Source organism: Streptomyces sp. NPDC057702, from assembly GCF_042799315.1.
Classification (GTDB): Bacteria; Actinomycetota; Actinomycetes; order Streptomycetales; family Streptomycetaceae; genus Streptomyces.
In genome coordinates, this window is sequence record NZ_JBHVJC010000035.1 from 45,900 (window position 1) to 89,066 (window position 43,167).

The window sequence follows — 43,167 nt, forward strand, 5'->3', positions numbered from 1 at the left end:
TGTTGGGTGTGGTCCGTCGGGCGCTAGGGCCTGCGCCCCGCCCCAACCCCCCCCCGCCCCCCTCGCGCACGCGGGGACGGCCCGGCCGCCGCGCGGTCGACGGCTTTCAGCTCCCGGCCCCCGAGCCGCTCCCCGTGCGCCCCCTGGGGCGGCCCCGCGTCTCGTAGGCCGGACCGCCTCACGTCGGGTGAGGCGCCGGGTGGGGGTTGGACCTCCACGTTGGGTGAGGGTTGGGTTCCCACGTCGGGTGGGGGTTGGACCTCCACGTTGGGTGGGGGTTCGGCCCTCACGCCGGGTGTGGGTTGGACCTCCACGTTGGGGGGCCCTCGCGTTGGGTGTGGGTTGGGCCTGGGCCCCTACGTCGGGTGAGGGTTGGGCCCCTTCGCGCTGGGTGAGGGTTGGACCCTCTCACGCCGGGTGAGGGTTGGACTTCCACGTTGGGGGGCCCTCGCGTCGGGTGAGGGTTGGACGCCCTCACGTCGGGTGAGGGTTGGGCCTCCACGTTGGGGGCCCTCGCGTTGGGGGAGGGGCCTCGTGGTGGGTGGGGTGGGCGGAGGCTGCTCGGGGTCTGGGCCGTGCTTTGGGGGGATTGACCGGTTCCGGCCCGGTCTGCGGGAACCGGCGTGGGGGCGTTGGGCGGAAGGGAGACGCTGGGACCCGGCATAAGACGGCCACGGGGCGCATTGCACCATGGAGGGTGCACAGCGCGGCGAGACGGAATGTGGGAGTAGGCGACAGTGGTGGACGTCCAGGGCACGGTGGCGCCCGGTTTCGAGCCGGTCCGGGACGCGTTCGCGGCCAACTTCGCGCAGCGCGGCGAGCGGGGGGCCGCGGTGACCGTCTACCGGGACGGCGCCAAGGTCGTCGACCTGTGGGGTGGGGCCCGCGACGCGGACGCCGTCGGACCGCACGCCGCCACCGGACCGGATGCCGCTGGATCGGAGGCCACCAAACCGACCGTCACCCCCGAGCGGGACGCCGCCCCCGGGCAGACCGGCCCGGCCGGCGAGGTCGCCCCCGCGCCGTGGGAGGCGGACACCGCGCAGGTGGTGCGCTCGGTGACCAAGGGCGTGGCCGCCACCGTGCCGCTGCTGCTGCACCAGCGCGGGCTGGTGGACCTGGACGCCCCGGTCGGCACGTACTGGCCGGAGTTCAAGGCGAGCGGCAAGGAGCGCGTCCTCGTACGCCAACTCCTCTCGCACCGCGCCGGGCTGCCCGTGCTCGACGTGCCGCTCAGCCCGGCCGAGGCCCTCGACGGGGTCAGCGGGCCCCGAGCGCTGGCCGCGCAGGCGCCGCAGTGGGCACCGGGCACGGCGCACGGGTACCACGCCCACACCTACGGTTGGCTGGTCGGCGAACTGGTCCGGCGGGTCACCGGGCGGACCCTGGGGTCCTGGGTGGCCGAGGAGGTCGCCGGGCCGTTGGGGCTCGACCTGTGGGTCGGGCTGCCGGAGGCCGAGCGCCACCGGGTGGGCCGGATCGCCGCGATCGAGGCGCCCGCGCCGCCGGCCTCGCGGGGCCTGCGGGTGCGGGCGAAGCAGACCGTCGCCGACGCCTACCGCGACCCCGCGTCGCTGACCCGGCGCGCCTTCGGCGTCATCGACCCGCTGCCCGACGAGAACGACCCGGCCTACCGCGCCGCCGAACTCCCCGCCTCGGGCGCCGTCGCCACGGCCCGCTCCCTGGCCCGCCTCTACGCCGCGCTCATCGGCGACGTGGCACCGGAGGCCGGACACGGTGTGGTCGCTGGTGTGGCAGGTGGTGCCAGTGAGGTCGCGGGAGGTGCGGTGCGGGGGGCGTTGCCCGGTGCGCGGCGCCTGTTCGCGCCGGCGACGCTGACCCTGGCGCGTACGGAGGAGTCGGCGGGCCCGGACCAGGTGCTGGTGGTGCACACGCGTTTCGGGCTCGGGTACATGCTGCACGGTTCGGCGGCGCCGCTGCTCGGGCCGGGCGCGTTCGGCCACCCCGGGCGCGGCGGTTCGCTGGCCTTCGCCGACCCGGAGGCGGGCATCGGTTTCGGGTACGTCACCAACGGCATGCAGAAGAACGTGACCGCCGACCCGCGCGCGCAGGCGCTGACCCGCGCGCTCCAACGCAGCCTGGCCTGAACGTTCCGCTCGCCGCGAGCTGGCCCGAGACGACCGCACGTCGCGCGCTGACGGGAAGTGGCCGCTTGTCGCGTACTGACCCCAAGCGGCCCCTCGTCGTGTGCCGACCGGAAGCGGCTGCTCGCCCCTCGCGGCCCGATGCGGCCCCGCCCCTCCTCGCGTCCTGGCTTCGCCGGGGCCCCGTACGTCGCCGGGCGTCGGCCTGCCGGGTGCCCGGCCCGGTGTGGCCACCGGGCTTCTCCCGACCCTGGGTGGCCTCCGTCTGTCGCGCCCGGCTCACCGCGTCCCGAGCCGGAAAGCCCCCCGCCCGTCGCGTCCGGCTCCCGTCGGGGCCTGCGCCTGTCTACGGGGGTGGGCGTGGACGGCGGGGCGACGTCGGTCCGTCGCGCCGCTCTCTTACGCCGGGCGCACCCGCCGCCTACGCTGCCGGGACCAGGATGATCAACGGCGGAAGGGGCGGCACCCGATGCGACGGTTCGAGGGGTACGGCGTACTGATCACCGGCGCGGGACGGGGCATCGGCGCGGCCACCGCCCGCAGGTTCGCCGACGAGGGCGCGGGCGTGCTCGTCACCGACCTCGACGGCGCGCGCGCCGAGGAGACCGCCGAGGCGATCCGGGCGGCCGGCGGCCTGGCGCACGGGCTCGCGTGCGACGTGGGGGACCGGACCGCTGTACGGGCCGCCGTGGACCACGCCGTCGAACGGTTCGGCTCGCTCGACGTCCTGGTCAACAACGCGTTCTCCTGCCTTCCCGACGCCCCGCTCTTCGAGGACCAGAGCGACGAGGACTGGGAGCGCGACCTGGACGTGACGCTGACCGGCGCGTTCCGCTGCGCGCGGGCGGCGCTGCCGGAGCTGGCCAAGGCGGGTGGGCGCGGCGCGATCGTCAGCGTCGGCTCGGTCAACGGCGAACAGGACTTCGGCAACCACGCCTACAGCGCGGCCAAGGCGGGCCTGACCAGCCTCACCCGCACGCTGGCCGGCCACGCGGCGCCGCGCGGCGTACGCGTCAACCTCGTCGCCCCCGGCACGGTGCGTACGCCGGTGTGGGCGGGGCGCGAGGACGCGCTCGCTCAGGCGAGCGCGTCGTATCCGCTGGGTCGGGTGGGCGAACCGGGGGACGTCGCGGCGGCGATCGCGTTTCTCGCTTCGCGCGACGCGGCGTGGATCACGGGGGTGACGTTGCCGGTGGACGGTGGCCTGCTGATCAGCAATGTCGCCTTGCGGCGGGCTTTGGCGGACGAGGGGTAGCCGCCTCCTCGCGGCGGGGGCGCCTCCTCGCGGCGGGGGCGCCTCTTCGCGGCGGGCGGACGGCTGTACGCCGCGAAGAGGCGCCCTGGTGTCGTGCCCGGGCTCAGCCCCGGAACTCGCCTGCCTTGACGCTGGTGATGAACGCGTTCCAGGCTGCGGGTTCGAAGGTGAGGGCGGGTCCGCTCGGGTCCTTGCTGTCGCGGACGGGGACGGTGCCATGGTCGCGTGCGTAGGTGGGCACCCACGCGACGCAGCCGTTATCGGACCCCCCGCTGAATGACGACTTGACCCAACCAATCAGGGTTGATGCGTCGCGGATGCTACTCACGTGTACTCCCTCACGTAGTGGTGGATCAGCTCTAGCGAGTCTGCTGGCGTCAGCGCCTGCGCCCGTGCCACGTCAAATCGCTGTACGAGATCAACGACTTGTCGTGGCACGTCGACCACATCACCAGAACCGTAGCTTTCCACCAGGGCCGTTGTCGTTCCATTCTCCATGGTCAGCAGGGTGAGGCTGCCGCCCATCAGCGGGTGGAATGGCTCGGTGAATGGCAGGACTTGAATGTTGATGTGAGGCTGCTCCGCAGCCTGGAGCACGTGGCATAGCTGCTCAGTCATGATGTGGCGATCGGCGACCAGACGCCTCAACGCTGATTCATCCATGATCGCCCAGTACTGTGGCGGGTTAGTACCTTCAAGTAGCTTTTGTCTGCGCAGGCGCAATGCCACGTGCTCCTCTAGGGCCGGCAATTCGCTTCTCCGCAGTCCGAATGAGAATAGCGCTCTGGCATAGTCCCTGGTCTGTAGCAGCCCTGGCACCAGACTGCTAGTGAAGACTTGGAGTCGAATGCACTTGGCCTCATGAGAGAGATAGTCGTGGCTGTACTCCATAACCAACGAGTCCTGGGCGATGGCTAGCGCATCGACGAACAGTTCGCCTGTCCCGAAATGGTCGTCCAGCGCATTTGCCAGTGCTTCGGATGGCAGTTGCTCATGTCGTTCGACGCGGCTGATGTATGAGTGCGGGTAGTGCAGCTTTTCCGCCAGCCCGCGCAGGGAGAGACCTGCCTGTTCGCGGAGGCGTCTGAGCTGTCGCCCCGGGAAGGTGCGCGCCGTAGCCCTGCCGCCCAGTTCTTTCGTCTCGTGGAGCTCCATCCCACACGCCTCTCTTGTGTGCGGTGTGACCTGCGCCCCGTAGGTTCCGGGTCGCTGGTTGTGAGCGTAGTCCTCGTGGAGCAACCCTGTAGGGAGTTGGTCACAATCTGTGACCGCATCCCGCGTTTGTGGCGCCGCGCGTGTACTCACGCCAGCTCCTTTGCGCCACGACGACGTTGTCAGCTGTCGTTAGGAACGAGCACCGTTCATGAACCGCGAGCACACGATGACCCTGAAGGTCTACCGCCTACGTGCCGGCGAGCAGCCGGTTCCGATTGCTCCGATCGCCACCGTTCAGATCGACCCAACCAGCCTGAGTCGGAGCGAACTTGAGGCGCGGCACCTCTCCACCGCCTGGGGCCCCTGCCGGTGCCCCCTGCATCGCGCGGGGTGGTCCGGTGAGTGACGCGCGGGGGGCGCGCGTCGGCGGCGTATCGGCGGGCGTGGACGGTGAGTCCGGATTTCGGCCGGGGTACGCGCGTGCGCTGCGGTACGTGCTGACCGGTGAGCACGAGATCCACACCGTCGCCGGGGTCGTACTGCGGTTCTTCCTCGCCGACCCCGTGCGGGTCGCTGCGGACGGCGGGTGGCGGCCCGTGTCGGACCGGGAGTTCCAACTCGCTTACGAGAACTCGCTGTTCGACATGGACGCGGCGCGGCGGAACGAGATCCGGCCCAACGCGCGGCACGTGCAACTCACCTTGGACGCCGTCGCCGGGCCCGGCGGCTACTTCTGGTCGGACGGACAGGCGGAAGCGGGCGTCATGACGGCGAACGGGAAGACGCCCGCGGAGTGCGGGTTCCGGATGCCGGAGGCGTGGGGGCGGACGAGTGGCGGGGGTGGGACGTGAGCGCGGCGCGACGGTTACGTGTGGTGCTGGTGGTGTGGAAGCCGCGTAACGCCGGTGATCCGGGCGACGTGACCACGGCCGGTTGGCCGCACGTACTGCAGGTGCAACTGGCCCGCGACGCCGACGTGTGGGAGCCGCCCAGCGCTGTCGTACGGCCCGGCGAGGGCGTGGAGGTGGCCGCCGCCCGGGTCGCGGGCGCGCTGGGGATCGGCCTGCCGACCATGCGGCGGGTGTTGGCGGTGGACGAACGGCCGGCGGCCGGGGGCGGGCCCGCCGAACTGGTGCTGCTGGTCGACGGGGGGTGGGTGACGGACGCGGACGTGGCGGAGGCGGCGGACTGCCTGTGCGCGCACGAGCGCGACTGTCGGCACCGGCGACGTTGGGCCACGGCGGAGTTGGCGTGCGCGGAGGACGCCGCGCTCGCGGTCGGGCTGGGGGCGGCGGTGGGCCTGGCCCCGGCGTTCGTCGTCGCGCGGGAGGACTGAACGGGCTCCACCCGCCGTAGCGGGGGCGCCTCGGGTGGTCGACCGACGCGCCCCACCGGGGCCCACCACGCGTGCGGCCCGCCCCCACGCGGGCCCACCACGTACGCGGGCGCCCGCGCGCGCCGGCTCAGCCCGCGTGCAGCATCAGGCCGATGCCCGCGACCATCAGGCCGGCCGCCGCGATCCGGGCCGTACCGAACCGCTCCTTGAGGAAGAGCGCGCCGATCGCGGCGCCCACCAGGATGCTGGACTCGCGCAGCGCCGCGATCGGCGCGAGCGGCGCGCGGGTCTGCGCCCACAACACCAGCCCGTACGCGAACACCGACAGTACCCCGCCGCACAACCCGCGCACCGCCAGCGGCCGAAGCTGGCGGCCGAGCGCACGCCGGCGGGTGGCCAGCGCGTACGCCGGGATCGCCAGGCCCTCCAGGATCATCAGCCAGCCGATGTACCCGAGCGAGGTGCCGGAGGCGCGTACGCCCATGCCGTCCACCACGGTGTACGCGGCGATCGACAGGCCCGTGGCCACGGCGGCGACCAGCGCGGCCCAGTGCGGTCGGGAGCCGGAACCGCGGATGCCCCACAGGGCGAGGCCGACCAGCCCGGTCGAGGCGACGACGACGCCCGCCGTCTGCCAGCCGTCCGGTCGCTCGTGGACGAACACGGCGGCCAACACGGTCACCACCAGCGGCGCCGTGCCCCGGGCGATCGGGTACATCTGCCCGAAGTCGCCCAGCCGGAACGAGCGCATCAGCAGCATCTGGTAGACGACGTGCAGCGCGGCGGAGGCGACGAGGTACGGCCAGGCGCCGGCGGCCGGCACCGGCGCCCACGCGATCAGGCCCAGCCCGCAGAGCAAGCCGCCGCCGGAAACCAGCGTGAAGGCCAGGAGCTGGTCCTTGATGCCGTGCGCGATCGCGTTCCAACTCGCGTGCGTGACGGCCGCGATCAGCACCGCCGCCGCGACCAGCGGGGTCACGCGAGCACCCGGCGCGCGCTCACGATCGGCCCGGGGCCGGGGGCACAGGGGGGAGCGTCCATGGCCGCCACCGTAACTCAAGTTGTATAGCCAACACGATGAGCTGCGTCACGGGAGTGGGTACGGAGAGCGGCCTCCGGGGCGGACCCCGGGGCTGGGGGCCTGGGGAGTGGGGGCCTGGGGAGTGGGGGTGGTGGCGCCGGCGCGGGTTCCGTGCGCGTGGTGTGGTGGGCTGCGCGCCGGGCGGGGCGCGCGGGGGGCGCTTCCCTGGCCGGGGGCGTACGGCACTCTCTGGTCGAGCGTGGCCCGGGCGGTGGGCTTCGCCGGTTCGGTGACGTGGGTGGGGGAGGTCGGCGACGTGGGGGAGGTCGCTGTCATGAGGGGGTGGCGTCACGGAGAGGGGCGGTGACATGGAGGAAGTCGGTGTCACGGCGGGGGTTGGCGGTCTCGCCCGACATGGCGAAGGGGGCCTGTGCGCTGCGCGGGGGAGCGTTCTCCTCGGTGCCGGGTCTCGGCTCCGGCTGCCGGCGCGGACCAGGTGCGTGATCTTGAGGGCGCGAGCGCCGCATGGCAGGCTCGTGTCGCATGATCGATGACATCGCGAAGGACACCCTGCGCAACAGACTGCGGCGGGACCGCGAGGCGCTGCTCTGGAAACTCGACGGCCTGTCCGAGTACGACGCCCGCCGGCCCCTGACAGCGACCGGGACCAACCTCCTCGGCCTGGTCAAACACGTCGCCAACGTCGAGGCCAGGTACTTCGGCGAGGTCTTCGACCGCCCTTCGCCGGAAGGGCTGCCCCGGTGGCAGGACCACGCTAACAGCAGTGACCTGTGGGCGACCGAGGACGAGACCCGCGACCAGATCACCGAGTTCTACCGGCGCACGTGGGAACACTCGGACGCGACGCTCCACGCGCTTCCCCTCGACGCCTCCGGCTACGTGCCGTGGTGGCCGGAGCCCTATCCCAACACGAACCTGTTCGCCGTCACCGTCCACGTCCTCGGCGAGACCATCCGGCATACCGGACACGCCGACATCCTGCGTGAGGGCCTCGACGGCCGGACCGGAGTACGTGCCGAATACGCGACGGAGATCGACGAGGAAGCCCGCGCGGCCTACCGCGCGAAGATCGAGCAGGCCGCCAGGACTGCCACGTCCGGCGGGGCCTAGCCGGGCGTATCGGGCGGCCACCCTTGCTGGCGCGCGCCCGCGCACGCGGGGCGCGCCGCGGCCATCCGACCAGCCCGCGCGGTTCGCTGCCCGTGCGTCGCGCGACGGAGCGGGTCGCGCGCACAGAAGACCCCGGGTGACCGGCGCAGGTGCTGGCGCGGGCCGCTGTCGCTGAAGACGCCCGCCGCCGGTGGCGCGGGCCGCCGCCTACCTCCTGGCCACCGGCATCGACCGTACCGCGTACCGCTGGCCGACCGCGCCCGCACCCTGGCCGGCGCCGACCCCGACGGCCTACCTCCACCCTGTGGCCGCCACCTGGTCCCCGTCCATCGACCGAGCCGAGAGGCCCGCGCCCTGCCGGACTGGCACGCTCCCTCGCCGAAACCTCGGGGAGGCCGGCCAGGCCCAGACCGCCCGCGCCCACGTCCACCACCCGACCACCACCACAAGCCGCTACCTCGCCGCCATCACTCGGCGCGGTAGTGGGCGGCGGTGCCCGTGGTGTGCGGGGCGAGTTCGGGGCGTAGAACCAGGTCCTCGTCGTAGTCGCCGCCGTTCTGCTGACGGAAGGGGAGTGGTCTGGTGTGGGGGAGGTCGTCCAGGCGCTGGCGCAGGGCGCCGGCGTGGACGGCGTACGCGGCGTCGTCCACGCGGTCGGCTCCGTGGACGAGCAGCGGGGGCAGGACCTCGATACCCGCGTACCACAACGTGCCGTGCTGGAGGGGGAAGAGCAGGTCGTTGAGCTCGCCGTTGATGCCGCGCGGGCCCAGGCTCGACTCCCGGGCGCCGGCGGTGACGAGGACCATCGCGCGCTTGCCGGCGAGCGCCCCCTCGCCGTAGCGCACCTGTCGCCCCTGGGCGTCGCGGACGCCGAAGGCGAAGCCGGCGACGAAGACACGGTCGAACCAGCCCTTGAGGATGGCCGGCATCCCGTACCACCACAACGGGAACTGCACGACGAGCGTGTCCGCCCAGGACAACTTGTCGTGTTCGGCGCGGATGTCAGGAGACAACGCGCCCCGTTCGAAGGCCCGTTGGGCCGCGTCGCCGACCAGCAGCCGCTCGCCGTCGGGGTGGGAGAAGTCACCGGCCCTGACGACCGGGTCGAACGTCATCGCGTACAGGTCGCTGGTACGCACCTCGTGCCCCTGGTCCAGGAGGTGTTGGACACCGTCGCGGTGCAGGGAGCCGTTCAGGGAGCGGGATTCGGGGTGAGCGGTGAGCCACAGGGCTTTCACGGGGTGTTCCCTCCAGGCAGATCCATGATCGTGCGCGCCTACCCGGCCCACCCCGGGGCAACCTGTGTGGACGGGGTGGCTTGTGTGAGTGGAGTGGCTTGTGTGAGTGGGGTGGCTTGTGTGGGTGGGGTTGCTGTGTTGCTGGGGTGGCTTGTGTGGGTGGGGTTGCCCGCGTTGCTGGGGTGGCTTGTGTGGGTGAGGCTGCCTGCGTCGCTGGGGTGGCTTGTGCGGGCGGGGCTGCCTGCGTCGCTGGGGCGGTTTGCGCGTTGTGGGGGTGAGTTGCGTGGGTCGGGGAGGCTCGGCGTTGCGGGGGTGGCTTGTGCCTTGCGGGGGTGGGTTGCGTTGTTGAGGTGGCCTGCGCCGCTGGAGTGGCTGGCGGCGCGGGGGAATCTGCGGTGCTGGGGTGACCTGGGCTGCGAGGGCGGCCTGCGCTGCTGGAGTGGCTGGCGTTGCTCGGGTAGTTCGCGTTGCTGGGGCGACTCGCGCTGCCGGGGCCGCCTCGTGTGTGGTGGGGGCCAGTCCCTGCCGCGCCGTGGCGCCTGGTCTCCGCAAGCGGGTCGGCTGGGGCTGGCGGAATGTGTGGGGTCGCGGTGCGACCTACCCGGCCTTCACGACCTCGCCCGTCGGCAACGGGCGGGCGGCGTGCTTGTCGTGCTCGTCGTACCCGTCGAGATGACCGAAGCGGCGGGTGGCGGCCTTGGTGGGTGACGTCTTGGCGCCGGCCCCGCGCAGAGGGTCGACCGGGCGGCGCGGGGCGAGTTGGTGGCAGGGACAGGGTGTGATCAGGGACAGGTGTGATGAAAACGCGGTAGCGGTAGCGGTCGTACTCCTCCGCCGCCTCGTCGCGTTCGTCCCCAGGCGACGGGGGCGCGGGCCGCGGGGCCGAGCAACCGCCGCGGTCGACGATCAGCGCGGCACGCCGCTTGCGGAGCCCGGTGGACAACCGCGGCCCGTCTGACCGACTTCCCGGCCGGGAGGCCCAGCCGCAAAGCCGTACGGCAGCCCGGCGCCAGGCACGTGCGCCAGCGTCCGGTGGCCGCCGCGACCACGGGCTCAGCGAGGTCGGGGTGAGGTGGCCCACCGCGCGGCTAGGCTGTGCAGCCTGGCCGACGGGAGGGCGCTGTGGGTGATATGTGCGGCTTGGTCGATAGGTCGCGATCCGAAGAAGTTGCAGAAAACCGGGGTGTCGCCCGGTAAACCCGCAGGTCAATTACTGCTCCCCGCGCACGCGGGGATGGACCCTCGTCGGGGCTGTCGGCCACCATCGTCAACCCCTGCCCCCCGCGCACGCGGGGATGGACCCGTCTCCATCCGCGCGCGGACGCGGGCCAGCTCCTGCTCCCCGCGCACGCGGGGATGGACCCGCCTGATGCCTCGCCGGGTATGCGTGGAGTGCCTGCTCCCCGCGCACGCGGGGATGGACCCGGGGCCCCGGACTTCAACGCCTCAGTCAGGGCCTGCTCCCCGCGCACGCGGGGATGGACCCTCCCGCGCGGGGGGTTTCGTCACCAGCCGCTCCTGCTCCCCGCGCACGCGGGGATGGACCCGGCACCACCTTCGCTGCGCTCCGCGAGACCTTCTGCTCCCCGCGCACGCGGGGATGGACCCGACCTCAAAAAGCCGAAGCACCCGGTGCCGGTCTGCTCCCCGCGCACGCGGGGATGGACCGGTGCTCTTCTACCTGTTCGTCCTCGGTCTCGCCTGCTCCCCGCGCACGCGGGGATGGACCCCACCCAGCAACGACCGGTCGCCGCCTCTCGACCTGCTCCCCGCGCACGCGGGGATGGACCCCGCACCCGCCAGGGCGGGGACGGCAGCAGCAACTGCTCCCCGCGCACGCGGGGATGGACCCCGGACGGCGTACCGGATGCGACAGTCCGACGACTGCTCCCCGCGCACGCGGGGATGGACCCGGCCCCTACCCCTGACGAAATGGCGCGCCGCGCTGCTCCCCGCGCACGCGGGGATGGACCGGAGGACCGATGGCGACACGAGTGGCGATCGGCCTGCTCCCCGCGCACGCGGGGATGGACCCGAGTTCGCCGATCTGTCGCGGGAGTGGTGGGACTGCTCCCCGCGCACGCGGGGATGGACCCCGAGAGATCGGGTTCTTATGGTTACTGAGAGTCTGCTCCCCGCGCACGCGGGGATGGACCTCAGCCGGCCCTGACCGATAGTCAGCACTGCGCCTGCTCCCCGCGCACGCGGGGATGGACCCGCGCCGCAACCGTGTCTCGCGGGTCATCATCCCTGCTCCCCGCGCATGCGGGGATGGACCCGGACCGCCGTGCGATCCGCGGGTGCCGGGCGGCTGCTCCCCGCGCATGCGGGGATGGACCCGGCGCCTGGGGTCAAGCGCCGGGACCTGCGCCCTACTCCCCGCGCACGCGGGGATGGACCCCGCGACGTCGTGCGCGTCGAAATCGAACTCGGCTGCTCCCCGCGTACGCGGGGATGGGCTGCCTGGTTTCGCCGGATGGGGTCGTTGGCCTGCTGGCGGCAGAGCGCTGGTGATGGGCGAGGTGGGGCTGCGTGCCGACCCACCCATCACCGCGCCAGCCCGGAGCCGCTGGACGCCTGTGATCTGCTTCCCGACGTCGCGACCGCGAGGCCCATCGCTAGGCGCGAAGCCGTGTGCCAGCCCAGCGGTGGGCACATGCGCGGACAGGGCGCCAGCGTCTGGTGGCTGATGCGACCACGGGCTCAGTGAGGTCGGGGCGAGGAGACTCAGCGCGCGGCTAGGCTGTGCAGCCTGGCTGGCGGGAGGGCGCTGTGGGTGATATGTGCGGCTTGGTCGATAGGTCGCGATCCGAAGAAGTTGCAGAAAACCGGGGTGTCGCCCGGTAAACCCGCAGGTCAATTACTCTGCTCCCCGCGCACGCGGGGATGGACCCCGGGCCTGGCTCAGGCGCCGGTGCAGCCACCACTGCTCCCCGCGCACGCGGGGATGGACCCTGCGCGAGCGGGACGTCGCGAAGCACCGGGCGACTGCTCCCCGCGCACGCGGGGATGGACCCTTCGTGGCCACGATGGGGCCCTGGGATGGTGTCTGCTCCCCGCGCACGCGGGGATGGACCCAAGCTCGAAGGCGGCACCCGGTGCCGCATGAGCTGCTCCCCGCGCACGCGGGGATGGACCGCCCAGCCAGGGGCAGCCGGACCTGATCTGGGACTGCTCCCCGCGCACGCGGGGATGGACCCCGAGATCCTCTCGCGCCGCGATGTGATCGTCTCTGCTCCCCGCGCACGCGGGGATGGACCCACACCCGCAGCAGCCACCAGCATCAGCACGCCCTGCTCCCCGCGCACGCGGGGATGGACCCTGGGGCTGGACTTTAAGTAGACGACGAGTAAACTGCTCCCCGCGCACGCGGGGATGGACCCGGCTTGCCCGCCTCGGCCTGGGCGATGGTGCGCTGCTCCCCGCGCACGCGGGGATGGACCCTGCCGAATCGACGCCGGCGAGTCGAAGAACGGCTGCCCCCGCGCACGCGGGGATGGGCCGTGGCTGGCCATCGGCGCCGGCGCCAGCATCTTCTACTCCCCGCCCACGCGGGAACGGGCTCCGGCGAGTTGGCCGGGGCGGACCGGGGCGCCTGGGTCGGCCGGGTGGAGAAGCGATGGCTGTGGCGGGTGGGCCGCGCTGGGCTGCGCGCTCGGCTAACGCGTACGGCCAGGGCATGCGGGGCGCCCGAGGCAGGGTGCGGTCGGGCGAGATGGCGGCGGGCTGCGGCCGGCGGGTTGGGCAGGGCGACGCGGGTGGCGGGCGAACCGGATGACGTCAGCGTGTGGGGTGTGGCGGACGCGGACGCGGACGTGTGGGTGGGTGTGAGGGTGCGGCCCTCCCCACGACGGGTGGGCCGGGCGCGTGTGGGGACCGGACGGGTCGGCAGAATGGGCCGGTTGGTGTCCGGGGCAGCGGTCAGGCCGTGGCCGGCGGGTCGGCCCCCTCGGACGGGGCGGGTGATGCCGACGGGCCGGAAACGCCAGGTGAGACCGGCAGACCAGACACGCCAGATGGTGCCGACGGGCCGGACCCGCCAGGTGAGGCCGGCAGGCCGGACACGCCGGGTGGGCCCGGGACGTGGAACGGCGGGGTGCTCACACCGGTGACGCGGTAGCGGTTCCACGGGTCCGGTTCGGAGAGTTCGCCGCTCGCCTCGCCCTGCGGGGTGCGGATGCGGGCGGCGGCGCGCCGGCCGCCGAGGAGGCCCGCCAGTTCCGGGGCGCCGACGACCCGGCCGTACCAGTGGTAGCGCCCGTCAACGGGCTGGAACGTGCCGCGCAACCACACCTCGACGGTCCGTTCCCGCCCCTCGACCTCCAACACTGCGGGCCCGCGATAGCCCGGCTCGGGGTCGATGTCCGCGTCGAAGCCGGTGGCGATGCCGGTGTCAGTGGCGCCGCCGGAGTCGGAGTCGGAGTGGAAGCCGGAGTCGGAGTCAGGGTCGCGGCCGGGGCCGGGGCCAGAGTCAGGGTTGGGGTCAGGGCTGGGCCCGATGGCGTGGTGGGGGTCGTGCGGGGCCGGGGCGCCGGCCGAACTGGGTTGGGCGGCGGCCTCGGAGGCGCCGGCGGTCGCGTCGGCCGGCCGCTGAGGCGGGGGAGGGGGTGACATGACACGGCTCCTCTGGGCGGTTCCACGGCGTCATGGGAGAGGCGGGGCGCGCGGGAGCCCGCCGGGCAACGTCCCTTAAGGGACGCCACGTTGGCCCGGTCGTCGGGCCCCGACTCTTGACTCTCGCGGTACGGGATTCCATGCTCCTGAGAGTGGCTGTTACCTCTGGTAACACCTTAGTTCGTGAAGGAGTGGAACGCCATGGCCCGTTCGCTGCCCGACACGAAGGTGGGCGACAGGGAGAGGACCGCCGCCCGCCTGCTCGCCTCGTCGGCGAAGAAGTTCTACGACCCGGAAGTGGACGTCGACTGGGACGCTCCGCTGGTCGACGGCGGGCACTATCTGCCGCCGCACCGCGTCTCCCTCTACGGCACCCCGCTGTGGGACCGCCTCACCGAGGAACAGCGGCTCGAACTCGGCAAACACGAGGCGGCCACCATCGTCAGCGTCGGCCTCTGGTTCGAACTCCTGCTGATGAAGATGCTGGTCAAGGCCGCGTACGACGGTGACGCGCGGACGCGGCACATCCAGTACGCGCTGACCGAAGTTGCCGACGAGTGTCGACATGTGACCATGTTCGCCCGGCTGGTGGAGCGTATCGACTGCCCGGCGTACGGGCCGCCGCGCTATCTGCACCAGATCGCCAAGATCCTTCCGGCCGTCGCGTACGGGCCGGCCATGTACGGCTCCATTCTGGTCGCCGAGGAGATCACCGACCGACTCCAGCGCGAGATGACCGGCGACGACTCGATCCAGCCACTCATGCGAATGGTGAACCGCATCCACATCATGGAAGAGGCGCGGCACGTCACCTTCGCGCGCGAGGAAGTCATCCGAGGCATGGCCGGCCTGGGCCGCGCCGAACTCCGCTACCAGCGGATGCTCATCGCCCTCGTCTCGTACTGCATCTGCCGCAGCCTGATACATCCCCGGGCGTACGCCGCCGTCGGCCTCCACCCCAGGGAGGCATGGCAGACCGCCCACGCGAGCCCGCACTACCGCGCGTCCATGCGCTACCTCGGCGAACGCATCGTGCCCTTCCTGGACGACGCGGGCCTGATCGGCGCCCCTGGCACGCGCCTCTGGCGCGCCTCCCATCTGATCGCCTGACCGGCTGAGAAGTGCGACGCCGGCCGGCGCGGCGAGGTCGTGGTGGTGAGGTCGGAGTGGCGCCCGGGCCGGCGGCCAGCCCGAAGGCGGTGGAGTGCTCGGGAGTCGGGTGGTCAGGCGGCGGGCGGCCGGCGGCTGCCCGGGGCCACGCGCGGACGATGCGGGCCCCACGCGCGGCCGACGCGCGATCAGCGCTCCGTGAACAGCTCCGCCACGTGCTCCGCGAGCTGCGCGATCCGCTCCCGGTCCGGCCCACCGCGCGCCACGGTGAACCCGTGCCGACGGCCCCAGAACGCCGCCTGCACCGCCTGGAGTTGAGCCCACCGCCGTACCCGTACGCGATCCAGTCCGGCCGCCTCGGCGAAGACCTCCACCGCGCGGCGCAACCCGCCGTCCAGGTCGCCGGACGCGAGCAACGGCAGCGCGCGCGAGGTGAGCAGCGCCCCCGCGTCGTACGCCGGATCGCCGACGTACCCCTTCGGGTCGATGGCCAACCAGGGCTCACGGTCCGCGCGCAGCACGTTCCGGGCGTGAAGATCGCCGTGTACGAGGGTCTCCGGCTGACGTCGCCCCAACTCCTGTACGGTCGCCAGCGCCGCGTCCACCACCCGGCGCGGCATCCCGTGCGGCAGCTCCCGCGTGTCCGTGCGCAGCCGTGTCTCCCACTCGTCGGCCCGGTCGTGCAGTCGTGGCAGGTCGGGCGGTGCGGGAACGGCCAACCGGTGGCTGAGCCGGCCCGCGACCCGGGCCACCTCGTCGCCGTCGGCGACCTCCGCGAGTGTGTTCGCCTGGGCCCGCTCCAGCATCATCGCGAAGTGCTCGTCGGCGCGCTCGTACAACAGGACCGCCCCCCGCCCGCCCCACGTCGCGAACGCGTCCGGCTCGTGCACGTTGCCCGGGTGCGGGAACGACACCTTCAGAACAGCCGACTCGCCATCCCTTCGACGCACCGGCACCACGATCCCCACCGCCCCGTGGGTGACACGCCCGTCCGGTACGCACCTCCAGTGTTCTACCAACTCATCGACAAGTGAGGGGAGTTGGCGAATCCATTCCGCTCCGGGCTCGCCCTCACGCTCGATGGTGGACTGCTGGAACTCCTCCGGTACCACGATCATTCGGGCACAGTACGCGGCGCACCGCCACCACCGCCGAGTGCCCCCCACCCCTGCCACGACCACCCGACCGCCGTTCGGCGCCCCCCCCGCGAACCAACCCGGCGATCCCGTCGCCGCGCCACGCCGGGACGAGGCATGCGGCCCGCCCCCGTCGCCCGAAATGGAGCCGCGCCCGGACCTTTGCCCGCCTACGCTCCTCCCGGTGACGACACCACCCACGAACTCCGCCAACCACGCCGCCATCCAGCAGTGGAACACCTTCCCCCGCGCCGTCATGGAAGCGATGGACCCCGACGGCGACTTCGCCAAACGCCACCTGATCAACCCCGCGCTGCTGCGCATGCTCGGCGAACTGGACGGCCAACGCGTACTGGACGCGGGCTGCGGACAGGGCTACTTCAGTCGCATGCTCGCCGCCCGAGGCGCTCGCGTCACCGCCGTCGAACCCACCGACGCCCTCCTGGGCTATGCCCGCGAGCGGGAGGCGGCCCACCCGCGCGGCATCCGCTACGTACAGGGCGACCTCAGTCAACCGCCTGACCTGGGCGAACCCTTCGACGCGGTGGTGTGCAGCATGGTGCTGGGCGCCATACCGGACTGGAAGCCGGCCCTACGCTCCTGTGTACGCGCCCTGCGGCCGGGCGGGCTGCTCGTCCTCGCCCTCAACCACCCGGCGTTCGAGCAACTGCTCGCGACCTGGCGCGCCCACGACGCCTACCGCACACGGCGCTATCTGGCGGAGTACGAGATCCCCCAGACCCACGCCACCGACTACCACCGCCCCCTCTCTGCCTACCTCAACGAACTCGCCGACCAGGGCTGCCGACTCCGCGAACTCGCCGAACCAGCACTCGATCCCGCCATCGCCCGGGAGGCCGCGCCGACCACCCCCGGTATCGAGAGCTACGTCCACCTGCCCAACTTCGCGATCATCGCCGCCGAACGCACCCCACACCACCTCGCCCACACGCCCCACCCTCAACCCTGAGCCCCCAACCCTGAGCCCCCAACCCTGAGTGCCCAGTCCTGGCCTCCGGCCACCCACTCCCCGTCACCACAGCCCCCGTGGGGCCGCTCCCGCCGGCTCGGCCAGCGGGAACGGGTCCGCCGAGGCCGCCGCGTCAGGCGGGGTCCTCGGCGGCCCTCAACCCTTCCCGCCCTCTCTCCGCGCGGCGGCCAACCCTTCCCGTGCTACCGCGCGGCGGCGAACCCCTCTCAGCCCGCCCGCAGCAGGGACGCGACGATCGGGCCCGCCGTCTCGCCGCCGTGACCACCCTGCTGGACGACCGCCGCAGCGGCCAGGTCGCCCCGGTACGCCGTGAACCAGCCGTTGGGCTTCTTCTGTCCGTCCACCTCCGCCGAACCCGTCTTCGCCCCGACGTCCCCGGTCAGGCCCGACATCGCCTGGGCGCCCGTCCCCGCCGTCGCCGTCAGCTTCATCAGCGACTTGAGCTGCTTGACCGTGTCCGGCTTCATCGCGCGCGGAGCCTTGGCCAGGGTGCGGCCGTCCAGGCTCGGGGCTACCAGGTACGGCTGGCGGAACGTGCCCGTGCTCGCTGTCGCCGACACCGAGGCCATGGTCAACGGGTTCATGCGCACCCCGCCCTGACCGATCAGCGACGCCGCCTTGCTCGCGTCCTGCTGGACGGGGACCGCGCCGTCGAAGGTCGGCACGCCCGTCTGCCAGTTGAGCCCGATCCCGAACACGTCCCGCGCCTCCTGCGTCAGCGCGTCGTCCGACAGCTCGGACGCCTGAGTGATGAAGGCCGTGTTGCACGAACGGGCGAAGCTCTGGTCGAAGGTGCCGCCCTTGATCTCGAACTTGTCGAGGTTCTGGAACTTCCAGCCCCCGTACGACGCGAACTTCGGGCACGGATGCTGCTTCCCCGTCCCCGCCAACCCCTTGTCGAGCAGCAGCGCCGACGAGACGACCTTCATCGTGGACCCCGGCGCGAGGGAACCCTGGAGGGCGGTGTTGAAGCCCTCGGCCGGAGAGTTGGCGAGTGCCAGTACCTCACCCGTACTCGGCTTGATCACCACGGCCGACGACTTCGGCCGCGTCGCCACCTGCTGCTCGGCGACCCGCTGCAACCCGGCGTCCAACGTGGTCCGCAGCGTGCCCGGCGATCCCTTGGACAGCACCTTCAACGTCTCGTCCGGCGTCTTGCCCGCGCGATCGACGTACAGCTCCACCCCCGCCGTGCCGCCCGCCTTGGCCCCGTACTTCTCCCGCAGCCCCGACAGCACCACCTTGAGCGTGGGGTGCTCGGCGGGCACCAACTCCTTGCCGTTGCGGTCCACCGCCTTGATCGGCGGCTTCTGCGCCGGCCCGGTGCGCACCGTGTCCCCGGTCCGCAGCTTCGGGAAGACCACCGAGGGCTTCCAGTCCACGAGCGCCCGCCCCGTCCCGGCGTCGCGCACGACGGTCAGCGCGGAGTCGTACGTCCAGGTCGCCCGGTGCTCCTCGTGTGCGACCTGGGCCGTGACGTGGAACGGGGTCTTGGCTCCGGTCGGCGTGCCCGGCGTCAACGTGACCTTGTTGACGCGCGCCAGCTTGCGATAGCCCTCCAGCGCGCCACGGGCGGCTTTCTCGTCGCTGGTGAGCGTGGCCGCCTCGGTCGCGTCTCCCCGACCCCAGGCGGCGAGGAAGTCCCCGGTCGTCCGCCGTACCTCGGCCTCGCTCGGCGGACCGGTCTTCACCGGCGCCTTCTTGCTCGTCGTGTCACCGGTCTTCGCGCTGGTGACCGTCTCGTCGCCAGCGGAGTCGTCCTTGTCCGAGGTCAGGCTGTACGCGCCGTACCCAGCCGCGCCGACCATCGCAGCGAATACCCCACCGATGACGGCGGTCTTCGCACCCTTGCGCATTCGAGAACCCCCACAGTTCCTCAGCCCCCTCATCAGGTGCTGAAAGGGGCGGCGCGGGGCACTCTACCGGCACTCTTCGTGAGCCTCCGCCCGCCCTCCGTTGCCTCGCGACGCTGCGGCCTGCGAGAACCGACGCTCCGTCAGGACCAGCCGCCCCCGCCGTCCCGCCCCCGGAGCTTCACCGAGAGCCGCTCAGTCCACCAGGACGCCGCCCGCGAACTCGATGGCTTCCAGCGTGTCCGGGTCGAGCCCACACCGGCGGGAGAAGCGGGCCCCCGCCAGGTCCGGGTTGAGCGTGGTGCGGCTGAGTATCTCCCCGGTACGCAGGGAGTGTGTCGAGATCTCGCCGGAGGGTGAGGCGATGACCAACGCCTGCTCGTCGTGCGTGGCGCGCATGGCCGTTATGCCGCACGGATGGCTGGAGTGCCAGAGCTGCCGCCATTCACCCGGCCCCGTGCTCCAGGCCGTCACCCGCCGCTCGTAGGCCACCGCGACCACGGACGCGTCCGCGGTGAAGGTGAGGTGCGTCACGCTGTCCGTGTCGGGAAAGGCCGTCGCCGTAGCGGAGCGCGGGTAGACCAGGCAGCGCCCCCTGCCGTCGGGCAGGTACAGGTCCAGGTCATCAGCCAGGATTCTCGGCCCCCGCAGGGGAGTGGGTCGGCGGTTTCGACTCCGTCGGGCCGAGCCGACCGGCAGTCGCGCGATCGGCTGCCACTCCCGGTCGCCCGCCGCGTAGCGCAGGATGCGGGTCTGCGTCTCGTCGATCAGCCAGCAGAAGACGGCCTGGCCGTCCGTGAAGTAGGCGCCCTCGACGTTCGACGTGGTGGCCTTCGGGGCGACGTCCAGGTCCGCGCCCGAACTCCGGTCGATCAGGCGCCATTCGCCGTGCTGGGTGTCGGTGTACCGGACGGCCAGCAGCGCCGGCGTGTCGTCCCAGGAGATCTCGCCGAGCACGTAGTCGTCCACGGACAACACCACCTCGTGAGTGCGCTGCGCGATCAGATGGGAGGAGTTCATCAGGCAGTAGCCCCACGACTTCTCCCCCCACGCGAAGAGGGAGACCCCAGCCCACCACGGGGTGGGGCTCGTACCCACGGGATAGCTGCTCGGGACGGTGGAGACATCACCCGTCGGCCAGTGCAGGACGGTGTAGCGGTTGGCACCCGAGGTGTACGCCAGGGCGCTCAGGGCTCCCGACGGGTGCGCGATGAGGGAGAGCGGGCTCTGGCTGCTGCGCAGCAGGTCGTGGGAGGCGAACAGGGCGCCGGTGAAATCCGCCCCACGCTTGTCCGCCATGGCCAGAGCGGCTCCGACCAGCGTCGCGCCACGCAGGTTGGCGCCGGCCAGGGACATGGCGCTGTCGGCCGAGCGGTACGTGAATCCGGTGAGGTCGGTCCTCTCCAGCGAGGCGCCGGCCAGCGTGCCGCCCGCGCTGCCCAGGAGGTTCGCGCAGCTTCCACCGAAGGACTGGAGGCCCACCGCTCCGGCCGTGGCGCGGATGTGGTCGAGCAGCCGCTCCTCGAAGCCCGACATGTCGCGCATCATGGCCCGCAGAAAGTCGTACACGACCGAGTTGTACTCCGCCGAGCCGAAGTTCTCCGCGAGTCGTTCCAACGGCTCGGCCGTGAAGGCGGCCAGCGCGGGCAGCGTCCCGTCCTCGCCACGCGCCGCGAAGTACTCCGACCACGTGTAGTCCGCGCCCCCCTCCTGCTCCGCGCCCGGGATCAGGTCGAGGAAGTCACCTGCCAGCAGGCCGAGTTCGGCGGCGAACTTGAAGGCCGTCAGGAACTCGAGGAGGGACTTGTGCGAGGGGCCGTAGTCACCCTCCCGGTTACGCACCAGCATGCCCTGGTTGCGCATGTCCTGCTCCCAGTAGTCCAGGTCCTTGGCCTGGGCCACCACCGGACCGAAGCACGCGCGCAGCTTGTCGGGGAAGTCGCGGAAGTTCAGGGTGAGCTTGTTGGTCCGCAACATCTCCCAGGCCACCTCGCACAGGAAGAACAGCTTGTCCGCACGGGAGGTGAAGGTGCGCTCGGCGAGCACGTCACGGTCCATCTTGTGCTTGATCGCATAGAGGTAGATGCGGGCCAGGTCGATGGTCGCGCCCCGCTCGATCTCCGGAAGGGCGTCCATGACCAGGTCCGACATCACCGGGCGGCGCATGAGGTCGCGCACCTCGTCGTGCCCCATGACGACCTCGACCTTGTCCTGCGGCATCAGGTGCGACAGCATCAGCCGGATCTGGTCGTCGTCGAACGGGACGAGCTCCACGATCTCGAACGTCGGCCCGTCGCTCGGGGCGCCGGTGGCGGCGGCCGAGACGCGGGCGCCGAACAGATCGCGGGCCTGCTTGGCCTCGGGGAAATGCTCCGTACGGCTACTGAGCAGCACCTTGGCGCCCGGCTCGACCGCCTTCGCCAGCTCCCAGAAGTTGGCGACCATCGTGTTGCGGTCGATGCGCGAGGCCATCTCGTCGAAGCCGTCGAAGATCAACAGGAGTCGGCCCATGCGGTTGAGGACGTTGAAGACCTCGTAGTAGCGCAGCCCGAAGTCGTGCTTGTGCAGGAAGAACTCGGACAGCAGCGCCGAGACCGAGGTCTGCTTGGCGTAGTCGCGCAGCGGGATGACCAGAGGGACGCGCGGGCGGGGCACCCCCCGGCGCTTGGCGTCCCGCCAGCCCTGCGCCATCTCCCAGGCCAGGTGCAGGGTGAACCACGACTTGCCCATGCCGAACTCGCCGAGCAGCGACAGGTGCTTCTTGGCCGGGTCACCCAGCCAGCTCTCCACGTAGTCGTCGAGCCCGCCCTCGCGCCAGCCGTACACGCTGGTGTCCAACGGCTGCTCGGTACGCGGGTCGATCTCCTCCTTGCGGCAGGACAACGGCACGTACCGGCGGTCGATGCCCCGCCGACGGACCTCCTCCTCAAGCCAGGCGATATACGGCTCGAAGTCCACCTCCTGCTCGACCAGTTCGTCGAACGAGTAGCAGGAGAGGTGCTCGCTGGCCTCGTCCCTCCGGCGGGCCGCCTCGCTGACACGCAGCCTGGCCACGCCCCAACCCTCCCTGGCGGCGGCGTCGGTCACCAGACCCTCCAGCGTGGCCAGGTGGTGCGGGCCCAACTCGCCCTCCACGCACAGGACCACCGCGCGCAGGGACCGGCCTCGCAGCCCCAGCGGCACGTCCACCAGCATGGCCACACCCGCGTCCGGCACCTCCCAGGTGCGGTGCACCGTGTACTGCACCGCGTCGAACCACTCGCGGACGTCGGCGCGCAGCCGCTCGGCCGGCGTGGCCTCCGCCCGACCCGGCTCCACTGCCTGTCGGTGCGCCTCCTCGTCGTCGCGGGTCCGCAACACCTGGTCGAGCATGGCCCGCACGCCGTCCAGCTTGGTCTCCACCCGGGTCTCCACGGCCGCCCTGCTGCGGCTGACCAGGCCCTGGAAGGTCTCGACGAACGGCCCGACCTCGGCGTCGAAGGTCACACCGGGCGGACACAGCGCCTCGGTGGCCGCCCGCAACCCGCCCCAGTCGTCGTCCGTGAACGACCGCTCGAACGCCTCCCGCACCTCCTGCTCCCGAAAGAAGCGCAACACCGGCTCGGGCCGTCCGTAGCACCGCTCCACCAGCGCGTACGCGTACAAGCTGTCGAAGTCCCGGGGCGGCTGCTTCGGGTCCAGACGCAGCTTCTTGAGCGTGGAGACCACGGCCGTGCGCCGCATCGCGGCACTCTTCACCGGATCGGCCACGGCCTTGCCCAGGATGCCCAACGCCGAAGCGATGATCTCGATGGCCATGACGACAGCGCCCCAATCCCCCGTTGACGTCGGGAACTTGGCACTGACATTACCCGCGCAGCCCGAACCGCGACGCGCCCTGTGGATAACTCCGTGGGAGGGGCCGAACGGGCTGGTCGGCAGGGGTGGGAGGCGCGGGAGGCGGGGGCGCGGTGGGGCGATGTGCGGGCATGGTTGCGCGGCCGAGCACCGGGTGCTTCAGGGGCTCAGCCTGCGGCGCGCTGTGTCAGGTGACCTTGACGAACTCGTCCGTGTTGCCCACGCGATGGACCAGGCCCACGCCGTGCTCCGCCAGGAGTTCGATTAGGTCCTCGGCGGGGAGCTGGGGCAGGAGAACCACCAGGGCAGGCGGCACCTCTGGCGCATTGCTGGCGCGGACGTAGCGTCCGTAGTCCAGAAGTTGTCCCAGCGCCATGCGCACGGCTTCTCGCGTGCTGTTGCCCTTGGCCTCGTACAACACGTGCTGGGTGGCGTCGTACAGGTCGGTGAGGAGGGTGGAGGACATCCCCTTGGGGCGTATTTGGAAGCGGCCGACTACATGGCCTTGCGCGGTGAGGTGGGCCTCGAAGGCATCGCTGAGCTCTGCTTCGCGGCGGCGGGCGGTCGTGGCCGCGATGGCGGCTCGCTGGCCCAACTGCTTGGCGTGCTGCTCGGACTTGACCAGCGTGCTCGTGGTGACGTCGGCGGGGACCAGTTCTGCTTCGAGCTCTGATGCTGTTGGGATCTGGTCGTGAGCCACCTGCTCGAAGTCTCCGATCGGACGGAGCCGGAAGACGATGGCTTTCCGGGGTGCGCCGCTCTCGCCCGGAGTCTGTCGCGTCACATAGGGCGTGGTGGCATCGAGCTCGAACGCGCCGACGTAGCGGTGCCGCTTGGTCTTGCTGCCGGACACCGTGCCTACCGCGACGAACAGGTGCAGCGTGCGCCCCTTGTCCACGTGGCCGAGGATGGCGGAGTTGCCCTTGCCGTACTGGCCGCCGAAGACCTGCTCGCCGCCGCCCGCGCCGGTGTACTCGAAGACGGGGCCAAGTTCGTCCTCTTCCTGCAACCAGCCGTCGTAGTAGCCGTGCTTGGCCCCAGCCTCGGCGTCCGAGAACAGCAGCACATTAGCCTTGACGTCGGAGGGCACGATGCCGCCGTACAGGCTGCCGCCCAGCACCGGTTGGATCTCTTCGCGAGTGTGGATATCACCCGGCTTGATGGGGAGCGCATCGATGGCCATGGACGGACGGTAACCCATGCCTCTGACAGCCACGGCGGGCAGCGTGCTGGACTCGCCCGCCCGCCCCGGCGCGCACTGCCAGCACTCACCTTCGCCGCGGAAACCCACCTCGCCTGGCAGGCCGCACAGCGTCCCGAGGGCCCGGCAAAGCCTCCGCCTAGATCCAGGTGTCCAGCCACATCCGGTTTCGCCAGGCGTCCAGGGGGATGGCCTGGCCAGTGTAGATCGGGAAGAAGTAGATGAAGTTCCACACGATCAGCAGGACCAGGGCGCCGGCCGAGACGGCGCCGATGACGCGGCGGCGTTCGGTGGCCTGGCGGGGGCCGACGATGGCGCCGAGCATCATGGCGACCGCCAGGCACAGGAACGGTACGAAGACCACGGCGTAGAAGGAGAAGATCGTGCGGTCCTGGTAGGCGAACCACGGCAGCAGGCCGGCCGCCGTGCCGCACAGGATGGCGCCGGCGCGCCAGTCGCGGCGCAGGGCCCAGCGGTAGAGGAGGTAGAGGAGGGCGAAGCAGGCCGCCCACCACAGCAGGGGGGTGCCGAGGGCGAGGACCTCGCGGGCGCACTTCTCGGTGGTGTCGGAGGGGCAGCCGTCGTGGCCGGGCTTGGGTGACTCGTAGAAGTAGGAGACCGGGCGCGACTGGACCAGCCAGCTCCACGGGTTGGACTGATAGGTGTGGGGCGAGTCGAGGCCGACGTGGAAGTCGTAGACCTCCTTCTCGTAGTGCCACAGGCTGCGCAGCGGGTTGAGCAGCCAGGAGAAGGGGCCGTCCGCCGAGTAGCCGCCGTCGGTCTCGGCCCAGTGCCGGAAGTAGCCGCTGTGCCGCCAGCCGAGTTCCTCGCTGTGGGTGCCGCTGGCGGCGAACCAGCCAGTCCACGAGGCGACGTAGGTGGCGATCGCGACCGGCACCGTGGACAGGAACGCCCAGGGCACGTCGCGGCGCAGGGCCGTGCGGTAGGGGTGCCAGGCGCCCGCGACGCGCCGGGCGCCCGCGTCCCACACCACGGTCATCAGGCCGAACGCGGCCAGTACGTAGAGTCCGTTCCACTTGGTGCCGCAGGCCAGGCCCAGGCACACGCCCGCCAGGACGCGCCACGGACGCCAGCCGAGGCCGAGGCGTTCGGCGACGGTCGCGTCCGGTCGGGCCAGCCCGTCGGAGTCGACGGGCAGGGCCGCCGCGAGCCGGGCCCTGGCCCGGTCGCGGTCCACGACCAGGGCGCCGAACGCGGCCAGGATGAAGAACATCAGCACCAGGTCGAGCAGCGCGGTGCGGCTCATGACGAAGTGCAGGCCGTCCACCGCGAGCAGACCGCCCGCCAGACAGCCCAGCGCGGTCGACCGGAAGAGCCGGCGGCCGATGCGGCACAGCATGAGCACCGACAGCGTGCCGAGCAGCGCGACCATGAAACGCCAGCCGAACGGTTCGAGCCCGAAGAACTGCTCGCCGAGCCCGATGACCCACTTGCCCACCGGCGGGTGCACGACGTACGCGGGGGCGTCGCTGAGCGGAATACGCTGCGGGGTTTCCAGGAGCTGGTCGTTGGCGTCCTTGCTCCAGGTGCCCTCGTAGCCGTACTGGAGCAGCGACCAGGCGTCCTTGGCGTAGTACGTCTCGTCGAATATCACGTCGTTCGGGCTGCCGAGCCGCCAGAACCGCAGCAGCCCCGCGAACAGTGCCACCAGCAGCGGGCCGACCCAGCCCATGCAGCGGGCCAGCCGGTACGCGGCGAGCGGGCTGAGGCCGAGCGCCGTCCACAGCCGCGTGCCGGGCTCGGGGAAGGGCGGCACCAGCCGGTCACGGACGTCGGTCCGCGCCCGGCCCGCGTAACCGAATCGGCGCAGTCTGAGCTGCCAGGGCAGCGGCTGCTGTTCGGCGGCTTGGCCCCGCTGGGCGTGGGTCGCGGTGTCACTCGTCACCGCGCCATCGTAGGGAACGCCCCCGCGAGCGTCGCGGGGGCGGCGTCGCGCGGCCGTGTCCACCGGCGCGGCGCGGGGGCGCCCGGCTGGGAGGATGGGCGCGTGACTGGAACGGTGAGCGGAACACTCGTACTCGCAGGAACCCCGATCGGCGACCCGGCCGACGCGCCGCCACGGCTGGCCGCCGAGCTGGCCGCGGCCGAGGTCATCGCGGCCGAGGACACCCGACGGTTGCGCCGGCTGACGCAGGCCCTGGACGTGCGGCCGACCGCGCGCGTCGTGTCGTACTTCGAGGGCAACGAGTCGGCCCGCACGCCGGACCTGGTCGCCGCACTGGAAGGGGGTGCGCGCGTGTTGCTCGTCACCGACGCGGGCATGCCGTCGGTCTCCGACCCCGGCTACCGGCTCGTCGCCGCCGCCGTCGAACGCGACATCACCGTCACCGCCGTGCCCGGCCCCTCGGCCGTGCTGACCGCGCTCGCCCTGTCCGGGTTGCCGGTGGACCGTTTCTGCTTCGAGGGGTTCCTGCCGCGCAAGGCCGGCGAGCGGCTCAGCCGCCTGCGCGAGGTCGCCGACGAGCGGCGCACGCTGGTGTACTTCGAGTCGCCGCACCGGGTGGCCGAGGCGCTACGGGCCATGGCCGAGACGTTCGGCGCGCAGCGGCGGGCGGCGGTGTGCCGGGAGCTGACCAAGACGTACGAGGAGGTCAAGCGCGGGCCGCTGGCCGAGCTCGCCGAGTGGGCCGCCGGTGACGTACGCGGTGAGATCACCATCGTCGTCGCGGGAGCACCCGAGCCCGGGCCGCAGGACCTGACCCCCGCAGAGCTGGCCCGTCGCGTCGCCGTGCGCGAGGAGGAGGCGGGCGAGCGGCGCAAGGAGGCCATCGCGGCGGTGGCGGCAGAGGCCGGGCTGCCGAAGCGGGAGGTGTTCGACGCGGTGGTAGCGGCGAAGCGGGCCGGCCACGGGGCTGCCCCTGACGCGGGGTGAGGGTCAGCCCCGCTCCGTTCCACTGCGGGGCGCGCGGGGTGGGGCTGACATGGGGTGGGGCTGACGCGGGGTGGGGCTGGCCGTCGCGTGGGGTGGGGCTGACGCGGTGGGCCTGACGCGGGGTGGGCCTGACGCGGGGTGGGGCTGGTTTCGCGCTGACGTCGGGGGAGGGGGGGCGGCGCTGGTCCTGACGCGGCTCCTGGCGTGAGGTGAGCGTCATCGTCGTACGGGGGGACGGGGGTGCGGGACCGGCCCTGGGCAGGGGGAGCGCGCCCCGTGGCGCGAGGCGTGACGGTCGTCGCGCCGGAGGGCGCCGACCTCGCGCGGCGGACCGCGCGTGCGTCATCGGGGCCGGCGGGGTCGGTGCCGGGCCCGCTTCGCCCGGAACGGGGAAAGGGCGATCGCCCGGGGAGTGACGCACGGGTAAATGCGCTGGCCGCCCCCCTTCCCGATTGTGCGGGATTTCACATGGGCGCTTATGTGAGGCGGCATTCCGGATTTCCGTGACGCGCTCGACAAAGAGAGATCGGGAAATGCTCTGACCGGTGTTCGCGTGTCGTCGTGATATTCACGGGAGATCTGCGGCGATCGGCCAGCGGGGGATTTACCGTGGCCGCCGTGTGTCGAACGAGTCTCGGATGTAGGTCGGTCCGGCATGCGGGCTACGACGCTCCCGGCCCGGCGGCGGTGCGGGCTCGGATGAGCGGCGTCACCCCGACTCTGAGCGCATACGCTGCGGAAACGCGTTCACTTCCGCGAGGGGCGTACAAGCCGGAACCCCACGGAAGGTAAAGGGCTCACCGCGCAAAGCAAAGCTTCGACCGTGCGTCCGGTGCTTTTGGCACGCGCAATTCAAATCTGCCTCAAGGAGTGGGAACGCCTGCTGCGCTACCACGCTTCCGGGAGTCCACTGGAGGCGGGGGGAAATCCCCGATCCCGGAAGGCTTGTCCTACGGACAAGAGGAGCTGCCATGAGCGAAACCGCAGGAACCACGGGCGGTAGCCATTCCATAGCCGACGCACTGGCCCGTACGCAGTCCCGGCCGCCCGGTGGCGGTGCGGCCGGCGAACCGGTCGCGCACGAGGCGTACTCGTTCGCCTGCATGCACTGCGGGCACGGCTGGGAGCAGGCGTACGACATCGAGCACCACGTGGATGCCCTGGGGCAGCCGTACGTGAGCTACCACGCGGGTGGCGAGCGGGTGCCCTCCCCGCTGACCAAGCCGACCTGCCTGAACTGCGGGGCGCACCTGCTGCGCATCATGAAGTCGGGCCAGGTCACCTCGGCGTGGCGGGCCATGCCGGCCGGGCGGGCGGCGCGCCGGCGCGCGGGAGAGGCGAACGCGTCGGCAGCCGGCGCGGCGGACGACCACCACTGGCACCTCGCGGACCTGTGGCCCTTCCACCGCAAGTGAGCCCTCGCGGGCACGCCGGTCGCGCGGGCGTGCCCGGTGAGGAGCGGAAGCCCCCGGCGCGGCGCCGGCGCCGCAGGTGAGAGCGGGGCGTGCGGGACCCCGGCCCCCAAGGCGAACGCGCCGGCGCCCGCACCCCCGCCCGCTCCACCAGACGGCGTGGCCGCCCCGCACCCCACCGGCCCCGCGCCCCGCCGGCCCCGCATCCCGCTTCCCTCCGCTTGCCCCACACCCCTCCGCTCGCGCCTCACCCGTGCGTGACCCGCCGATCCGCCCCCCGCTCGCGCCTCGCCCGCGCCGGCGGGCCGGGCCCGCCCCGTACGCCGCGACCCACCCCGTCGCGGCGGGCCCACCCGGCGCGCTGGCCACCGGCCCACCACCACCAGCCGCCCGCCCGCCCGTCACCGACCCCCGCGCCAACCAGCCACGTGCCCGTCCGCCAGTCACCCGCCCATGCCGGCCCGTCACCCGCCCGAGGTGCTCCTTACAATCGCGACCATGGCGCAGACGGCACACACCAGCGGCGACGGCGGCGCACCCACCGCCCCGGGCGAGACGGCCACGGCCGGCGCGCGGGAGGTGGGGAAGCGGCCCGGTACGAGCGGCGACAAGCGGGGCGACGGCCGGGCCAGGGACCGGGACAAGGACGTACCGCCGCCGCTCCCGGAGCCGCTACGGGTGCCCGTCGCCGACTCGCACACCCATCTGGACATGCAGCACGGCACGGTGGACGAGGCGTTGGCCAAGGCCGCGTCGGTCGGCGTGCACACCGTCGTCCAGGTCGGCTGTGACGTGGCGGGTTCGCGATGGGCGGCCGAGACGGCCGGCGCGTACGACAACGTCTGGGCCGCCGTGGCCCTGCACCCCAACGAGGCCCCGCGCATCGTGCTCGGCGACCCCGAGGGGCACCAGGGGGCTGGCCGTTCCCGGCCGGCGCGGGCGGCCGGTGGTGACGCCGCGCTGGAGGCCGCGCTCGCGGAGATCGACGCGCTGGCCGCGCTGCCCCAGGTGCGAGCCGTCGGCGAGACCGGTCTCGACTACTTCCGGACCGGCCCCGAGGGCATGGCCGCGCAGGAGCTCTCCTTCCGTCGCCATATCGACATCGCCAAGCGGCACCGCAAGGCGCTGGTCATCCACGACCGCGAGGCGCACGCCGACGTCCTGCGGGTACTGGACGAGGAGGGCGCGCCCGAGACGGTCGTCTTCCACTGCTACTCGGGCGACGCCGCGATGGCCGAGATCTGCGCCGAGCACGGCTACTACCTGTCCTTCGCCGGGAACGTCACGTTCAAGAACGCCCAACCGCTGCGGGACGCGCTCGCGGTGGCCCCGCTCGATCGCGTCCTGGTCGAGACGGACGCGCCGTTCCTGACCCCGATGCCCTACCGGGGCCGGCCCAACGCGCCCTACCTCATCCCGCTGACCCTGCGCGCCATGGCCGAGGTGCGCGGCATCGGGGAGGACGAGTTGGCGACGGCCGTGGCCGCGAACACGGCGCGCGCCTTCGGCTACTGAGCCCCGCCCCCACGCCCGACCGCGCCCCGCCAGGCCGCACAGCCCTCCGCCGGACCGCACGCCCCGCACCCCCGGGCCGTGCGCCCGGCCCGTCGCCTCGCCGGCCCCGGGCCGCCCCGCCCGGGCCCCTGGGCGGGCGCGCGCGGTGGCCGGCGTGGTGCGGCCGTAAACTCAAGCGGTGAGCTCCGCCCCAGACGCCGACCCCCGCGCCGGTGACCCCGCCACCCCGCCCGCCGATCCCGTCGCGGCGCCGACCGCGCTGCTCGGGCCCGCCGACGTGCGCGAACTGGCCGCCTCGCTCGGGGTGCGCCCCACCAAGCAGCGCGGTCAGAACTTCGTGATCGACGCCAACACGGTGCGCCGCATCGTGCGCACCGCCGAGGTGCGGCCGGACGACGCGGTCGTCGAGGTCGGACCCGGCCTCGGCTCGCTCACCCTGGCGCTGCTCGACGCGGCCGAGTGGGTCACGGCGGTCGAGATCGACGACGTGCTGGCCGCCGCGTTGCCCGCGACCGTGGCCGCCCGGCTGCCGGAGCGGGCCGACCACTTCGCGCTGGTCCACTCGGACGCCATGCGGATCACCGAGCTGCCCGGCCCGGCCCCCACCGCCCTGGTCGCCAACCTCCCGTACAACGTCGCCGTGCCCGTCCTGCTGCACATGCTCGCGACCTTCCCCAGCATCGAGCGCACGCTGGTCATGGTGCAGGCGGAGGTCGCCGACCGGCTCGCGGCGGCGCCGGGCTCCCGGGTGTACGGCGTGCCGTCGGTCAAGGCCGCCTGGTACGCGGAGGTCAAGCGGGCCGGCTCGATCGGGCGCACCGTCTTCTGGCCCGCCCCGAACGTGGACTCCGGCCTGGTCTCGCTGGTGCGTCGGTCCGCGCCGCCGCGTACGAGCGCGACGAAGGAGCAGGTGTTCGCCGTCGTGGACGCGGCCTTCGCGCAGCGCCGCAAGACGCTGCGGGCAGCCCTCGCGGGCTGGGCGGGTTCGGCCGCCGCCGCCGAGGCGGCGCTGGTGGCCGCCGGGGTCTCGCCCCAGGCGCGCGGCGAGGCGTTGACGGTGGAGGAGTTCGCCGCGATCGCGGAGCACACCCCCGCCAGGTGAGCGGCGCGGCCCGCCGCCGCGTCGAGGCGGGCCAGGTCGCCGCGTGGCCCCCGCCCCGCGGCAGGCCGCCCCGCCGACGGCATGGGCGACGAGGCCGCGCCGACCGCCCGCCGGACGGGCCGCCCCCGCCCCCCCGCCTGCGCCCAGCGCGTCCGTGCCACGGCCGCCCACCCCGGCGCACACCTGGCGCGCGTCCGGGCCGGGCGTTCGCGAAGGAGTACGTCCGCGCCACCGCGCCACCCGCCGCGCGACCCCACGCTCTCGCGCGCTGTCCCCCGTACACGCGCTCACCTCCGTACGCCTGGCGGACCCCTCCGCGCGTCGGACCCGAGGGGACGCGCGCCCCCGCCCCGTACCCAGGCGAGACCGGTCACCGTTCCGTACGCGCGCCACCGCGCGATCGCGCTTCCCACCGCGCCACTCCACGCCCCGCGGGCGCCCGCGCGCCCGTACGTCGACCAGCGGCGCCCCCCTCCGGACCGGGCCGCGCCCCCGGACCGGCCGCGAACCCCGGCCGACGCCCGTCGCCGCCGCGTCCACACGCCTCGCCTCCCGGCGCGGCAGGCGCGAGCCGGAGCCCCCTCCCGGCGCGGCAGGCCGGAGCCCCTCCCGGCGCGTCAGCCGCGCACCCTCGTCCGCGCGCCCGGGCAGGCCGCGCTCGGCGGTCGGGCCGCCGCCCGACACTCGCCGCGCGCCAGCGCGCGTCGCACGTCAGGTGAGACGCCGGGCAGCGGCTCGGCCCTCGGAGTCCGTAGGGTGCGAGCACCACCACGCGTCGCCGCCCACACCGCGCGGCGGCCCCTGCACCGAGGAGCCAAGAGCCCGTGATCGACTCCATCGCCGTTCGCGTCCCGGCCAAGGTCAACGTCCAGCTCGCGGTGGGTGGCCGCCGGCCGGACGGATTCCACGACCTGGCCAACGTCTTCCTCGCCGTCGGCCTGTACGACCAGGTCACGGTCACCCCGGCCGACGAGCTGCGGGTCACGGTCGAGGGGCCGGACGCCGACCAGGTGCCCTGCGACCGTACGAACCTCGCCGCCCGGGCCGCCGAACTCCTCGGGGCCCGGTACGGCGTCGAGCCCCGCGTCCACCTCCACATCGCCAAGGACATCCCGGTCGCCGGTGGCATGGCGGGCGGCAGCGCGGACGGCGCCGGCGCGCTGCTGGCCTGCGACGCGCTGTGGGGCACCGGCGCGACGCGTGACGAACTCCTGGAGATCTGCGCCGAACTGGGCAGCGACGTGCCGTTCAGCCTGGTGGGCGGGGCGGCGCTGGGGCGGGGCCGGGGCGAGCTGCTCACCCCGCTCCCCGTGGGCGGCACCTTCCACTGGGTCTTCGCCGTGGCGGACGGCGGGCTCTCGACGCCCGCCGTCTACGGCGAGTGCGACCGGCTGCGTCTCGCGCACGGCGCCGGCGACACCGTCGCGGACGTGCCCGACCCCGAGCCGTCGGCGCCCCTGCTGGCGGCGCTGCGCACCGGCGACGCCAGCGCGCTCGCCACCGTGCTGACGGCCGGCCCGGACGGTTCCAGCAACGACCTCCAGGCGGCGGCGCTCTCGCTGCGTCCCTCGCTGACCGACACCCTGCGCGCCGGCACGCGGGCCGGCGCGCTCGCCGCGCTCGTCTCCGGATCGGGCCCCACCTGCGCGTTCCTGGCCAAGGACGCGGCAGGCGCCGACCAGGTGGCGGCCGAACTCGCCGCCTCCGGCACCTGCCGCACGGCCCGGGTGGCCACGAGCCCGGCCGAGGGCGCCACCGTCGTCCACGAGCAGCGCGCGACCCCGACCGCCTGAGGCGTACGCCGGCGCCCACCGGTTTGTCACCCCGACGCTGCCCGTGCGGGCGCGCGGGTGGACGCGGGTAGCGGGCGCCCACGAGCACACGGCACGCGACGAGCCAGACCCCGCCAGAGGCGCGCGCACCCCCGGCATCCCGCCCACCCCCGGCATCCCGCCCACCCCGGGCGGCGCCGGGGGCCCACCGCGCGCCACCCTCCACACCCGACCCCGCCCGCGCCCACACCGCGCGGACCCCCGCACACCGCCCCCGGGCGACGCTGCCCCCCGGGTGACGCCGGCCCCGACACTCCGCCTCGCCCGCTCGACGCCCGCGCCTCCACAGCGCGGGCCCCCACCACGTCCCGCGCCTCACCGCACCCCGGCCCCGTGTCACGGCACCGGCCGCCCACGCACCGGCCGTCCACGCACCGGCACGGTCCACCCACGCCGCGAGCCGACCCCGGCGCACGGCCTCCGACAACGCGCGCCCTCCCACTCCCGCCCCCGTCCCCGCCAGTCACCCCGTCGTACGGGCGGGTGGCGCGAGCCACTCCCGTACCGCGTACAGCGGCGCGATTCGGTGGTCGGCCCGTGGCGACTACGCTGGGACTCGAACGCCCCCCGTCCCAGGAGTGAGATGGCAACGAACCTCGTCAATCTGGAAACCGTGAGCAAGGTGTACGGGACCCGTGCCCTGCTCGACGGGATCTCCCTCGGCGTCAACGAGGGCGACCGGATCGGCGTCGTCGGCCGCAACGGTGACGGCAAGACCACCCTCATCCGGATGCTCGCCAAGCTGGAGGACACCGACCAGGGGCGCGTCACGCACTCCGGTGGGCTGCGACTGGGCGTGCTCACGCAGCACGACTCGCTCGACCCGGCCGCCACCGTGCGACACGAGGTGATCGGTGACCTCGCCGACCACGAGTGGGCGGGCAACGCGAAGGTCCGCGACGTGCTGACCGGCCTGTTCGGCGGCCTCGACCTGCCCGGTTTCGGACAGGGCCTGGACACCGTGATCGGACCGCTGTCCGGCGGCGAGCGACGCCGTATCGCGCTCGCCAAGCTGCTCATCGGCGAGCCCGAACTGATCGTCCTGGACGAGCCGACCAACCACCTCGACGTGGAGGGCATCTCCTGGCTCGCGGGCCACCTGCGCGCCCGCCGTTCGGCGCTGGTGGTCGTCACCCACGACCGCTGGTTCCTGGACCAGGTCTGCACCCGCATGTGGGACGTCCAGCGCGGCCAGGTGCACGAGTACGAGGGCGGCTACAGCGACTACGTCTTCGCCCGCGCCGAACGCGAGCGGATCGCGGCCACCGAGGAGGCCAGGCGGCAGAACCTGATGCGCAAGGAGCTGGCCTGGCTGCGGCGCGGCGCCCCCGCCCGGACCAGCAAGCCGCGCTTTCGTATCGAGGCCGCCAACGCGCTCATCGCCGACGTGCCGCCGCCGCGCGACAGCGCCGAACTGATGAAGTTCGCCAACTCCCGGCTCGGCAAGACCGTCTTCGACCTGGAGGACGTGACCGTCCAGGCCGGGCCCAAGACCCTGCTCAAGCACCTGACCTGGCAGCTCGGCCCCGGCGACCGGATCGGCCTGGTCGGCGTCAACGGCGCGGGCAAGACCTCGCTGCTGCGCGCGATGGACCGGGCCGCCCGCACCGAGGGCGAGGAACAGCCGGCGGCGGGCCAGATCACGGTCGGCAAGACCGTACGCCTGGCCTACCTGTCGCAGGAGGTCGGTGAACTCAACCCGGCCTGGCGTGTCCTGGAGGCCGTCGAGCAGGTGCGCCAGCGGGTGGATCTGGGCAAGGGCCGCGAGATGACCGCCTCGCAGCTGTGCGAGCACTTCGGCTTCACCAAGGAGAAGCAGTGGACGCCGGTCAGCGACCTGTCCGGCGGCGAGCGGCGCCGGCTGCAGATCCTGCGACTGCTGATGGACGAGCCCAACGTGCTCTTCCTCGACGAGCCGACCAACGACCTCGACATCGAGACGCTGACCCAGCTTGAGGACCTGCTGGACGGCTGGCCCGGCTCGCTCGTGGTGATCAGCCACGACCGGTACTTCATCGAGCGCACCACCGACCGCGTGCTGGCGCTGCTCGGCGACACCACGCTGCGGATGCTGCCGCGCGGCGTCGACGAGTACCTGGAGCGACGCCAGCGCGTGCGGACCGCGCCGGCCCCCGCCGCCGGGCCGGCCGCGCCGACGGGCAAGGCCACCGGCGAGGCGGACCGGCCCCGCGAGAAGTCGGCGGGCGAGCTGCGCGCCGCGCAGAAGGAGTTGCAGCGCATCGAGCGCCGGCTGGACAAGATCAGCGAGCAGGAGTCGTCACTGCACGCCCAGATCGCCGAGCACGCCACCGACTTCGAGCGGGTCGCCGAACTCGACGGCAAGCTGCGGGAGCTGTCGGGCGAACGGGACGAACTGGAATCGCGCTGGCTGGAACTGGCCGAGGACGTGTGACCGTTCGCGCGCGCCGGCCAGCCCCACGCCGCGCCCCACGCCGTGGCCCGGCACTCCCGCGTAGGGAGTGCCGGGCCACGGCGCGTTCGCGTCCGTGGCTCCGCGCGGGGGACGGGAATTCCGGGCGGGACGGTGCAACGGTCTCGTCACGGGCCGGTATCAGCTCCCGGGCGCGACGGCCACCGGCACCGGCAGTGCGATGACCGGGTGATACAAAGAACACCCGCTCGCCTGCCGTTGCCAGGCCGCATTCATGTCCGATTCGCTCCGTCTCCGATGGGTTTCAGCCACGGGAGACAGCGGGGGAGGCCGGTCGGCCATGGCCCCACGAGAAGGAATGTCGATGTCACAGCCGCCCCACCAGCCGCCGCAGGGCGGCTTCGGCGCCCCGCAGGACCCCCACAACCCACCCCCACCGGGCTACGGCGACGCCAACGGCGGCGCTGGGCACCAGCATGGCCAGCCCGGCTACGGCTATCCGCAGCAGCCGCCGACCCAGGCGGCGCACTACGGCTTCCCGCAGTCCCCGCCGCCCGGCCAGCCGCCGCAGGTCCCGCCGCCGCCCGGGCAGCCGGCCCAGAGCCCGCCGCCGCCCGGCCCGCCCGGCGCCCCGCCGCAGTTCGGCAAGGCACCCCAGTCCCCGCCGCCGGGCCCGCCCGGCACTCCGCCGCCGGCCCCGCAGTCCCCGCAGACCCCGCCCGCCGGGGCCGGTGGCTACGGCTACCCGCAGGCCCCCACGCAGGTGGGCGGTTACGGCTACCCGCAGGCCCCGACGCAGGCCGGTGGCTACGGCTACCCCACGCCGCCGGGCACGCCCTACGGCCCGGGCCAGCAGGCCGCGTACGGAGCGGGCCCCTACGGGCAGACCCAGGCGGGCAACCACCCGCCGCACGCGCCCTTCCCCGGCGCCGCGCCCGGCGGCGGTGACGGCAACCGGCCCGGCAAGCAGCGGATGGCGATCATCGTCAGCGCCGTGGTGGCGATCGCGCTGGTCGTCGGTGGCGGCGTGTGGTTCGCGACCAAGGGCGGCGACGGCGACGACAAGGCCAAGAAGGAGACCGGCACCAGCCAGGGGACCAGCGGCGGCGAAGAGGGCGAGAAGGGCGAGGGCGGCGTCAAGAAGCGCCCCACGCCCAAGCTCGTGGGCGGCAACCTGCTCGCCAAGATCCCGATGCCCAAGGTCAAGGAGCAGGCCAACTCGCCCGGCCTGTGGGCCACCGACAAGGTGTGGGCCAAGGGGCAGATCGACAAGATCGTCGGCTACCCGGTGTCCGGTGGCTCCTCGGCGCAGTACGAGATCCCGCTGGGCGGCGCCCTGTGCTGGGGCAGCACCCAGGTCACCCAGGACGGCATGACCGCGGTCGTCTTCGAGGACGGCAAGCCGACCGCGGAGAACAAGTACCCGGACTGCAGCGAGATCGGCCTGGTCGACCTGAACAACGGCAAGCTCGTGTGGCAGCGCAGCATCAAGGAGGCCGACGAGAAGCTGGAGTTCGACGAGGTCACCATCGGCGGCGGCACCATCGCGGCGGGCGGTCTGGACGGCGGCGCCGCGTGGTCCATGAAGGGCGACAAGCTCTGGTCGCCGCAGGCCAACGAGGAGTGCTCGGACTACGGCTACGGCGGCGGTCCCAAGCTCGTCGCGGTGCGCGGCTGCGGCGAGTACGGCGAGGCCCGCATGTCGGTCCAGCTCATCAACCCCAAGGACGGGAACATCCTGTCCGAGTACAAGCTCACCGACGGCCTGGACGACGTGCACGTGGTCTCCACCGACCCGATGGTCATCGGTGTCGACGCCGGTGACTCGACGGGCGCCTCGGTCTCCGACTTCATGACGATCGACGCCTCGCAGCGCAAGGGCAAGCTGATCAGCAAGATCGCGACCGGCAACGGCAAGTTCACCGCCGAGTGCCAGACCAACGAGGTCGAGTCCTGCAGCAAGGTCGTGGTGACCAAGGACAAGCTGTTCATGGCGACCGAGGAGCGTCGCGGCGCCTCCGAGACGACGCCGCAGAACGAGATCGTCGCGTACTCGCTGACCACCGGCAAGACGGTCGGCAAGACCGACGGTGTGCCGAACTCCAGCATCACGCCGCTGCAACTGGACAAGGACGGCTACCTGGTCGCCTACCAGGACACCACCTACCGCGAGGGCGGGGCGGTCTGGCAGATCGACCCGACCAGCTACGAGAAGGCCAAGCTGATGCAGAACGCGACGGCCACCGTGGAGACGGAGTCCAACTACAGCCTGGGACACGAGGTGTTCCTGTGGGCCAACGACAAGCTGTACATGGGGGACATCTACGCCACCGAGCCGCGCGACTACCAACGCGGTGAGGACCTGCTAGCGATGGTTTTCGGCCCCAACTGACCAGTGCGGCACTGATGCACAGGTGGTGGCCCCGCCGGTACGTTCCGTACCGGCGGGGCCATTGTCGTGCCGAGATGATCTCTTTGCGACCTCAACTGAGCGCGAAGGGACGGGTTTCGGCACTCCGGCCGCTTCTTCCTGCTAAGGGGCGCGCAATGTCGAACAAGCGTGTAGCTTCCGGGGGCAAGAGATCGGGGGTCAGGTGCAAGCTGGGGGGCTTGCGCCGTCACGACGGCACGATCTCGGTCGACACGGGGACCACGGATATCCGGGACGGTCGTCCCCGGGCGGATGGGGGGAGTTCATGGGCGTGCGAGTCATGGTGGTCGACGACCACCGACTGCTCGCCGAGGCGCTCGCCTCGGCGTTGAAGCTTCGCGGGCACCGGGTGCTCGCCGCTGCCGCGCCGAGCGCGGGGGCCGCGGACCTGGTGGTGAGCCGGGCCCCGGAGGTGTGCCTGCTGGGCACCGGCACACCGGCCGAGCCTGGTGTGTTCGAGCCGGTGGTACGGATCAAGAAGGAACGGCCCCAGGTCGCGGTCGTGGTGCTCGGGCCGGTGCCCAGCCCGCGCGGCATCGCCGCCGCCTTCGCGGCCGGCGCCTCCGGGTACGTACGCCACGACGAGCGCATCGAGGGCGTCGAGCGCGCCATGATCAAGGCGCGCGCCGGGGACGCGGCGGTGGCGCCCCAGCTTCTCCAGGGGGCGTTCGCCGAACTCCTCAACCCGGCCGCGCAACCCGACGACGAGGGCGCCCGGCTGCTCCAACTGCTCACGCCACGCGAGGTGGAGGTGCTGGTCCGGGTCGCCGAGGGCGAGGACACCCGGCTGATCGCGGCGGGCATGGCCATCGCGCCGAGCACGGCCCGCACCCACGTGCAGCGCGTCCTGATGAAACTCGGCGTCGGCTCCCGTCTCGAAGCGGCGGCCCTCGCGGCGCGGACGGGCCTGCTCGACCGGGCCACCGCCAGCCGGCACGCGGCGGTTCCGGAGCCGGCCGACGCGCCATCGGAGCGCGCCGGCCCGCCCCGGCCCTACGTCGCGGGTCCGGGCGGGCCCGGCCACCCGGGCCCCGGTGGCCAGGCCGTGCCGGGTCGGCTCGGTCGCGGTGCCGGCGCCCCGCCCGGGCGCGGCGCCGCCGCTCCCGGCCACCCGGGCCGCGCCGCGCCGGGCCATCCGGAGCCGGGCCAGGGCCCGCCCGGTCGCGGTCCGGCGGGCCCCGGCTACCCCGGGCGTCCCGGCCGCCCCGAGCTCGGCCCGCGGGGCGGGATGGGGCCGGCCCCGGGGCGTAGCTAGTCCGACGGCGCGGGCGCGCCCGGGGTGCGATCGCGGGGTGTCCGGGCGCGGTGGCGGCCGGGCGCGCGCCCGCGACGTGGCGGGGGCGGGGCGTGGCGGGGAGCACGGGGCGTGGATCAGGGGCCCGGCGTACCCCGGTCCGGGTCCGGCGCGCTGGCTGGCGCGGTGTCCGGTGCGTCGGCGGGGTCCGCCGAGGGCCGCGCGGGCAGTGGGCGCAGCCGGAGCCAGATGAGGAAGAACAGGCCGAGGGCCAGCATGCCCAGGCCCGTCCAGAGGTTGATGTTGATGTTCTCGGCCTTCTTCAGGTCCGCGTCGGAGGCGGTGAGTCCGGCGATGGTGACGATCACGCCGTAGACCACGAACAGGCCGCCGATGACGCGGCGTACGTCGAAGAGTCGGGCCGCGGTCGTGGACGTGTGCTCCAGCTCTTCGACCTCGTGCCGGTAGTCGCTCATGAGGCTCCTTCCTTGGCGGGGGGACGTCGGGGCGAGGGGCGCGCCCGGGTGTGCGGCGCGGGCGGGGCGGCGGTCACAGGGAGAAGGGCAGGTAGCACAGCGCGGCCAGGATCACCGCGCCCCAGCCGAGCAGCGCGGGCCTGCGGTACCAGGCGTCGTCGCCCTCGGCCGCCGGTTCGCTCATGCCGGGCGAGCGCGTGCCGTAGACCAGGCCGGCCAGTTGCTCCACCGGCTTCGGCCTGGTCACCAGCGTGACGGCGCACATCACCAGCGCGCCGACGACGAACGCCACGATGGCTGAGACGAAGTTGGCGCCCTGGTCGGAGGGGATGTCGACGACGTGCTGCTTGTAGAGCCAGAAGTAGTTGAGCATCGCCGCCGCCGTGCCCGACAGCAGGCCCCAGAAGCCGGCCGGGCCGGTGGAGCGCTTCCAGAACATGCCGATGATGAACACGCAGAACAGCGGCACGTTGAAGAAGGAGAACAGCGTCTGGAGGTAGTTCATGATGTTGCTGAAGCTGGCGGCGATGAAGGCCGTGCCCATGCCGAGCACGACGCCGATGGCGGTGATCCACCGACCGGTGGCCAGGTAGTACGCGTCGGGGCGGCCCTTCTTCACGTACGCGCCCCAGATGTCGTTGGTGAAGACCGTGTTGAACGAGGAGACGTTGGCGGCCATGCCCGCCATGAACGCCGCCAGCAGGCCGGTCACCGCGATGCCGAGCACGCCGTTGGGCAGCAGGTCGCGCATGAGGACCGGGATGGCGTCGTTGTACTCCAGGCCGCTGCCCTCCTTGCCCAGCGAGGGCTCCATGACCAGGGCGATCAGGCCGGGCACGATCACCACCATCGGGATCAGGATCTTGGGGAAGGCCGCGATGAGGGGGGTGCGCCGGGCGGCGGAGAGGTTCTTGGCCGACAGGGCCCGCTGCACCTCGGCGAAGTTGGTGGTCCAGTAGCCGAAGCTGAGCACGAAGCCCAGGCCCAGCACGATGGTCAGCCAGTTGGCGCCCAGCGCGTTGGCCTCGCCGATGCCGGTGCCGTCCCACGCGCTGAGGAAGTCCTCACCGCCGGCGCCCTCCGGACGTCCCTCGCCGGTCAGCGCGTCGGTCAGGCCGTCCCAGCCGCCGACCCGCTTGAGGCCGACGATCGTCAGCGGAATCAGCGCGGCGAGGATGACGAAGAACTGAAGTACCTCGTTGTAGATGGCTGAGGACAGTCCGCCCAGGGTGATGTACCCGAGCACGAAGAACCCGGCGACCACGATCGCCACCCACTGCGGCCAGCCGAGCAGGGCCTCCAGGACGATCGCCATGGCGTACAGGTTGACGCCGGCGATCAGCACCGCGGAGAGCGCGAAGATGAGGGAGCTGAGCAGGTGTGAGGAGGGCCCGAAGCGATGCAGCAGGAACTCCGGCACGGACCTGACCTTCGACCCGTAGTAGAAGGGCATCATCACCAGGCCCAGGAAGACCATGGCCGGGATGGCGCCGATCCAGTACCAGTGCACGGTGTACGCGCCGTACTGCGCCCCGTTCGCCGCCATGCCCAGGATCTCGGTGGCGCCCAGGTTGGCCGCGACGAAGGCGAGGCCGGTGACCCAGGCGGGCAGCGACCTGCCCGAGAGGAAGAAGTCGAGGCTCGTACGCACACTGCGCCGGGCGGCGTAGCCGATGCCCAACACGACGACGAAGTAGATCGCCAGGATGGAGTAGTCGAGCCAGTTGGTGGAGAGCCGGAGTTCCTCGGCTAGCTGATGCATGGGCCTCTCGCTTCTTCGCGCGAACGGAACGCCAAAGAAAGTACGCGCTATTGTTTGATTCTGAAAGCTATTGTTGGAACGTTTTCGGATCGTGACAGGGGTACAGGGTGCAGAAGACGTCGACCCGCCTCGCGGACGGCCGCGAGCTGATCTACTACGACTCCCGGGACGACCTGGTGCGCACCGCGCGGGACCCCCGCCCGCTGGAGCCCGTCGCCACCTCCGCCGAGATCCGTGCCGACCGACTGCTGGGCGACCACGTCGCCGTCGCCTCGCACCGCCAGGCGCGCACCTACCACCCGCCCGCCGACGCGTGTCCGCTCTGCCCCTCGCGCCCGGCCACCCCCCACGCGCCGGCCCGGCACAGTGAAATCCCCGCCACCGACTACGACGTCGTCGTGTTCGAGAACCGCTTCCCCTCGCTGGCCGGCGACGCCGGCCGCTGCGAGGTGGTCTGCTTCACCGCCGACCACGACGCCTCCTTCGCCGACCTGAGCGAGGAACAGGCCGCGCTGGTGCTGGCCGCGTGGACCGACCGCACCGCCGAACTGGCCCGACTCCCCGCCGTCGAGCAGGTCTTCTGCTTCGAGAACCGGGGCGCCGAGATCGGTGTGACCCTCGGTCACCCGCATGGCCAGATCTACGCGTACCCCTTCGTCACCCCGCGTACCGCGCGCATGCTGGAGTCGCTGGCCGCCCACCGCGCGCGCACCGGCGGGCGCAACCTCTTCGACGACGTGGTCACCGACGAGGTGGCCGACGGGCGCCGGATCGTGCTGGCCGGCGAGCACTGGACGGCCTTCGTCCCCTACGCCGCCCACTGGCCGTACGAGGTGCACCTCTACCCCCGGCGGCGCGTGCCGGACCTGCGGGACCTGGACGCGGCGGCGCGGGGCGAGTTCCCGCGCGTCTACCTGGAGCTGTTGCGCCGTTTCGACCGCCTCTTCGGTCCCGACGAGCCGCCCACGCCCTATGTCGCCGCCTGGCACCAGGCGCCGCTGAGCGCGTCCGACCGGGCCGATTTCGCGCTCCACCTTGAGCTCTTCACCATCCGACGGACTTCCGGCAAGCTGAAGTTCCTCGCGGGTTCCGAATCCGGCATGAATGTGTTCATCAACGATGTGCCGCCAGAGGCCGCGGCACGGCGACTGCGAGAGGTAGCGAGCACGTGAGCAACGGACAGAAGTACCTGGTCACCGGCGGAGCGGGATACGTCGGGAGCGTGGTCGCGGCACATCTGCTGGCGGCCGGGCACCAGGTGACCGTCCTGGACGACCTGTCCACCGGGCACCGGGTGAGCGTGCCCGAGGGCGCGGAGTTCATCGAGGGGCGCATCCAGGACGCGGCGCGCTGGCTGGACGCCTCGTACGACGGCGTGCTCCACTTCGCCGCCTCCTCGCAGGTCGGCGAGTCGGTCACGCACCCCGAGAAGTACTGGACGAACAACGTCGGCGGCACCATGGCCCTGCTGGCCGCGATGCGCGACGCGGGCGTGCGCACCCTCGTCTTCTCCTCCACGGCCGCCACCTACGGTGAGCCCAGCACGACCCCCATCACCGAGGACGCGGCGACCGCGCCCACCAACCCGTACGGCGCCAGCAAGCTGGCCGTGGACCACATGATCGGCGGCGAGTGTGTCGCCCACGGGCTGGCCGCCGTCTCGCTGCGCTACTTCAACGTCGCCGGTGCCTACGGCCGCCACGGCGAGCGCCACGACCCCGAGACGCACCTGATCCCGCTGATCCTCCAGGTCGCCCAGGGCCGACGGGAGGCGATCTCCGTCTTCGGTGACGACTACCCCACGCCGGACGGCACCTGCGTCCGCGACTACATCCACGTCGCCGACCTCGCCGAGGCCCATCTGCTCGCCCTGACCGCCGCCACCGCCGGCGAGCACCTGATCTGCAACCTGGGCAACGGCAACGGCTTCTCGGTGCGCGAGGTCGTCGAGACCGTGCGCAAGGTCACCGGGCACCCGGTGCCCGAGGTCGTCGCGGGGCGTCGGGGCGGCGACCCGGCCGTCCTGGTCGCCTCCGCCGAGCGGGCCAGGGACCGGCTCGGCTGGCAGCCCAGCCGCGCCGACCTGGCCGGAATCATCGAGGACGCCTGGGAGTTCGCCCAGCGCGGAGCGCGGG

General features: G+C 72.7%; 28 protein-coding genes, 1 pseudogene and 1 CRISPR repeat array. Of the genes and pseudogenes, 17 read left to right on the top strand and 12 right to left on the bottom strand.

All coding sequences use genetic code 11. The features are described from left to right. Positions 1 to 737 precede the first annotated feature (737 nt). Positions 738 to 2,108, top strand: coding sequence for a serine hydrolase domain-containing protein (locus ACFVFR_RS25105; RefSeq protein WP_383705511.1), 1,371 nt, complete (start codon positions 738 to 740; stop codon positions 2,106 to 2,108). Positions 2,109 to 2,574: 466 nt separating this feature from the next. Next, positions 2,575 to 3,360 carry an SDR family NAD(P)-dependent oxidoreductase gene (locus ACFVFR_RS25110; RefSeq protein WP_383705513.1) on the top strand — a complete coding sequence of 262 codons (786 nt, stop codon included), beginning with the start codon at positions 2,575 to 2,577 and terminating at the stop codon, positions 3,358 to 3,360. A 103-nt stretch (positions 3,361 to 3,463) separates the two neighbouring features. Here the strand turns inward: ACFVFR_RS25110 and ACFVFR_RS25115 are convergent, their stop codons facing one another. Both ACFVFR_RS25115 and ACFVFR_RS25120 read right to left on the bottom strand, forming a co-directional pair. Continuing rightward, positions 3,464 to 3,688 (bottom strand): DUF397 domain-containing protein, encoded by a 225-nt coding sequence (locus tag ACFVFR_RS25115; protein ID WP_383705516.1) that lies wholly within the window; start codon positions 3,686 to 3,688, stop codon positions 3,464 to 3,466. Beyond that, positions 3,685 to 4,515: a Scr1 family TA system antitoxin-like transcriptional regulator gene (locus tag ACFVFR_RS25120; RefSeq protein WP_383705518.1), complete on the bottom strand. Its 831-nt coding sequence runs from the start codon at positions 4,513 to 4,515 to the stop codon at positions 3,685 to 3,687. Before ACFVFR_RS25120 ends, ACFVFR_RS25115 begins: the two co-directional genes overlap by 4 nt. A gap of 398 nt (positions 4,516 to 4,913) precedes the next feature. On the opposite strand from ACFVFR_RS25120, the gene ACFVFR_RS25125 reads away from it, so the two are divergent. Both ACFVFR_RS25125 and ACFVFR_RS25130 read left to right on the top strand, forming a co-directional pair. Then, the gene (locus ACFVFR_RS25125; RefSeq protein WP_383705520.1) at positions 4,914 to 5,366 is read left to right on the top strand and encodes a hypothetical protein; all 453 of its coding nucleotides are present in this window, start codon (positions 4,914 to 4,916) and stop codon (positions 5,364 to 5,366) included. Then, positions 5,363 to 5,851 (top strand): hypothetical protein, encoded by a 489-nt coding sequence (locus tag ACFVFR_RS25130; protein ID WP_383705523.1) that lies wholly within the window; start codon positions 5,363 to 5,365, stop codon positions 5,849 to 5,851. Before ACFVFR_RS25125 ends, ACFVFR_RS25130 begins: the two co-directional genes overlap by 4 nt. Positions 5,852 to 5,978: 127 nt before the next feature. On the opposite strand, the gene ACFVFR_RS25135 is transcribed toward ACFVFR_RS25130, so the two are convergent. Continuing rightward, on the bottom strand, positions 5,979 to 6,830 hold the full coding sequence (locus tag ACFVFR_RS25135) for an EamA family transporter (RefSeq protein ID WP_383705526.1): 852 nt from the start codon (positions 6,828 to 6,830) through the stop codon (positions 5,979 to 5,981). A 585-nt stretch (positions 6,831 to 7,415) separates the two neighbouring features. Between ACFVFR_RS25135 and ACFVFR_RS25140 the strand changes: the two genes are divergently transcribed. Beyond that, positions 7,416 to 8,003: a DinB family protein gene (locus ACFVFR_RS25140; protein WP_383705528.1), complete on the top strand. Its 588-nt coding sequence runs from the start codon at positions 7,416 to 7,418 to the stop codon at positions 8,001 to 8,003. A gap of 467 nt (positions 8,004 to 8,470) precedes the next feature. Here the strand turns inward: ACFVFR_RS25140 and ACFVFR_RS25145 are convergent, their stop codons facing one another. Both ACFVFR_RS25145 and ACFVFR_RS25150 read right to left on the bottom strand, forming a co-directional pair. Continuing rightward, a complete protein-coding gene (locus ACFVFR_RS25145) occupies positions 8,471 to 9,241 on the bottom strand; it encodes an NAD(P)H-dependent oxidoreductase (protein WP_383705530.1) in 771 nt (256 codons plus the stop codon). A gap of 1,213 nt (positions 9,242 to 10,454) precedes the next feature. Next, positions 10,455 to 11,703: direct repeats of the CRISPR family, unit length 29 nt; unit sequence CTGCTCCCCGCGCACGCGGGGATGGACCC. Positions 11,704 to 13,162: 1,459 nt separating this feature from the next. After that, entirely contained in the window at positions 13,163 to 13,855 is a 693-nt protein-coding gene (locus ACFVFR_RS25150) for a DUF4873 domain-containing protein (protein WP_383705533.1), read from the bottom strand. Between the two features lie 201 nt (positions 13,856 to 14,056). On the opposite strand from ACFVFR_RS25150, the gene ACFVFR_RS25155 reads away from it, so the two are divergent. Further along, positions 14,057 to 14,965 (top strand): diiron oxygenase, encoded by a 909-nt coding sequence (locus ACFVFR_RS25155; protein ID WP_383705536.1) that lies wholly within the window; start codon positions 14,057 to 14,059, stop codon positions 14,963 to 14,965. 188 nt (positions 14,966 to 15,153) lie between these two features. On the opposite strand, the gene ACFVFR_RS25160 is transcribed toward ACFVFR_RS25155, so the two are convergent. Then, positions 15,154 to 16,083, bottom strand: a complete 930-nt coding sequence (locus ACFVFR_RS25160; RefSeq protein WP_383705538.1) for an aminoglycoside phosphotransferase family protein — start codon at positions 16,081 to 16,083, stop codon at positions 15,154 to 15,156. Between the two features lie 202 nt (positions 16,084 to 16,285). On the opposite strand from ACFVFR_RS25160, the gene ACFVFR_RS25165 reads away from it, so the two are divergent. Continuing rightward, a complete protein-coding gene (locus ACFVFR_RS25165; RefSeq protein ID WP_383705540.1) occupies positions 16,286 to 17,071 on the top strand; it encodes a class I SAM-dependent methyltransferase in 786 nt (261 codons plus the stop codon). Between the two features lie 227 nt (positions 17,072 to 17,298). On the opposite strand, the gene ACFVFR_RS25170 is transcribed toward ACFVFR_RS25165, so the two are convergent. The 4 genes from ACFVFR_RS25170 to ACFVFR_RS25185 all read right to left on the bottom strand — a co-directional run bounded on the left by ACFVFR_RS25170 (position 17,299) and on the right by ACFVFR_RS25185 (position 25,889). Continuing rightward, entirely contained in the window at positions 17,299 to 18,948 is a 1,650-nt protein-coding gene (locus ACFVFR_RS25170; protein WP_383705542.1) for a penicillin-binding transpeptidase domain-containing protein, read from the bottom strand. Positions 18,949 to 19,140: 192 nt separating this feature from the next. Then, positions 19,141 to 22,743, bottom strand: coding sequence for an NACHT domain-containing protein (locus ACFVFR_RS25175; protein WP_383705544.1), 3,603 nt, complete (start codon positions 22,741 to 22,743; stop codon positions 19,141 to 19,143). Positions 22,744 to 22,969: 226 nt separating this feature from the next. Next, positions 22,970 to 23,965, bottom strand: a complete 996-nt coding sequence (locus tag ACFVFR_RS25180; RefSeq protein ID WP_383705546.1) for a hypothetical protein — start codon at positions 23,963 to 23,965, stop codon at positions 22,970 to 22,972. A 157-nt stretch (positions 23,966 to 24,122) separates the two neighbouring features. After that, complete coding sequence (locus ACFVFR_RS25185) at positions 24,123 to 25,889, bottom strand: dolichyl-phosphate-mannose--protein mannosyltransferase (RefSeq protein WP_383705549.1); 1,767 nt, start codon at positions 25,887 to 25,889, stop codon at positions 24,123 to 24,125. A 114-nt stretch (positions 25,890 to 26,003) separates the two neighbouring features. Here ACFVFR_RS25185 and rsmI point away from each other — a divergent pair, with 114 nt between their 5' ends. From rsmI to ACFVFR_RS25225, 8 genes and pseudogenes are all read left to right on the top strand, one after another. Next, a complete protein-coding gene (rsmI, locus tag ACFVFR_RS25190) occupies positions 26,004 to 26,876 on the top strand; it encodes a 16S rRNA (cytidine(1402)-2'-O)-methyltransferase (RefSeq protein ID WP_383705578.1) in 873 nt (290 codons plus the stop codon). A 971-nt stretch (positions 26,877 to 27,847) separates the two neighbouring features. Then, positions 27,848 to 28,291, top strand: a complete 444-nt coding sequence (locus ACFVFR_RS25195; RefSeq protein ID WP_383705551.1) for a hypothetical protein — start codon at positions 27,848 to 27,850, stop codon at positions 28,289 to 28,291. 495 nt (positions 28,292 to 28,786) lie between these two features. Further along, on the top strand, positions 28,787 to 29,803 hold the full coding sequence (locus ACFVFR_RS25200; protein WP_383705553.1) for a TatD family hydrolase: 1,017 nt from the start codon (positions 28,787 to 28,789) through the stop codon (positions 29,801 to 29,803). Between the two features lie 259 nt (positions 29,804 to 30,062). Continuing rightward, positions 30,063 to 30,905, top strand: coding sequence for a 16S rRNA (adenine(1518)-N(6)/adenine(1519)-N(6))-dimethyltransferase RsmA (gene rsmA / locus ACFVFR_RS25205; RefSeq protein ID WP_383705580.1), 843 nt, complete (start codon positions 30,063 to 30,065; stop codon positions 30,903 to 30,905). Between the two features lie 824 nt (positions 30,906 to 31,729). After that, positions 31,730 to 32,698: a 4-(cytidine 5'-diphospho)-2-C-methyl-D-erythritol kinase gene (locus ACFVFR_RS25210; protein WP_383705556.1), complete on the top strand. Its 969-nt coding sequence runs from the start codon at positions 31,730 to 31,732 to the stop codon at positions 32,696 to 32,698. A 622-nt stretch (positions 32,699 to 33,320) separates the two neighbouring features. Then, entirely contained in the window at positions 33,321 to 35,150 is a 1,830-nt protein-coding gene (locus tag ACFVFR_RS25215; RefSeq protein WP_383705558.1) for an ABC-F family ATP-binding cassette domain-containing protein, read from the top strand. Between the two features lie 343 nt (positions 35,151 to 35,493). Next, complete coding sequence (locus ACFVFR_RS25220) at positions 35,494 to 37,521, top strand: PQQ-binding-like beta-propeller repeat protein (protein WP_383705560.1); 2,028 nt, start codon at positions 35,494 to 35,496, stop codon at positions 37,519 to 37,521. Between the two features lie 304 nt (positions 37,522 to 37,825). Further along, positions 37,826 to 38,545, top strand: a pseudogene (locus ACFVFR_RS25225) (response regulator transcription factor); the annotation flags it as partial. Positions 38,546 to 38,931: 386 nt separating this feature from the next. On the opposite strand, the gene ACFVFR_RS25230 reads toward ACFVFR_RS25225, so the two are convergent. Further along, complete coding sequence (locus ACFVFR_RS25230) at positions 38,932 to 39,270, bottom strand: hypothetical protein (RefSeq protein WP_383705562.1); 339 nt, start codon at positions 39,268 to 39,270, stop codon at positions 38,932 to 38,934. Positions 39,271 to 39,343: 73 nt separating this feature from the next. Then, positions 39,344 to 41,032, bottom strand: a complete 1,689-nt coding sequence (locus ACFVFR_RS25235) for a sodium:solute symporter family protein (protein WP_383705564.1) — start codon at positions 41,030 to 41,032, stop codon at positions 39,344 to 39,346. Positions 41,033 to 41,139: 107 nt separating this feature from the next. On the opposite strand from ACFVFR_RS25235, the gene galT reads away from it, so the two are divergent. Together galT and galE are read left to right on the top strand one after the other, a co-directional pair. Then, positions 41,140 to 42,204 (top strand): galactose-1-phosphate uridylyltransferase, encoded by a 1,065-nt coding sequence (galT, locus tag ACFVFR_RS25240; protein ID WP_383705566.1) that lies wholly within the window; start codon positions 41,140 to 41,142, stop codon positions 42,202 to 42,204. Further along, positions 42,201 to 43,167: UDP-glucose 4-epimerase GalE (galE, locus tag ACFVFR_RS25245; protein WP_383705568.1), on the top strand; the 967-nt coding region annotated here is incomplete at its 3' end. The genes galT and galE, both read left to right, overlap by 4 nt.

Excerpts from the sequence above, each read along its gene's own strand:
- ACFVFR_RS25160 (WP_383705538.1), bottom strand. The coding sequence starts at position 16,083 with ATGATCGTGGTACCGGAGGAGTTCCAGCAGTCCACCATCGAGCGTGAG.
- ACFVFR_RS25170 (WP_383705542.1), bottom strand. The coding sequence starts at position 18,948 with ATGCGCAAGGGTGCGAAGACCGCCGTCATCGGTGGGGTATTCGCTGCG.
- ACFVFR_RS25195 (WP_383705551.1), top strand. The coding sequence starts at position 27,848 with ATGAGCGAAACCGCAGGAACCACGGGCGGTAGCCATTCCATAGCCGAC.
- ACFVFR_RS25110 (WP_383705513.1), top strand. The coding sequence starts at position 2,575 with ATGCGACGGTTCGAGGGGTACGGCGTACTGATCACCGGCGCGGGACGG.
- ACFVFR_RS25230 (WP_383705562.1), bottom strand. The coding sequence starts at position 39,270 with ATGAGCGACTACCGGCACGAGGTCGAAGAGCTGGAGCACACGTCCACG.
- ACFVFR_RS25215 (WP_383705558.1), top strand. The coding sequence starts at position 33,321 with ATGGCAACGAACCTCGTCAATCTGGAAACCGTGAGCAAGGTGTACGGG.
- ACFVFR_RS25155 (WP_383705536.1), top strand. The coding sequence starts at position 14,057 with ATGGCCCGTTCGCTGCCCGACACGAAGGTGGGCGACAGGGAGAGGACC.
- ACFVFR_RS25120 (WP_383705518.1), bottom strand. The coding sequence starts at position 4,515 with ATGGAGCTCCACGAGACGAAAGAACTGGGCGGCAGGGCTACGGCGCGC.
- ACFVFR_RS25235 (WP_383705564.1), bottom strand. The coding sequence starts at position 41,032 with ATGCATCAGCTAGCCGAGGAACTCCGGCTCTCCACCAACTGGCTCGAC.
- ACFVFR_RS25150 (WP_383705533.1), bottom strand. The coding sequence starts at position 13,855 with ATGTCACCCCCTCCCCCGCCTCAGCGGCCGGCCGACGCGACCGCCGGC.
- ACFVFR_RS25200 (WP_383705553.1), top strand. The coding sequence starts at position 28,787 with ATGGCGCAGACGGCACACACCAGCGGCGACGGCGGCGCACCCACCGCC.
- ACFVFR_RS25140 (WP_383705528.1), top strand. The coding sequence starts at position 7,416 with ATGATCGATGACATCGCGAAGGACACCCTGCGCAACAGACTGCGGCGG.
- ACFVFR_RS25175 (WP_383705544.1), bottom strand. The coding sequence starts at position 22,743 with ATGGCCATCGAGATCATCGCTTCGGCGTTGGGCATCCTGGGCAAGGCC.
- ACFVFR_RS25180 (WP_383705546.1), bottom strand. The coding sequence starts at position 23,965 with ATGGCCATCGATGCGCTCCCCATCAAGCCGGGTGATATCCACACTCGC.
- ACFVFR_RS25220 (WP_383705560.1), top strand. The coding sequence starts at position 35,494 with ATGTCACAGCCGCCCCACCAGCCGCCGCAGGGCGGCTTCGGCGCCCCG.